Here is a 57671-nt window from a genome sequence, read left to right as displayed (position 1 = left end):
GGCCAGCCGCCCGTCGGCCTTGGCCGCCGAGGAGTTGGACACGACGAGCAACCCGTGCACCTCGCCCAGCGGAGCCTTCAGCGGGTTGGCCTCGTTGATTCCGTAGTACGAGGGCACGCCCGCGCCCTTGTAGACGAGCCACACCCGTTCGCCCGGGTGGTCGCGCTGGAGGCGGTCGGCGAGGCGGCCGAGGTCCTGGCCCCAGTCGACGTTCGAGTCGTGCAGACGCAGATGGGTCTTCGACGGCCCGCCGAACGCCTCGTTGGAGTACGGCAGATAGTACGGAAACGTCCGCAGTGAACTGACGGCCACGAAGCACACCAGCGCTGCCGTCGCGCCGTACACCCACCGGCGGCGCAGGAGCGTGACACCGGCGGCCGCGACCGCCGCGAACATCGGTACGAAGATCGCGTACCGGACGCCGAGGTCGCGTGCGCCGTTCATGGACACGGCCAGCAGCAGGCCCGCGGGGACGAGCACGTACGGTGCCGCGGGCCGCAGCCGACGCAGCGCGAGGACCGCGACGGCGCCGGCGGTCCACAGGACGAGCATGCCGAGCGGTGTCTTCACCAGCAGCGCGGCCGGCAGGTAGTACCAGAGCGAGCCCTCGTACAGCCTGCCGAACAGGAAGCCCTGCCAGATGTCGTACTCGAAGCCGAACTGGATGCGCATGCCGTCCCGGTACGCCTCCGGGAACGGCAGCCACGCGGCGACCCGGCCGCGCATCCCGCGGATGTCCGGCACGTTCTCGGGCTGCGTCCAGCGCAGCCGTGGGTCGACGACCAGGTAGGTGGCCCACACGACGGCGACCGCCACGAGCGCCATGCCGACGGCGACCGCCGCACCGTACGCGAGGATCCGCATCCGTTCGCGTGCCCCGAGCCCGGGTGTCCCGCGGGCGTACCAGAACGACAGGACGGCCAGCAGCATCAGGACCGGTACCACCGCCAGCATGCTCATCTTCGTTGCCACGGCCGCGCCCAGCGCCACCCCGGCGAGCGGGAGGCAGAGGTACGGCCGTTGCCGCGCGCGCCACAGCAGCCAGACAGAGGTGAGCAGGAAGCCGGCCGCGGGGACGTCGAGCGTGGCCAGCGATCCGTTCGCGATGACGTCCGGCGAGAACGCGTACAGGGCGAGGGCCGGCAACCCGCCCGCCGGGCCGGTGAGATCGCGGGCGAACGCGAGGACGACGAGCCCGAACAGCAGCGTCAGCACGATCACCGGGAGCCGTGCCCACAGCAGGAGCCGCTCCGGGTCGTTGCCCGACTCGTACAGGACACTGCGCCCCAGGGCCGACTGGCTGCCGACGAAGCCGGAGTCGAGGTGCGCGTCGGTGAACACCAGCCCGGAGGCGATGATCAGCTTGCCCAGGGGCGGGTGTTCGGGGTTGTAACGGAGGCTGTGCTCCTTGAGGTAGACCTCGGCCGTGGCCACGTACACGGGCTCGTCGATGGTCGGGGTCTGTTCGACGGCCGTGGTGACCATCGCGACCGCCATCTGGGCGAGGAGCGCGAGCACGGCCAGCACGTACAGCGAACGCCGGTGCCGCAGAAAGCGCTTGAGTCCCTCGGATCGGCCTGGCCACCGGCCCGTTGCCTTCGGTGCGGGCAGGTCGGGCGCGGTGTGCTCGTCACCGTCGAGCCCGGTGATCCGCGGCGCGCTCATGGGGCCCACCTTCCCATCAACCCCACCCTCCGTGGCGCTCTTTGCCGACGCGGGGCCCAAGTGTTGGGCGGTCCTTAACCAATGTGACGCCTGCGACCTCTTGGCACGCGAGTGAAAAGCCGGGACTCTGAACTGCACATGTCACAAAGGGCGTTGGCCTGCACAGGGCCGATCAGGAGGACACTTTGAACGGCAGACCCGCATCGAAGCTTTCCGGATCCCGGCGTCTGCGCCGGAGGTCACTCGGCGTCCTCGCGGGCGCCGCCGCTCTGGTCCTCGCTTTCCCGTCCACCGCCCTGGCGGCCCCGCCCGGCGCACTGCCCGCCAACGCCGACGGACTGGACCAGACGTTCCAGCCCGCCTACGACTACGACACCGACGGCTGCTACTCGACGCCCGCGATCGGCCCCAACGGCACCGTCAACGGCGGCCTCAACCCGAGCGGCGCCCTCAACGGCCAGTGCCGCGACGCCTCGGACCTCGACAACACCAACGGTTACTCGCGCTCCAAGTGCAACAACGGCTGGTGCGCGATCGTGTACGCCCTCTACTTCGAGAAGGACCAGGCCCTGGCCGGCAGCAGCATCGGCGGACACCGACACGACTGGGAGCACGTCGTGGTCTGGGTGCAGAACAACGAGGCCCAGTACGTCTCGACCTCCAACCACGGCTCGTTCACGGTCCACAACCGTTCCGCGATCCGCTGGGACGGGACGCACCCGAAGATCGTCTACCACAAGGACGGGATCAGCACGCACTGCTTCCGTGCCGCGACCTCGGGCGACGAGCCGCCGGAGAACCACAAGGGGACCTGGCAGTACCCGCCGCTGGTCGGCTGGAACGGCTATCCCGCCGGTGTGCGCGACACGCTGACGGCGTACAACTTCGGCAGCGCCACGCTCGGTATCAAGGACAGCACGTTCAACTCGCACCTGTCCTCGGCCAAGCCGTCCGGGATCGCGTTCGACCCCAACGCCTGACCCATCGCCTGACCTGACGTCACGCGGAAGGCCCGCCCCCGTCGCCCGGGGACGGCGGCCTCTCGGCCCTGCCGGGACCGTCGCCGTCGGGGCGGGCCGGCAGGACCCGGGCGGCGAAACCGACGACGTCCTGGACGACCCGTTCGGGCTCCTCCCAGTACAGAAGGTGCCCGGCGCCCTCGTACACGACGAGGGTCGAGCCGTGGACCGCGTCGAGGATCCGCTGCTGGTCCGCGCGCGGCAGCACGCTGTCCGCGTCGCCCCAGAGCACGAGCGTGGGTACGAGGATTCCCCTCAGCGTCGCGGCGAGGTCGGCCTCCAGCAGGCCGCGCATGGTCTCCTGCCACACCCGTGCGGGCACCTTGAGGTTCTCCTCGGCCATCGTCGCCATGAGTCCGCGGCCCAGCGGCCGGGACGTGAGGTCGCCGAGCAGGTCCTCCACGAAGGCGCGCGGCACGGGGTCCTCGAGGGCCTGGACCCTCTCCCACAGAGCCGTGACGGCGGGCTTGTCGGCGAGCGTCGCGGGGACTCCCGCCAGGACGAGGCCCGCGACCCGGTCGGGATGGCTGCCGGCGACCGTCCGTGCGGCCACCCCGCCGCTCGAGACCCCGACCAGCACGGCCCGGCCGATGCCGGCCGCGTCGAGGAATTCCACCAGGTCGTTCGCGAAGTCCTCCGGCCGGTAGCCGTCGGCGGGCCGTTCGGCGTCGCCGTGGCCCCGCTGCGTGGGTGCGTATCCGTGCACCGCGGCGGGGAGCTGCCGGAGCAGCGGCTCGAACGTCCACCAGGAGTCCGCGAGGCCGTGCACGAAGACGACGGGAAGGCCCTCCGGATAGCCCGCCTCGGCATACGGGAGGACGAGCCCGCCCCGCAACCGGGCCGACTTCACCGCGATCGTGCTCACGGCGGCCCTCCTGACGTCGGTCGGCCCCCTCGCACGCGGCCCGCTGGGGCGGCGCCACGATCTCCTTCATCGTAGTGACGGGCACGGCGGACCGCCCGTCCACGGGAGAACGGTCCGCCCCTCTCCCGACGGCTTCCCGGTTGCTGCCCGGCGGCTCCCCAGGCGGGTCCTCCCGGGGCAGCGCCTTCAACTCCTTGCGGGCTTCGAGCGATTTCTTGCTGCCTTTGCTTCAGATCTTGACGAGCTTGGTTCAGACCTTTAGGTTCACCGATCGCCAAGGTTCCACGCATGCGCTCAGCGTTCACATTGATGAACAGCGATTCCCCAACCCCCCACACTCGCACAGGAGAATCCGTGCTCAGATCGCCGAGATCACCCGGCCGTCGGATACCCGCGCTCCTCGCCACCCACGCCAACCACCCGTGACCGTGAACAGGCCCGTGATCGTGAACAGGAAGGAACGTTCCATGCTCGGAATCAGATCCTCCGGTCCGGTGCGCGTCGCACTGCGGGTCCTCGTACTGCTGGCCACGCTGCTGGGCCTCGCCGCGCCTCCCGCCCAGGCGGCTTCCACGGCCGCGGCCCCGTTCAAGGTGCTCGCCCTCTACAGCGGTACGTGGGACGCCGCGCACATCAGCTTCGTGCGCGAGGCCAACCAGTGGTTCCCCGCCCGGGCCGCCGAGAACGGCTTCACCTACACGTCGAGCACCGACTGGAACCTCCTGGCCAACGGGGGCGTGAACGCGTACAAGGTCGTGCTGTTCCTCGACGAACTGCCGCAGACCACCAATCAGCGGGCGGGCTTCGAGCGGTACATGCGCGGGGGCGGCGGCTGGCTGGGCTTCCACGTCTCGGCGTTCACGACCGAGGCGCAGAAGTGGCCCTGGTACCACCAGCAGTTCCTCGGCAGCGGGAACTTCAGGTCCAACACCTGGGGTCCCACGACCGCCGTCCTGCGGACCGAGGACCGCACGCACGCCTCGACCAGGAACCTGCCCGCCACCTTCACCTCGTCGGTCAGCGAGTGGTACAGCTGGTCCAACGACCTGCGACGGAATCCGGACATCAAGATCCTTGCCTCGGTCGACGCAAGCAGCTTCCCGCTGGGCACGGACCCCAACCAGACCTGGTACAGCGGGTACTACCCGATCCTGTGGACGAACGCGAAGTACCGCATGCTCTATGCGAACTTCGGCCACAACGCGATGGACTACGCGTCCAACACCCCGCTGTCGTCCACGTTCGCGAGTGCGACCCAGAACCGCTTCCTGCTCGACGGGCTGAAGTGGCTCGGCACCACCTGAACCACTCTTCCCTGAAAGGACATCAAGCCAGGCGTTCGACGGTTCGTGCTACGCCCATCGCCGCCGTGGGCTAGATTTCGAACGCCTCGATTCCGGACTCCATCGGAGGGGCGCTCTGCGCGGGATTACTGGAGCGGCACATGCACCCCTTGGAAGTTGTCAGACCGGCTCCGCCATTGATGCAGGGAGGGCTCGCGGACAGTCTCTTCGAGACGGCGGAACGCGATCCCACCCTGTCTCAGCTGGCCCGCCGTTCGGACGCCGCTCCGGGGGCCTGGGAACCGGTGGCCGCGGTCGAGCTGCGGGACGAAGTCGTGGACGTGGCCCGGGGCTTCATCGCGGCCGGGATCTTCCCGGGCCACCGCGTGGCCGTCATGGCGCGCACCCGCTACGAGTGGACCGTGCTCAGCTACGCGCTCTGGTCGGTGGGCGCCGAGATCGTGCCGATCTATCCGACGTCGTCCCACGAGCAGGTGGGCTGGATCCTCAAGGACGCCGGCTGCGTCGCGGTCGTGGTGGAGGACGAGCAGGGCATCATGACGGTCGGCTCCGTGTGCGCCTCGCTGCCGACCCTGCAGCACGTCTGGCAGCTGGACTCCGGAGCCCTCACCGACCTCATGGAGCAAGGCCGGTCGGTGCCTGTCACCACCGTCGAGTCGATGCGCCGGATCGTGCTGCCCGACTCGACCGCGGTCATCGCCTACACCTCGGGTACGACGGGACCCCCCAAGGGATGCGCCCTGAGCCATCGCAGCCTGGCGAGTTCCTGCGACACCCTGCTGGCAGGCTGGGGCCACACGGTGGCGCCCCCCGGGCAGCAGCCGGCCATCCTCGCCTTCCTTCCGTTCTCGCACGTGTACGGCCTCATGATCCAGGGGCTGTGCATGCGCGGCGGGATGCTGATGGGACATGTGCCCGATCTGCGCGCGGAGACGCTGTCCGCGGCCCTGCTGTCCTTCCGCCCCACGTTCCTCTACGCCGTGCCGTCCGTCTTCGAGAAGATCTACAAGAACTTCCTGCGCAAGGCTCAGGAGGCGGGCCGCGGTGCCCTGTTCGAGCGCGCGGTCCGCACGGCGCGGGACTTCGCCGCGGCCTCGGAGCGGCACCGGCTTGGAACGGGTCCGGGCCCCGGTTTCGATCTGCGACTTCAACACGCCCTCTACGAGAAGACGGTGTACCGAAAACTGCGTTCGGCGCTGGGCGGCAGAGTCTGCGGCGCGGTGTCGGGCGGCTCGCCCCTCAACCGTGAACTCGCCCTCTTCTACTCGGGAATCGGGATTTTCGTCCACGACGGATACGGACTGACGGAAACCAGCGGAGGAATTACGGCCCAGCCGGTGGGCCGGGAGAAATTCGGAACCGTCGGACGCCCCCTGCCCGACATGGAGGTCCACGTCGCCGAAGACGGGGAGATCCTGGTGCGGGGACCCTCTGTCTTCCAGGGCTACATCAACGACGAGGCGAGCACCCGGGCCGCGCTGTTCAACGGCTGGCTGGCCACCGGCGACATCGGCCGGATCGACAGCGAGGGCTATCTGAGCATCACCGGGCGCAAGAAGGACATCGTCATCACGAGCAGCGGCAAGAGCGTGGCTCCCGCGGCTCTCGAGGAGCGTCTGCGAGTCCATCCGCTCATCCATCAGGCGGTCGTCGTGGGCGACAACCAGCCCTGTGTGGGAGCGCTGATCACCCTCGATCCGGACTTCCTGGCGCACTGGCGCTCGGTCCTCGCCATACCGGGCGAGGTGCACGACCGTGAGATGCGTGAGGAGAACGCCCTGCGCGATGAGGTCAAGCGCGCCGTCGCGGCGGCCAACAGCACCGTGTCGCGCTCGGAGTCGATCCGCGTGTACCGCGTGCTCTCCGAACCGTTCGACCTCGCAAACGGCATGCTCACCCCCTCGATGAAGCTGCGCAGGGACGCCATCGCGCAGCGCTACGCCGCCGAGATCGAGGCCATGTACCAGTCGTCCTCGCGAGTCCCCCGTAATCTCTCGACCGTTGATCCCTACACCTGGGACGACGCGGACAATGTCTTCAGGTGAGCCGTCGTGTTCACCTGGGCCATTCGTACGACGCCTGACGTGGTCAGGTCCGGGAGACAGACATGCGACGAGTACACGGAGTCCGGCTGCCGGCGTTTGCCGGGGTGACGGCACTGCTGGGGGCCATCGTGGCCTGTGGGAGCACGGAAGCGGGGGCCGGGGACGCCTCGCCCGGCCCTGACAGCGCCCAGGCCTCCCCCACCTCCCGCCCCTCGCCGACGCACGCTCGCTTCGTCGAGGAGATCGAGTGGGCCGACGGGCGCCGCGTGGGCATGTACTACGCCTCCAAGCGCGGGCTCATGGAGCAGCACCAGGACACCGCGGGCGGGGCGTGGAGCAAGCCCCGGCTGGTCCACGCGACCAAGTCCGATCCGTGCCAGAGCATCACGCTCAAGGCGTTCGACGGTACGGTCGCGGCCATCGCGAACTGGGGTCCCTACTGCTCCGACGGTGAACCGCCGATGGAGTCGATCGCCGCGGTCGGCACCGAGAACCTGTCGACGTGGGACACGAAACTCACCAAGGAGTTCGACGGCTGGGAGAAGGTCGAGGCGTCGGGCGACAACGAGCACCTGACCTTCGGCCGCAACTCGACCGAATGGCTGACCCGGCTGCGCTGGAGCCGGACGGACGGCTTCGGCGAGGTGGAGGACATCCGCCGGTAGGCCCACGGGGCCACGGGGCCACGGGGCCACGGGGCCACGGGGCCACGGGGCCACGGGCGAACGTCTCGCCGCCCCGGCCGGCTCTCCTCAGGAATTTGCGTCGTGCACGCTTCTTGACGCCTCTTGATCGAGAGACTTACTTTCGCAGCGATTAAAACGATTCAACCGGCAGGCCCCTCAGGGGGTCTCTTCGTGCTGCCCTCCGGGAGTGACAGGAACCATGGACGACCTCACCGCAGTTCACCGGACGGGCATTGCGCGCCGTACGCTGCTCGCCGCCGCAGCTACGACGGCCGCGGCGGGTGCGCTCACCTGGGCGGGGCCCGGGAGTGCCGCGGCCGCCTCTGTCGCTGGGGGCTCTGCGGGTTTCGCCGAGCCGGGCCTCTCGGTGCGGCCCAAGTTCCGCTGGTGGTGGCCCGACGGCCTGGTCCGCCCCGACGAGATCAGACGAGAGATCGACCAGATCGCCGACGCGGGCTTCGGCGGCGCCGAGATAGCCGCCGTCCACCACAGCGTCGCCGACCCGTCGGTGCTGGACACCGAGCGCCACGGCTGGGGCAGCCCCTCCTGGGTCGCCGGTGTCGAGGCAGCGCTGAGCCAGGCGGCCCGGCGCGGTCTCACCATCGATCTCACCGTCGGCCCCGCGTGGCCGGCGGCGGTGCCCGGCATCACCCCCGACAGCGAGGCCGCCGTAAAGGAACTCGCCCACGGGGTCGTCACGTTGGCCCCGGGTACGACCCACTCCGGCCCGGTCCCCGAGCCCGTCCACGAGGCGGCTTCCGGCGTCACCGGGCAACGGCTGCTCCTGGTGCAGGCAGCGCGGGTGAACACCGCGAACTCCACCCGCAAGGAGACCGGCCTCGACCAGGAATCGGTCCGCGACCTCACCTCCACCGTCTCCGACGGCACGATCGGCTGGACCGCGCCCGACGACGGCACCTGGGTCCTGATCGCCTACTGGGTGCGCGGCTCCGGGCAGACACCGGAGGCGGGCCCGCACACCGATCCGCCCTCCTACGTCGTCGACCACTTCAGCACGGCAGGCACCCGCGCGGTGACCGACTTCTGGGAGGCCCACCTCCTTACGCCGGCGATCCGCCGCCTGCTGAAGGTCTCCGGCGGCGCGCTCTTCGAGGACTCCATCGAGCTGGAGACCGACGGACTCCAGTGGACGCCGGGGCTGCCCGACGCGTTCCGCGAGCACACCGGCCGTTCCCTGCTGCCGCTGCTGCCCGCCGTGGTCCTCGACAACAGCAACCAGGTCTTCGCCTTCGAAGCCGCCGCCACCCGCCAGATCCGGCACGACTTCTGGGAGACGGTCTCCACTCTCTTCAACAAGCACCACGTCGGGGCGCTGCGCACCTGGGCGCACTCGCTCGGGCTCCAACTGCGCTCCCAGCCCTACGGGTTGCAGACCGACGCCATCGCCTCGGCCGCGATCCTGGACATCGCAGAGGGCGAGTCCCTGGGCTTCAAGAACCTCGACGACTACCGCTGTCTGGCCGGCGGCCGTGACATGGCGGGGCACACCGTGCTCTCGTGCGAGGCCGGCGCCTACTCCGGCAGCGCCTACAGCACCACCTGGCAGCGGTTCCTGCGCACCATGGGCGGCGCCTACGCGGCCGGCGTCAACCAGACCGTCGTGCACGGCTTCTCCTACGCCGAGCTGCCGGGCGTCAACTGGCCGGGATACGCGGCCTTCACCCCGTACAAGGGCACGGCCGGCTACGGCGAGTCCTGGGGACCCCGCCATCCCACCTGGAAGCACGTGCCGGACGTCTCCGGCTACCTGGGGCGGGTGCACCAGGTGCTGCAGACCGGTCGGCCCAGAGCCGATGTGGCGGTGTTCCGGCAGACCGGCTACACCGCCACCGGCATCGGCGCCTCCTGGTTCACCGCCACGGGCATCACCCTGGGCTGGACCCATCAGTTCCTCAGCGGCCCGCTGCTCGACCTGCCCGCCGCCACCGTGCGCCGGGGACGCCTCGCGCCCGACGGTCCGGCCTACAAGGCCCTGTTCGTCGAGGGCGACTTCTTCTACGGCTCCACGGTGACCCTCGCCCTGCGGGACGCCCGCGCCCTGCTGCGGCTCACCCGCGCCGGACTGCCGATCGTGCTGCTCGGAGCGTGGGACACCGTCGTGCCGTCCGGCCTCCCCGACAGCGGCGAGACCGACGAACTGCGCTCGGCCGTCGTGGAGTTGCTCGCCCAGCCGCGGGTTCGTCGCGTCACCGACAAGACCGCGGTACCGACCGCGCTCACGGAACTCGGGGTGCGGCCCGACGCCGGATACGCGACCGCCTCCACCCTCCTCAACGCCCACCGCGTGGCCGACGGCGTCGACTACTACTACCTCTGCAACGGCAAGCACGCCGAGACCGTGAAGCCGCCGGTGGCCGCCGTCGACCACGAGGTCACCCTGCGTCGCACCACGGCCAAGGGGGTGCCGTATCTGCTGGACCCGTGGACCGGCGGAGCCGAGCGCATCGCCCGGTACACCGAGGACGGCGACACGGTCACCGTGCGGGTCGCTCTCCAGCCCGCGGAGACCCTCGTCGTGGCGATCGGACGCCCCGGCCTCTTCGGCGACCGCAACGGCGGCCGTCCGCACGCGGTCGGCAGCGAGGCCGACGAGGTGCGCTTCACGGACGCCGGACTCACCGTCCGCGCCACGAGGGCGGGCACGTACCGGACCGAGCTGTCCCACGGACGTACGGTGCGTACGTCTTTCAAGGGCATCCCCGAGCCGACGGAACTCACCTCCTGGCGCCTGCGCGTACAGGACTGGCGGCCCGGCGCAACGGCCACCAGAACCACCGTCGTCGAGCACGACCTGACCCTGGACGCCCTGGTGCCCTGGTCGCAGATCCCGGAACTCGCCGACGTCTCGGGCATCGGCCGCTACCGCGCCACGGTCACGCTGGGCGACGCCTGGACGGGCGGCCGTGGCGCACGCCTCGAACTGGGCAGCGTCACCGACACCTGCCGGGTCACCGTCAACGGCCACCGCCTCGACCCGGTCGACCAGATCCACCCGGTGTCGGACCTCGGTGGACTTCTCCGCCGCGGGCAGAACGTCATCGAGGTCGAGGTGGCGACCCCGCTCGCCAACCGGCTGCGGATCAGCGATCCCGGAGTTTACGGCGGCCTGGCACGGCAGGCGTACGGGCTGATGGGCCCGGTCCGTGTCGTGCCGTACGGAGAGGCCCGCGTCGGTCCGCTCGCCCACTAGGCCCTCGCTGTGGGGTCCCGGGAGGCCGGAGTTCCCCCGACCCGGCCTCCCGGGACCCCACTCGCCCGGCACTGTCCCCCGTCCGGCGTCGGCGGGCCGGCATCGTGGAACGCTCCCCCGTGCTCCCCCGTACGTCCACGTGGTTCGCACCGGCCCGCCATGACCTCAGCCTTCACGGTCAGGGCATTGTCCGGCAGTCCCCTGTCGCCACTTCAGACAATTTCGCGGCGCGAGTGATGCGTTCTCGCCATGCCCCTTTCCCCACCGCCGCCAAGATTCGTAGCGTGCAGCGTGCGGGGCGAAGGGTGCACACGGCGACGGGGGATGCGATGGGACGTCGTGAGCGGCCGCTGGACCCCGCCGACGGGCCTGTCGCGCAATTCGCCTACGAGCTGCGGAAGTTGCGCCGGGAGGCGGGCGGGATCACCTACCGCGCGATGGCCAGGCAGGCGCACTACTCGGCGGCCACACTCGCGCACGCGGCGGCCGGGGAGCGGCTGGCCTCGCTGCCGGTGACGCTCGCCTATGTCGAGGCCTGCGGCGGCGACCGCGACGACTGGGAACGACGGTGGCACCGGGCCGCCCAGGACACGGCAGAGGAGAGCCGCGCAGCCGACGACGACGCGGAGGCTCCCTACCCCGGTCTGGCCCGCTTCGAAGCGAGCGACAGCGAACGCTTCTTCGGCCGGGACCACCTCGTCGGCCAGCTCGTCGGCCTGGTCCGGGACAAGGACTTCGTCGTCCTGACGGGCGCGTCAGGCAGCGGCAAGTCCTCGCTGCTGCGCGCGGGTCTCATCCCCCGCCTCCAGCGGACCGACCCGCCGCGTGTCCGGCCCGCCACGATCCGGATCCTCACCCCGGGACCGCACCCGGCGCGCACCCACGCCGACGTCCTGGATCCGCGCACCACCCGCTCCGGGACCGTCATCGTGGTGGACCAGTTCGAGGAACTCTTCACCCTCTGCGCCGATCCCGCCGAGCGAAAGGGCTTCCTCGACCTGCTGTTCACCGCCGTCGGCCCCGATCACGGCATCCGCGTCGTCGTCGCGGTCCGCGCCGACTTCTACGGCCACTGCGCCCGGTACCGCCGGCTCGCGCAGGCCGCACAGGAGGCGACGCTCCTGGTGGCTCCCATGAGCACGGAAGAGCTGCGCGAGACGATCGTGAAACCGGCCGCGCTCGGGGGTCTGATCGTCGAACGGACGCTGACCTCACGGATCGTCGCCGAGATCCAGGACGAGCCCGGTGGCCTGCCCCTCATGTCCCACGCCCTGCTGGAAACCTGGCGCAGACGCCGCGGCAGAGCACTCGGCGAGGCCGCGTACGACGCCGCGGGAGGCATCCACGGAGCGATCGCCCGCACCGCCGAGGACCTCTACGAGAGCCTCACCGGACGACAGGCCGACACCGCCCGTCGCATCCTGCTCCGCCTGGTGAGCCCGGGTCAGGGGACCGGGGACACGCGCCGTCCGACTCGGCGCACGGAACTCACCGCGCTGGGCGTCCACGCGGACGCCGACACGGATGTCGTACTCGAACGACTCGCCCGCGCCCGCCTCATCACGCTCGACGAGGACACCGTCGATCTGGCCCACGAGGCCGTCCTCACCGCATGGCCCCGGCTGCGTACCTGGATCGACGAGGACCGTGAGCGGCTCAGGTCCCAGCACCGGCTCACCGAGGCAGCGACCACCTGGCAGGACCTCGGCCGGGACGCCGGCTCCCTCTACCGGGGCGTACAACTGTCCACCGCCGAGGAGCAGTTCGGCGCCACGGACGATCTCACCCCGCTGGAACGGGAGTTCCTCGACGCGGGCCTCGACGCCCGCCGGGGTGAGCAGCGGGGCCGCAGGACCCGTACGGTCGTCCTGTCCGTCCTGGTGGTGCTCAGCCTCGTCGCGGCACTCGTCGCGTGGCAGCAGAACCAGTCCGGCGAGCGGCGGCGGATCGAGGCGGAGGCCCGTCGGCTCGTCGGGGTCGCGGAGAGTCTGCGCCTGTCCGACCCGGTCACGGCGATGCGGCTCAGCCTCGCCGCGTGGCGCGTCGCCGACCTTCCCGAGACACGCTCCGCGCTGCTCGGCGCCGCCGCGCAGCGGAACCAGGACGTGTTCACCGATCCCGACGGCACCGACGAGACCATGCGGCATCTCAGCGCCGACGGCAGCACGCTCCTCAGCGTCGGCACCGATCAGGTGACCCGGTGGGACGTGGGGACACGTCGTCGTACGGCCACCTGGCCGGGGCTCGGCGAGGCGGCGAAGGACGTGGGGTTCATCCGGGCGGACGCGTCGTGGATCCCCGAGTTCGACGGAGGAAGGGCGGCGTTGCGGAACCTCGCCACGGGGAGCCGGGACGGAACACCGCTGGCGGTCGCCGACGGCGGCGTCGAGATGGGGCCGAGCGGTCGCAGCCTCCTCGTCCACCACGCCGAGGGATCCGAGCGCCGGGTGCAGCTCTGGGACGCCCGGTCCCGGCGGAAGCTCCTGGAGATCACGCGGGACACGAACGCGAAGGTGGACGGGGCGACCGGCTCCCAGGTGGAGTGGGCGAGGCTCACGGCACACATGCACCGCCAGCGGAAGGACGGCCGGGGTACGGCCCTGACGGACGACCCCGCCTTCACGGACGCCGCGGTCAGCGCGGACGACCGTCTGCTGGCCCTGTGTGTCCCGGGCGAGCGCTTCGAGTTGTGGGACGTCACCGAGAAGCGCCGTCTGCCCGCGCCCTGGCTGCCCAGAGCGACCATCGAGCAGTGCGTCAAGGAGCGGATCGAGTTCACGCCCGACGGCCGGTATCTGGGGCTGATCGACACCACCGGATTCCGAGCGTGGGAGGTCTCGTCGGGCAAGGAGCTTCCCGCGATCGTGTACCCCGGCCTGAAGATCGCTCGACTCAGCGCGGACGGCGCGTTCCTGGTGGCGTCGGACGGCGAAGAGATCCTGGTCTGGCGGATGGACTCACCCGACTTCCCGGTCGTACGCCACCAGTTGGCCGGCGAGACCGTCCAGGAGATCCGGGTGGACACCGAGGCCGGCATCGTCCGGTACCTCGGCGGTCCGGAGGGCTCATGGGGACCGTCCGTCCACACGCTGAACGTGGGGAGTGCGGTGAACGCCCGCTGGGAGCCGTCCGCCGCCCTGGCCGTCGAGTTCGGCCCGGACGGCCGGACTCTTGCCGTCGCCCGCGTCGACGAGGACGGGAAACATCTTCGGTTCCGCGTGCTCGACGGACGTACGGGACGGCTGCTGGCCCAGCCGCCGCCCCTGCCGTGCCCAGCCCCGTCGGAGGATGCGGCGTTCGGAGGCTGCGATGCCCTGCTCGCCATCGATTCCACCGGCAAAGAACTCGCCTACGGCGTGGTGAACCTCGCGTCGGCTCCCTCCACGACCAAGGTGTCTCTCTACGACATTCCGCGACAGCGCGTCACCACCAGCCTCGACGCCGATCAAGTCGGCACCGAGGTGCTGTCGGACATCGCCTTCGGCGCCGACGACCGGTCGCTGCTCCTCTCCCCGGTGCCCGGGTCCGTACCCGAGACCACCCGTGTCTGGGACCTGCGCCGCCGGACCACGGTCGGCACGCTCCCCGGTTCCGTGGGCGCGGTGACCTCGCGTCCCGACGGCGACCTGCTCGTCACCGAGCGCGGGCAGGCCTACCGCATGCCCGCGGGCACCCGGCTGCCGTCCGTCAGAAGCCCCGGCAAGTCCACCGCTCTGGCGTTCAGCCCGGACGGTGATCATCTGGCCGTCGGTGACGGCTCCGGCCGGGTCGTCCTCTGGGACGGGCGACTGGGCCGACGGCTCGGTGTCCTCGCCGACCCGGACACGACCACGTACCAGTACGTGTCGGCCCTGGCCTTCTCCCGCGACGGCCGCACGCTCGCCGTCGCGGGTGACGAGGGCACCCTCCAGCTCTGGGACGTCTCCTCCCGCCGACGGATCGGATCCCCGCTCGTCACACCGGGCGACACCGTCCGCGCGCTGGCCTTCGGCCCCGACGGCGGCACGCTCTACGCCGCCGGGGACCACGCCCCCTTGCAGACGTACGAGATCTCGCCCGACCGTGCGGCGCGGACTGTCTGCCGTCGCGTGGGCACCGGGCTGTCGCGGGACGACTGGGACCGCTACGTCCAGGACGTTGCCTACAGACAGAGTTGCCCGAGGGCCTAGACGGACCGCCGGGTTTACCTGGGCGCGGACCGCCGGGCTCCCCTCTCTTCTCGGGAAACCCTGGTGAGGAACGCCACCGGCCCGCGACCGCCTGAGCGGTTGCGGGCCGGTGCGGCGTTCTCCACGGAGACCGGATCTATCCGGAGGCCGCCGCGACGACCTCGTCCTCGAACGACCCCACGGGCGTGGAGAACGCCATCGCCGGTACGGGCATCTCGCGGGGCGTCCGCCGGGCTTCCCGCAGACTGGGCGCGGGACCGGCCGGGACCAGCGGCGCGCGCTCGATGGCGCGGGCCCGGCGCGAGAACCAGACGATCTTTCCGCCGGTGCCCGTGCCGCAACAGCCCCATCCGTCGCTCAGCGCGGCTATGCGGGCCAGGCAGCCGGGTGTGGCGGACTCCGGGTGGAATCCGCCGTCGTTGTCGGCGACGGCGGTGATGAGGTGCTGGCCGTTCCACCACATCTCGATGGTGGTGTTCTTGTCGGCCGCGTGCTCCCCGATCGAGCGGAGCAGCACATCGGCGCAGTGGCAGACGGGCTCGACGAGGTTCTCAAGGTTCCAGTACCGGAGATGGGCGGCCAGAATGCGCCTGACCTGGTCGACCCGCTCCGAACTGACTTCCACGTCGAGGTGGTAGTAGCAGGGCACTACGGTCTTCATCGTCGTTGGCTCCTCACCGGCGAAGCTCTTGCTCCTCCTCGCCCCTGCGGGCCGAGCCCCGAACACGAAGCGTGAGCAGTGATCGCTCCTGAGTCAGCTCCCAGAGTGGGAGCCGTACTCCATTCGTGCAACACGAGAGCGCGCCCGATGTAGTTGAAGCGACAACAGGACGTTGGGTGTCACCGCGTGCACCATGGGTGAGGGCGTCGGCCGCTGTAGTCGGTCGATGCCTCTCCGCGCACGGGCTTCACGCACGATCCGGGCGAACTGTGCGCATTCGAGGGAGTGGAAGGTGACCAGTGAAATGCTGCTGCCTGCCAAAGCCGAGGTCGCCAGGCATCTGGAGTTGTACCGAGCCTGGGAACGCATGATGCTCGCGGCCCCCGCCGACCGTGCGGCACGGGGCAATTTCGAGGACACGGGCTACACGCTGTGCGTGCTGATGGGGAAACGCTGCGCGCGGGAGGCCGTACACGCCGCCGAGCGTTATCTGGCGGTCGGGCCGGGCGCCCGGCGCCGGGACCGGGCCAAAAGCGGCCCGGCCGACGGCAGGCGCTCCGGCAGGTCCGGTCGGTCCGACGGTCTCGCGGCAAGCCCTGTGGCGTAACGGGACCTCCGACAACGCAGCCCGGCACGGACCGGGCGCGAGAACGACGAGAACCACGAGAACCACGAAGACGCAGCACAGCGAAGAAAGCGCAGAAGACGACGGAGGTGAGATCCATGACCGACAACCCGGCCGACGGCCGTGTCCCCCCTGTTGGCCGCGTGCCCATCGCCCCGATCGGCCGCGTCCCTGTGGTGGATGTGCGACCGGCCGTCGACCGCGGCACCCGCCCGGCGAAGGCGATCCCGGGCGAGACCTTCCAGGTCACCGCCACCGTCTTCGGCGAGGGTCACGACGCGGTCGCCGCGAACGTCGTTCTGCGCGATCCGCAGGGCCGTACGGGCCCCTGGACCCCGATGCGCGAACTGGCCCCCGGCACCGACCGCTGGGGCGCCGACGTCACCCCCACGACGGTGGGCGACTGGGTGTACTGGGTGGAGGCCTGGTCCGACCCCGTGGCCACCTGGCGCCGGGCCGCCGGCATCAAGATCCCGGCGGGAATCGATGTCGGGCTGGTCCTGGAGGAGGGCGCCGAACTGTACGAGCGGGCCGCCTCCGGGGTCCCGCACGAGGCCGGGCGAGCGGCGGTACTGACCGCTGTCGACGCTCTGCGCGACGAGTCCCGGCCGCCGATCGCCCGCCTCGCCGCCGCACTTACCCCGGACGTGGACGCGGCACTGGCCGACCACCCCCTGCGGGAGCGGGTCTCCCGATCGGTTCCGATGCCCTTGCTGGTGGAGCGGGAGCGGGCGTTGTACGGCTCCTGGTACGAGTTCTTCCCGCGCTCGGAGGGCGCGGTGGTGGAGCCCGGCAGGCCGCCGGTCACCGGCACCTTCCGGACCGCCGCGCGGCGGCTGCCGGCGATCGCGGAGATGGGCTTCGACGTGGTGTACCTGCCACCGATCCACCCCATCGGGACGACCTTCCGCAAGGGCCCCAACAACAACCTGTCGGCAGGCCGTCAGGATGTCGGGGTCCCCTGGGCGATCGGGTCACCGGAGGGCGGGCACGACGCCGTCCACCCCGACCTCGGCACGATCGACGACTTCGACGCTTTCGTGCGTACCGCGGCGGAGCTGGATCTCGAAGTCGCCCTGGACTTCGCACTCCAGTGTTCACCGGACCACCCGTGGGTGGAGAAGCACCCGGAGTGGTTCCACCATCGCTCGGACGGCACGATCGCGTACGCGGAGAACCCGCCGAAGAAGTACCAGGACATCTATCCGATCGCCTTCGACAAGGACATGCCGGGCCTGGTCGCCGAGACGGGGCGGATTCTGCGGTTCTGGATGAGCCATGGTGTACGGATCTTCCGCGTGGACAATCCGCACACAAAGCCCGTGCTGTTCTGGGAGCAGGTGATCGAGGACATCAACCGTACCGACCCCGATGTCATCTTCCTGGCCGAGGCGTTCACCCGCCCGGAGATCATGCATTCCCTGGCACGCGTCGGCTTCCAGCAGTCGTACACGTACTTCACCTGGCGCAACACCAAGGCCGAACTGACCGAATACCTCACCCAACTCTCCAGTGACGACGTCGCCGCGTACATGCGTCCCAACTTCTTCGTGAACACGCCCGACATCCTGCCCGGGTATCTCCAGCACGGCGGCCGACCGGCTTTCGAAGTACGGGCCGTTCTGGCGGCGACCCTTTCGCCGGCCTGGGGAATGTACGCCGGGTACGAGTTGTGCGAGAACACTCCGTTCAGGGCGGGTGGTGAGGACTATCTCGACTCGGAGAAATACCAGCTGCGGCCCCGGGACTGGGAGTCGGCCGAGCGTGACGGACGCTCCATCGCGCCTCTCATCGGTTCCCTGAACCGGATCAGACGGCAGCACGGCGCACTGCGCCGGCTCAGGAATCTCCACTTCCACGACACCGACAACGATGCGGTGATCGCGTACTCGAAACGCAGCGGATCGAACACGGTTCTGGTGGTCGTGAACCTCGACCCTCACCACACCCAGGAGGCCACGGTCTCGTTGGACATGCCACGACTCGGCCTCGACTGGCACGAGTCGATGCCGGTGCGCGACGAGCTCACCGGCGAGACCTACCACTGGGGCAGGACCAACTACGTACGCCTTGAGCCCGGGCACCGGCCCGCGCACGTACTGACCGTCCTGCGACCGTCCTCACCGCCAACCGGAGGGTCACCCACACCATGATCGTCAACGAGCCCGTCCCGGACACCTTCGAGGACACCCCGCAAAAAGACCGGGACCCCGAATGGTTCAAACGCGCCGTCTTCTACGAAGTCCTCGTCCGCTCCTTCCAGGACAGCAACGGCGACGGCATCGGCGACCTCAAAGGCCTCACCGCCAAACTCGACTACCTGCAATGGCTCGGCGTCGACTGCCTCTGGCTCCCCCCCTTCTTCAAATCACCCCTCAAAGACGGCGGCTACGACGTCTCCGACTACACCGCGGTACTGCCGGAATTCGGTGACCTCGCCGACTTCGTCGAATTCGTCGACGCCGCCCACCAACGCGGCATGCGCGTCATCATCGACTTCGTCATGAACCACACCAGCGACCAGCACCCCTGGTTCCAGCAGTCCCGCAACGACCCGGACGGGCCCTACGGCGACTACTACATGTGGGCCGACGACGACAAACAATACCCCGACGCCCGCATCATCTTCGTCGACACCGAAGCCTCCAACTGGACCTTCGACCCCGTCCGCAAGCAGTACTACTGGCACCGCTTCTTCTCCCACCAGCCGGACCTGAACTTCGAGAACCCGGCCGTCGAGGAGGAGATCGTCTCCGCCCTGCGGTTCTGGCTCGACCTGGGCATCGACGGCTTCCGCCTCGACGCCGTCCCCTACCTCTTCGCCGAAGAGGGCACCGACTGCGAGAACCTGCCCGCCACCCACAAAGTCCTGAAGCGGGTGCGGGCGGAGATCGACGCCCACTACCCCGACACCGTCCTGCTCGCCGAGGCCAACCAATGGCCCGAGGACGTCGTCGACTACTTCGGCGACTACAGCGCCGGCGGCGACGAATGCCACATGGCGTTCCACTTCCCCGTCATGCCCCGCATCTTCATGGCCGTGCGGCGGGAGTCCCGCTACCCGGTCTCGGAAATCCTCGCGAAGACGCCGGCGATCCCCTCCGGCTGCCAGTGGGGCATCTTCCTGCGCAACCACGACGAGCTCACCCTCGAAATGGTCACCGACGAAGAACGCGACTACATGTACGCGGAATACGCCAAGGACCCGCGGATGCGCGCCAACATCGGGATCAGGCGGCGGCTGGCCACCCTGCTGGACAACGACCGCAACCAGATCGAACTGTTCACCGCGCTGCTGCTGTCGCTGCCCGGCTCGCCGATCCTCTATTACGGCGACGAGATCGGCATGGGCGACAACATCTGGCTCGGCGACCGCGACGCGGTCCGCACCCCCATGCAGTGGACCCCGGACCGCAACGCCGGCTTCTCCTCCTGCGACCCGGGGCGCCTCTACCTGCCCACGATCATGGACCCGGTCTACGGCTACCAGGTCACCAACGTCGAAGCCTCCATGAGCTCGCCCTCGTCGCTGCTGCACTGGACCCGGCGCATGATCGAGATCCGCAAACAGAACCCCGCCTTCGGCCTGGGCTCCTACACCGAACTGCCCTCCACCAACCCCGCCGTCATCGCCTTCCTGCGCGAACACGGCGACGACCTCGTCCTGTGCGTCCACAACTTCTCCCGCTTCGCCCAGCCCACCGAACTCGACCTCCAGGCCTTCAACGGACGCCACCCCGTCGAACTCATCGGCGGCGTCCGCTTCCCCGCCATCGGCGAACTCCCCTACCTCCTCACCCTCGCCGGACACGGCTTCTACTGGTTCCGACTCCGCGCGGTAGCTCCCCACACCAAACAGCGATTGATGGTGTGCGCCTGAAAGGACGGGTCGCCATGCGCAAGGTCGTATCACCCCGCCCCGGAAGCCACAGTCCGGCTCTTCTGATGACGTCCCTCGCGGGACTGCTACGGACGTGGTTGCCGGAGCAGCGATGGTTCGCGGGCAAGGGCCGGCGGGTCACGGAGCTGGCGCTGCTGTCGGCGACCGAGCTTCATCCGGGATGCCTGCATCTCCTGGTCAGTACGCGGCACGACACCGCCGCTCATCTGCCCGGGGACTGCTACCAGTTGCTGCTCGGTGTCCGGGAGGTCCTGCCGCCACGGCTGGCCCACACCTGTATCGGCCGGGCGAGCGAGGGGCCGCTGGCCGGGATGATGGTGTACGACGCCCTTCAGGAGCCCCGGTCGGCGGACCTGCTCCTGGAGCGGCTGCGCACTCCGGGCACGGTGGGCCCTCTGCGGTTCGAGCGCGAGGCGCAGGTGGCGATCCCGGCCGGTCTCACCCCGCGTCTGCTCGACGCGGAGCAGTCCAACTCCTCGCTGGTGTACGGGGATTCGTACATCCTGAAGATCTTCCGGCGTGTCCAGCCCGGCATCAACCCGGATCTCGAAGTGCCCTGGGCGCTGGCCCGGCAGGGCTGCACCCGGGTACCCGCACCGGTGGCGTGGTTCCGGACCTCGCAGCCGCAGGAGGCGACGCTCGGTGTGCTGCAGCCCTTCCTGCGCGATGCCGCCGACGGGTGGACCCTGGCACTCGAATCGCTCGCCGCGGGACGGGACTTCACCGACGAGGCATTCGAACTGGGAAAGGCGACGGCCGAGGTGCACCTCGCACTGGCCGGTGCGTTCGCCCTCGGCGTCCCGGTCGGACGCCGGAGCAGACGGCTCGCCGCCTCGATGAACGAGCGGCTGGACGCCACGAGCCGGTCGGTGCCGGACCTCCTGCCGTACGTGGAGGGACTGCGGAGCGCCTTCAACGCGCTCGCAGCCCTCGAATCGGGCCGTCCGGTGCAGCGGATCCATGGCGATCTCCACCTCGGTCAGGTGCTGCGGGCCGGGAAGCGGTGGTTCGTCATCGACTTCGAGGGCGAGCCGGCCCGCCCGATCGCCGAGCGCCGGCACCCGCAGCCACCCGTACGCGATGTCGCGGGCATGCTCCGCTCCTTCGACTACGCGGCCCGCAGCCGCCGACCGTGGCGTCCGGAGTGGGCGCGGCGCTGCCGGGACGCGTACTGCGCGGGGTATGCCGCGCAGGCACGCTGGGACCCGCGCGCCGAGCCGGAGTTGCTGCGCGCGTACGAGACGGACCGGGCCGTGTACGAGGTGCTGTACGAGGCCCGGCACCGCCCCGACTGGCTGCCCGTTCCGATGGCGGCGATCGCCCGCCTCGCCGAGCGCGCCCCCGCACCCTCCGGCTCCGGTCCGCAGAAGCCGGTCCCGTCCTTCCACAGTGCTCAAGGAGGCTGAACCCGTGGCCCGCAACATCACCGCAGCCGTGACTCTTCCGGTGCCCGAGGACGTCCGGCCCGCAGTGCGGCCGCCGGCGTCACCCATGGACGCGACGGATCGGGAGCGTCTGTTGTCGGGCGCCCACCACGATCCGCACGCACTGCTGGGGGCCCATCTTGTCCCGGAGGGGGTCGTCTTCCGCGCGTTGCGGCCGTTCGCCACGGCCGTGGCCGTGTTGTCGGCGGACGGGCGACGCATGGAGCTGGGCAGCGAGGGCGACGGTCTCTTCTCGGGTGTCCTGCCGCTCGATTCGGTTCCCGAGTACACCTTGCTGGTGAGGTACGAGGGCGGCGGCGAGCTGGCGGTGCAGGATCCTTACCGGTTCCTGCCCTCGCTCGGTGAGTTCGATCTGCATCTGTTCGGCGAGGGGCGGCACGAACAGCTGTGGACGGCGCTCGGCGCCGAGCCGATGGCCCACCAGGGCGTGGCCGGCACCCGCTTCACCGTCTGGGCACCCAACGCGCGGGGCGTCCGGGTGGCCGGGGACTTCAGCCACTGGGACGGGACCGCTTTCCCGATGCGGTCCCTGGGCTCGTCCGGGGTGTGGGAACTGTTCCTGCCGGGCATCGGCGAGGGCGCGCGGTACAAGTTCGAGATCACCTCACGGCACGGCCACCGGTTCCTCAAGGCCGACCCGATGGCACGCCGGACCGAGGTGCCGCCCGCGACGGCGTCGATCGTGACGGCGTCCCACCACGAGTGGGGCGACCAGGAGTGGCTGGCGCACCGCGGGGACGTCGCCGTGCACGAGGCACCGTTCTCCGTGTACGAGGTCCATCTGCCGTCCTGGCGCCCGGGCCTGACATACCGTCAACTGGCTCAAGAGCTCCCGGAGTACGTCAGGGACCTCGGCTTCACCCACGTTCAGCTGATGCCGGTGGCGGAGCACCCCTTCGGCGGTTCGTGGGGCTATCAGGTCACCGGCTTCTACGCACCGACCGCCAGGCTGGGGACACCGGACGACTTCAAGTACCTCGTCGACGCGCTGCACCGGGCCGGGATCGGCGTGATCATGGACTGGGTGCCCGCCCACTTCCCGAAGGACGACTGGGCGCTGGCCCGCTTCGACGGGGAGCCGCTGTACGAGCCGGGCGACTCGCGCCGCGCCGAGCATCCCGACTGGGGGACCTACGAGTTCGACTACGGTCGCACCGAGGTGCGCAACTTCCTCGTCGCCAACGCGGTCTACTGGTGCGAGGAGTTCCACATCGACGGCCTGCGGGTCGACGCGGTGGCATCCATGCTTTACCTCGACTACTCGCGCGAGCCCGGGCAGTGGGCGCCCAACATCCATGGCGGACGCGAGGATCTCGCCGCGGTCGCGTTCCTCCAGGAGATGAACGCGACGGTGTACCGGCGGGTGCCGGGTGTGATGACCATCGCCGAGGAGTCGACCGCCTGGGAGGGAGTGACCCGCTCCACCGACAGTGGCGGTCTGGGGTTCGGCCTGAAGTGGAACATGGGCTGGATGCACGACTCTCTCGAGTACGTCGCGCACGAGCCGGTCCACCGCAAGTACCACCACAACGAGATGACGTTCTCGATGGTGTACGCGTACAGCGAGAACTACGTCCTACCGATCTCCCACGACGAAGTCGTCCACGGAAAACAGTCGTTGGTGTCCAAGATGCCCGGCGACTGGTGGCAGCAGCGCGCCACGCACCGGGCCTACCTCGGTTTCATGTGGGCGCATCCCGGCAAGCAGCTCCTCTTCATGGGGCAGGAGTTCGCGCAGGGCGCGGAGTGGTCCGAGGCGCACGGGCCCGACTGGTGGCTCCTCGACCCGTCGTACGGAGCCGAGGCAGACCACCGCGGTGTGCGGGACCTCGTCCGTGAGCTCAATCGTCAGTACGGGGAAACCCGTGCGCTCTGGGAGCGGGACTGTGATCCCTCCGGGTTCGCCTGGGTCGCTGGTGGTGCGGCGGAGGACAACGTCTTCGCGTTCCTGCGGTTCGGTGCGGACGGCTCGCCGTTGTTGGCCGTGTCCAACTTCTCGCCCGTGGTGCGGCACGAGTACCGGCTCGGGGTTCCTGATGACGTGCCCGCCTGGGGGGAGGTCCTGAACACCGATGCCGTGTCCTTCGGGGGCGGTGGTGTGATGAACCCCGGCCCCGTCAAGGCTGAGGCTCAAGGGGAGCAGGGGTGGGCGGCGAGTGTGCGGCTCACACTGCCACCGCTGGCTACGGTGTGGCTGCGGCCGGCGTAGCTGTTTTCGCCCCCGCCGCCCCTACCCGTCCCGTCCCTGGGGGCTGCGCCCCCAGACCCCCCGTATCGGCCTGAACGGCCTCGTCCTCAAACGCCGGACGGGCTGAAAATCAGCCTCTCCGGCGTTTGAGGAGCGGGGGTTCGGGGGCTGGCCCCCGAAAGGGACGGGAATGGGTAGGGGCGGCGGGGGCGAAAAAGCCCTACACACTCCCCCTGTACCGCCGCAACGCCGGCATCGTCGCCGCCAGTGTCAGCATCGTGACGACGACGAGCAGACCGCCGCCGGCGACGGCCGCGCGGGCGCCCAGGGCGGAGCCGGCCGTGCCATGGAGGACGTCGGCAAGGCGAGGCCCGCCCGCGACGACCACCGTGAAGACGCCCTGCATCCGGCCGCGCAGCTCGTCGGTCACGGCCGACAGAAGGATGGCTCCGCGGAAGACCATGGAGACCATGTCGGCGACCCCGGCGGCGGCAAGGAACGCCACGCCCACCCACAGGTTGCTGCTCAGGCCGAAGCCGGTGATGGCCACACCCCAGGCGACCACCGCGGCGATGACCATGAGCCCGTGCCGACGGGCACGCGAGAACGTCCCGGACATGAGCCCGCCGAGCACCGCGCCGATGGGGATCGCCGCGAAGAGCAGTCCGAGGGCGAGACCCTCGCCGTACGGGGCGTACGTCTGGGCGGCGAGCTGCGGGAACAACGCCCGCGGCATGCCGAAGACCATGGCGATGATGTCGGCGAGGAAGGACAGCAGGAGCACCTGGTTGAGGGAGATGTAGCGGAAGCCCTCCGCGATCCCCCGCAGGCCCGCCCGCCCGGCGGCCGCCGCGGTGGTGCCCAGGGGCGGCAGCGCGGGAAGCCGGTAGACCGCCCATACCGTGGCGCACAGGGCCAGGGCGTCGATCAGATAGAGCTCGGCGAGGCCCACGACGGGGATGAGGGCTCCGGCCAGCAGCGGTCCGGCGACGAGGCCGGTCTGCATGACGGTCGAGCCGAGCGCGTTCGCCGCGGCCAGTTCGTCCTTGGGGACCAGCCGGGCGATGGAGGCCTGGCGGGCCGGGGAGTTGAGGCCGAAGAACGCCTGCTGGACGGCGAGCAGCACCATCAGGACGCCGACCGATTCGAGTCCGGTGACGGCCTGTATCCAGAAGAGCAGGGACGTGACGGCTATCCCGATGTTCGTGACGAGGAGGAGCTTGCGCCGGTCCACGCTGTCGGCGATCGCGCCGCCCCACAGCGCGAAGACGACGAGGGGCAGGAGCCCCGCGAAACTGGCGTAGCCGACCCAGGCCGAGGATCCCGTGATGTCGTAGATCTGCTTGGGTACGGCGACGGCGGTGAGCTGGCTGCCGACGGCCGTGACGATGGTCGAGGACCAGAGGCGGCGATAGGCGGGGCGGCGCAGCGGCCGGGTGTCCATGGCCCAGCGGCGCCAGCCGCCGCCTCTCTTCGGTTCCGCCGGGTTGGCCGGCCCCGGTGCCCCGGTCTCCGATTCCGCGCTGTATTCCGAGCTGTTGTCCGCGTCGCTCTTGCTCGTGTCCACGCCCGTCCTGGTTTCTCGACCTGGTTTCTCGACCTTGCCCGACCTGATTGCTCGATACATCTTTCGATTCGAGGATCACTATCGCCGATACGGGGCCGTCTTCGCCGGGCGGACCGATCCGTGGACGGGGCGGCACGGTAGCCGGACGGGCAGGCGCGTCAGCCCGTCGTGCGCGAGCCCTCGGCCGTCGCCAGGAGCGATGCCGCCTGTTCGCGGGCGTGGTCGACGGCGCCGGGGAAGATGCGCAGGCCGTGGGCGACGAGTGCGCCCTCGTGGAGCAGCATCAGGGTGCGGCCCAGGAAGTCGGCCGAGGCGGGCGCGATAGGGCGTACGAGGTCGGTGAACAGGGTGAGCATCCACTGCTTCTGGCCCGTGATGATCGCGTACGCGGGGTGGGACATGTCGTCGATCTCCGCATGGGCGTTGACCATGCTGCAGCCCCGCGGACTGGACGCGTCCATCCAGTCGCGTGAGGCCTCGAAGACGGCGAGAACGCCGTCGTGCGGGGTGTGGGCCGCGTCGAGGCGGGCTGCGAGGAAGGCCCGCCAGCGCTCGTCGCGGTCGGCGAGGTACTCGACGACGATCTGGTCCTTCGAGCCGAACCGGTCGTAGAGCGTCTTTTTCGTGACACCGGCCTCGGCTGCGATGAGGTCGACGCCGACGGCGTGGATACCGCGGTCGTAGAACAGTCGCCCGGCCGCCTCCAGTGCCCGGCGCGCACCGGGGGTCAGAGGCACTCGGCGCGGCCCGTCCGTGGCGGTCGACGTGCCCGGCGTTCTCGACGCGCTCGATGCGCCCTGCGTCTTCGAGGTGCTCATTTCTCCATAGTAGACCGATCTGTATACTCGATGTCAGGTATACAGATCGGTCTACTTCTGTCGGACGTCCGGCCTTGGAGGTGCAGTGTCGTGAACATCCTGTTGTCGATCGCGTTCGTAGGGGCCTGGAGCTCCGGCTTCATCGGGGCCAAGCTCGGGTCGGGCAGCGCCCCTACCGTCACGCTTCTCATGTGGCGCTTCCTGCCGCTGGCCCTCGTCCTGGGCGTCGTCGCGCTGACCGCGACGCGGGCGTCGTGGCGTGGGCTCACGCCCCGCGATCTGGTCCGGCAGGCCGCCGTGGGGGCGCTGTCGCAGAGCGGCTATCTCCTGACCGTCTACTACGCGATCGAGCTGGGCGTCTCCAGCGGTACGACGGCCCTGATCGACGGCACGCAGCCCCTGGTGGCCGGAGCGCTGGCCGGGCCGCTGCTGGGCCTGCCGGTGTCACGTACCCAGTGGCTCGGGCTGGGGCTGGGTGTGACCGGAGTCGCCGTCGTCACCGCGGCCGACGCCGGTGCCGGGACGGGAGCGGCATGGTGGGCGTATCTCGTGCCGTTCCTCGGCATGCTGTCACTGGTGGCGGCGACCTTCCTGGACCGCAGGTCCCGTACGGACGTCCGCCCGATGGTGTCGATGACGGTCCACGCCGTCACAAGTGCCGTCATCTTCACGGCACTTGCCGCGACCACCGGAGCGGTGACACCGCCCGCGAGCGGCTCCTTCTGGACGGCCGTGGTGTGGCTCGTGGTGCTCTCCACCTTCGGCGGGTACGGGCTGTACTGGCTGATCCTGCGGCGGTCGGGGGTGACCAAGGTCAATACCCTCATGTTCCTGATGGCCCCCGTCACGGCCGTGTGGGGTGCGCTGATGTTCGGCGAACCCTTCGGGACCCAGACGGTGGCGGGACTGGCACTCGGCCTCCTGGCCGTCGCCGTTGTCCATCGAGGAGAGCGACACGACCACCGCAATCGTCACGACCGCGACCACCACCGTGACAAGCAGGACGGCGAACAGCCTGCGGACCAGGGGTCGTTCACGCCCCGGCGATCAGCGTGGCACCGAGCGCGATCATCATCGCGGCGACCAGAGCGTCCAGTACGCGCCACGCCGACGGCCGGGCCAGGAAGCGGCTGAGCAGCCGGGCGCCGAAGCCCAGCGCGGCGAACCAGACCAGGCTGGCGAGGACGGCTCCGAGGCCGAAGGTCCAGCGCAGCGGGCCGCGGTCGGCCGCGATGGAGCCGAGCAGGAACACGGTGTCGAGGTAGACGTGCGGGTTGAGCCAGGTCATCGCCAGGCAGGTGAGTACGGCCCGCCGTCGTGAGCCCGCAGTCCCCGTTTCCACGAGCAGCCCCGACGGCCGGAACACCCGGCGCACGGCGAGACAGCCGTAGCCGATGAGGAAGGCACCACCGATCAGTGCGACCGCGGTCAGCGCGTCCGGCCAGGCAACCACCACCGCGCCGACACCGCCGACACCGAGGGCGATGAGTGCCGCGTCGGACAGGGCGCAGATGCCCACCACCGCGAGCACGGCGTCCTTGCGGATGCCCTGCCGCAGGACGAAGGCGTTCTGTGCGCCGATGGCGACGATGAGGGAGAGGCCGGTGCCGAACCCGGCGGCCGCGGCGGTCAGAGCGCTGGTCACGGCATCCACGCTAGGAAGGCCGCCGTCAAGAGTACAGCTAAAGATTCTTACGTATCATTAGCTCTCGTGATGACAGAGCTTCCCCTCGACCAGGTGCGTACCCTGCTGGCCGTCGTCGACGAGGGCACGTTCGACGCGGCGGCCGCGGTGCTGCATGTGACTCCGTCGGCGGTGAGCCAGCGGGTCAAGGCGCTCGAACAGCGCACGGGACGCGTCCTGTTGATGCGTACGAAACCGGTCCGGCCGACCGAGTCCGGCGAGGTCGTCGTGCGGTTCGCGCGCCAACTGGCCCGGCTGGAGGACGAGGCCAGGACCGAGCTCGGCATGTCGGGCTCCGACGAGCCGACGCGTCTGTCGATCGCGGTGAACTCCGACTCGCTGGCGACCTGGTTCCTGCCCGCGCTCGCCCGCGTACCGGAAGAGCTGCGGCTCTGCTACGAGTTGCGCCGCGAGGACCAGGACCACACGGCCGCGCTGCTGCGCGAGGGGCTGGTGATGGCGGCGGTGACCTCGTCGCCGGACGCGGTGACGGGTTGTTCCGTCCGGAGCCTCGGGCGTATGCGGTACGTCCCGGTGGCCGGCCCCGAGTTCGCCTCGCGGTGGCTCGGCGGGTGGCCGGACACGCCGTTGCGGGAGGTGATCGCCGGCGCGCCCGTGGTGTCCTTCGACCGACGCGACGATCTCCAGGACGCGTTCGTCCGGGGGCTCAAGCGCGGTCGCGGGGCGGCGAGTTCGCTGCGGCATCTCGTGCCGACCTCGGAGGGGTTCGTCGACGCCGTCGCGGCCGGAATGGGGTGGGGCATGGCTCCCGAGGTACAGGCGGCCCCGCTGCTCGACGCGGGACGGCTCGTCAATCTCGCGCCGGATTCCAAGATCTACGTTCCTCTGTACTGGCAGCACTGGAAGCTCGACTTCCCGGCGCTCGCCGCCGTGTCCGAGGCCGTCGCGGCGGCGGCCGCCGAGGCCCTGGACTCGGGGCGAGGCCGCTGAGCCTCGACCGCGACAGCTCTCCCTCTGCGGCCGTCAGGAAGCCGGGCCCGGCCCCGCTTCCCTCTCCAGGAAGCTGATCACCTGGGCGGCGAGACCGTCCGCGGCGGATTCGGGGCGGGCACCGACGCCGACCGCCGGCTCGTGCAGGCCGATGCCGCCGGACCAGAGGTAGCGTTCGGTCCACTCGTCGTCGACCTTCAACTGGACCTGGATGTCCACGTGGGACAGGCCGCTTTCGGGAGCCGCGGCGAACAGGACCGCGGTGGCCCGGCGCAGGGGATAGACGTCGAAGCCCTCGATGAACTGCGAGTTGCGCCAGTCCAGAAACGCGCTCTCGCCATCGGTTCCGATACGGATGTCGAGCTGGCCGTCTTCGAGGTGAATGCCGAAATGCTCGGTCGTACGGTTTTCGACCGTCACCCGGAATCGGAAGTAGATCAGGCCCTCGGCCGCGTCGTCACGACCGCGCGGCGGCTCCGCCTTCTCCAAGCCATGGACGCGAATGCGCAGGCCGGCATGCTCGTCGTCGTACTCCTGCCAGTCCCCGACCACATTCGGCTCGTACACGGTTCACCTCTCGACCTCAGAGGGCTGCTGTCTATCCCTGAGCGCGACGAGGTGTCAAATGAGCAGAATGGGCGTTGGCCAGGGATTTTACCCGCCTTGATCGCTGATCAAGCCGTGCCCAGCCAGAACCCCCCTCACAAGCGTCACGCCCGCCGCCCCGGCGTGCTGCACATCACGTCCCCCGGACCCGGCCGCCGACGCGGCACCCGGCGCCGCCGGTGCCGACTCCGGCGCCCGATGCTGTGCGGTGCATTTGAGCCAGCCCGGCGGACCCCGCAGGCCGGATAAGGCCGCTCGCATTTCCCTCACATTTTCGCTGTTGATTATTGAATCGATTGAATGCCAGAATCCGTTCAGCCTTGCCGACATACCCCATCGGCCGGGCTGCTCCGGGTTGACCCGGTGAGGATTTCAGCGGCAATTCGGGCCGATTCCCGAACCGCTCGATCCAGAAACTTGAGCCGCGTTCAGCAATGCCTCTTGAGCTGCACTCTTATTTGATAAGGCACGGTATGCCACAACACCCCAGCCCGTACTACGGTTCCCCTCCGGACAGCACGCAGTCCGGACCCGTGGCCCGGAACATGATCGGTTCGCATCCCGACTTCCGCTCCATACGCGGCGCTCACCGCAGATTCGGGGCGGTGGCGCTGTCGATCTCGGTGGGCGGGTTCCTGCTGTTCGTGCTGCTGTCGAGTTTTCTGCCCGACGTGCTCAATCGGCCGCTGTTCGGTCATGTGACGCTGGGACTCGCGGGCGGGGTGGGGCAGTTCGTCGTGATGGCCCTGACCGCGTGGCGGTACACGGTGCACATGGAGCGGCGGATCGACCCGGCCGCCGACCGTCTGCGCGCCGAGATGCATCGCGACGCTGCCGCGCGGGCCCGGGTCCCCCAGCAGCAGAGGCGGTTCGGCGAATGGTGACTCTCCCCCCGGACCAGTTGGTCACTCTCTCCGCCGGTGTCGTCGGCGGCTTCAGTCTGAAGCTGACCTTCATCCTGTTCGTGTCGGTGGTCGTGGTCAGCATGTTCACCGCGCTCATCATCGCGCCGCAGGGTGACGAGATCAGCGAGTTCTATCTCGGCAACCGCACGATGACACCACTGCGCAACGGCCTGGCGATGTGCGGGGACTATCTCTCCGCCGCCACCCTGCTCGGCAGCACCGGTCTGGTCGCGCTGACCGGGTACGACGGCCTGCTGTACCTCGTCGGCACCAGCGTGGCCTGGGTGATGGTGCTGCTCCTGATCGCCGAACCCCTGCGCAACTCCGGCAAGTTCACGCTCGGCGACACCCTTGCACTGCGTCTCCCGCGCAGCCAGCGCTCCGTCCGCCTCGCCCTCGCCTTCTGCACGCTGACCATCACCGTGCTCTACCTCGTCGCCCAACTCGTCGGCAGCGTCGCCCTGCTGACACAGTTCCTCGGCGAACCGTCCAGCACCACCCGCACCCTGTGCATCGTGGCCATCGGCACCCTGGTCGTGCTGTACGTGGCGCTCGGCGGTATGCCCGGCGCGACCTTCATCCAGATCATCAAGGCCGTCATGCTGGTCGTCGGTGTCGCCGTGACCGCCGTCATGGTGCTGCACCGCTACAAGTGGAACGTGGACGACCTGCTCGGCGGAGCCGCCTCGGGCAGCGGGATCGGCCAGCGGTTCCTGGAGCCCGGGCTGCGCTACGGCGGCAGCACGACCAGCAAGCTCGACTTCCTCAGCCTCCAGATCGCCATCGTGCTGGGACTGGCCGCACTCCCCCACGTGATGATGCGGCTGCTGGCCCCGAGCGCCACCCGAGTGCTGCGGCGCTCCATCCTGTGGGCCATGGGCCTCGTCGGTTTCGTGTGCCTCGCAGCAGGCGTACTCGGCCTCGGAGCGACGGCGATCGTCGGCCGGGACGTCATCGCGGGCATCGACGCGAAGGGCGACGCCGCGGTGCTGCTGCTCGCCCAGGACCTCGGCGGCGCCGTGCTCACCGCGCTCATCTCCTGTCTCGCGTTCGTGACGCTGCTGGCCGTGGCGGCGGGCCTCACCCTTGCAGCGGCCTCCTCGCTCGCGCACGACCTGTACGCAGAGGTGATCCGCAAAGGCCGGGCGAGCCAGCGGGAGGAGCTGACCGTGGCCCGGCTGTCCGCCGTCGTGATCGGCGTCCTGGGGATGCTGCTCGCGCTCGTCTCCTGGGGGACGAACACCGCCACCCTGGCGTTCCTGGCCTTCGCCATCGCCGCGTCCGCGATCCTGCCGACGATGGTCTACAGCCTGTTCTGGCGCCGCTTCAACGCACGCGGGGCCCTGCTCAGCCTGTACGGCGGCCTCATCACGTCGGTACTGCTGGTCGTCTGCTCGCCCGTCGTCTCCTCCAGGCCCGCCTCGTTCTACCCGGACGCGGACTTCGCCTTCTTCCCGCTGCAGAACCCGGGCATCGTCTCCGTACCGGCCGGGTTCCTGCTGGGCTGGCTGGGCACCGTCCTGGCCTCTCGCCCCGAGGACACCGAGCCGTCCGAGACGTACGAGAAGTTCGAGGTCCGCGCGGCGCTGGGGGTGGATCAGCCGGTCTGAGCCGAGGAGCGGGCACATCTCCCACCTGGTGACGAAACGGACGTCCATGTTGACGAAGGGGACGTCCAGGTGCGGAGATGCTCCTGCGACATGACGGCCGACCGTGAGGCAGGGCAAGCGAGCGATGGCATTGCAGATCAGCGCCACCAACCCGGAGCATCCCGCGCTCCTGCTCGACCTGCCGTGGCAGCGGCCCCTGGAGGAGTGGCCGGAGCACTACCTGGTACCGCTGCCGCGGGGCATCTCGCGGCACGTGGTGCGTTACGCGCGCGCCGGCGCGGAGGTCGTGGCGGTCAAGGAGCTCGCCGAGCGGCCCGCTCTGCGGGAGTACGAGCTGCTGCGCAGTCTCGACCGGCTGAACATCCCGTCGGTGGACCCGCTCGCCGTGGTCACCGGCCGCACCGACGAGGGCGGCGAGCCGCTGGAATCCGTACTGATCACCCGCCACCTGGGCGGCTCGATGCCCTACCGGTCGATGTTCGAGACGACCATGCGGCCGGCCACCATGCACCGGCTCATGGACGCGCTCGCCGTGCTGCTCGTCCGGCTCCATCTGGCCGGGTTCGCCTGGGGGGACTGCTCGCTGTCCAACACGCTGTTCCGGCGCGACGCGGGCGCGTATGCCGCGTATCTCGTCGACGCCGAGACCGGGGAGCTGCATCCGCAGCTGAGCCCCGGGCAGCGCGAGTACGACCTCGACCTGGCGCGCGTGAACATCAGCGGGGAACTGCTGGACCTGGAGGCGTCCGGCGCCCTCCACCCGTCGGTGGACCCGATCGAGTTCGGCATGGAGATCTGCGCGCGCTACAACCGGCTGTGGGACGAACTCACCCGCACGTCCGTGTACCCGGCGGGCAAGCACCACTACATCGACCGCCGCATCCGCCGCCTGAACGACCTCGGTTTCGACGTCGCCGAGATGCAGATCGCCCACTCCTCGAACGGCGACACCGTCACGTTCGTGCCGAAGGTCGTCGACGCGGGCCACCACCAGCGCCAGCTCCTGCGGCTGACGGGGCTGGACGCCGAGGAGAACCAGGCGCGGCGGCTGCTGAACGACCTGGAAGCCTGGATGGCCACCCAGGACGACTACGCGCCCGGCGATCCGCTCGCCGCCCGCCCGGAGGTGCTGGCCCACCGCTGGGTGCGTGACGTCTTCCGGCCGACCGTTCGTGCCGTGCCGCGCGAGCTGCGCGGCTCGATGGATTCGGCCGAGCTCTACCACGGGCTCCTCGAACACCGCTGGTACCTGTCCGAGCGGGCCCAGCACGACATCGGCCTGGACACGGCGGTCGAGGACTACGTCAACAACATCCTGCCCCCGATGCGGGACGCTCTGCCGCCGCCGACGGAAGATCCCGCACCCTCGGTCTGAGGCCGACGGTCAGGCCGGCGGGACGACCGCCACCGGGCAGGGCGCGTGGTGCATGGCCGCATGGGCCACCGAACCCACCCGCGTGCCGACGGCTGAGCGGTGCGCGCGCCGGCCCACCACCAGCAGCTGGGCCGACGCGGCCGCCGTGAGCAGCACCTCGCCCGCGCTGCCCATCTCGACGTGCTGTGTCACCCGCACGTCGGGGAACCGCTCCGTCCAGGGCCGCAGGGCCTCCGCGAGCGCCTTCTTCTCGTACTGCTCCAGCCCGCCTGCCTCGTCGGCAAGCCTCAGCGAGCCGGGGCTGAAGGTGAAGACGGTGGGCAGGCTCCAGGCCCGTACGACGCGTACGGCGGCGCCGCGTGCCGCCGCCGTCCCGAACGCGAACTCCAGTGCCGCCGCGCTGTCGTCCGGGCCGCCCTGCTGGCCGACGACGATCTCGCGGCCGGCCGCCTCGGAATCGGCGCGGTCCCCGGCGCGCACGAGGACGACGGGCCGCGCGGACTCGGCGACCACCTGCTGGCCGACGGAACCGAGCAGGAAGCCGACGATCGCTCCGTGCCCGCGGGTGCCGAGCACCAGCGTCCCGGCGTCCGCCGCCGCGGTGACCAGCGTGTCGACCGGGTCGCCTTCGAGGAGGTCGGTGGTCACCGGTAGGTCCGGGTGCAGGCCGGTGACGTCGCGGGCGGTCTCCGCCAGCGCGTCCCGCGCGTCCCCGGTCCGGTCCTCGCCGTCGGACTTCTCCCAGGCGTGCACCACACGCAGCGCCAGTGAACGGCGTACCGCCTCCCTGGCCGCCCAGTGCACTGCGGCCAGGGATTCGGCGGAACCGTCTACTCCCACGGTGATCGGGCGGGTCATGTGACAGCCTCCGTCGCGTTGGTTGATGTGCCCACGCTACAGAGCCATTACGCCGGCCCGCACGGCGGTGCTGTCAGCTCGTCAGACGGGCGAGTTCGGGCGACGCGTCAGCGTGATGCCTCGGTGTTTCGCCTCAGCGCGCTGCTCGTGCGGAGCAGTCGAGGCTCTTGAGGTCGATGGCGTCGGCCATCGCCTGCATGCCTTTGTCGTTGGGGTGCAGACGGTCGCCGCCGTCGAAGGCGGGGAGGATGCGCTCGTGGTCGTAAGGGCTGCGGAGGATGCGGTCGAAGTCGGTGACGGCGTCGAACTCTCCGCTGTCCCGGATGAACTGGTTGACGTCCTGGCGTACGGACTCGGCGGCGGCGTCCCACTCGTACCAGCCCTTGAAGGGGGCGACGGTGGCTCCGACGACGCACTTCCCGGCTTCGTGGGCGCGGGCGATGATCTCGCGATAGCCCTTGATCATGTCCTGGGCCGTGACGCCGGAGTGGGCCTTGATGTCGTTGACGCCCTCGAAGAGGAACACCGTGCGGACGCCCGGCAGGGACAGGACGTCACGGTCCAGCCGGTTGAGCGCGCTCTGCCCGGCGCCGTCCGCGAGGACCTTGTTCCCGGAGATGCCCTCGTTGGCAACTCCCTTGACGGGCCCGGTCGTTGCCCGCAGGCGACGGGCGAGGTAGTCGGGCCAGCGGCGGTTCAGATCGCTCGTGGACTGCCAGCCGTCCGTGATGGAGTCGCCGAGCGCGACCACGGCCCCGGTGGCCGAACTCGTCCGTACGGACACGGCGTCGAGGTAGAACCAGGAGCCGATCGGCTGGGTCCAGGAGGCGGCGCCCTCCTCGCCCGTGTGGTCGCCCTCCGCCGCGTACGAGGTCTGCATGGCCATGGAGTGGCCGGTGGCCGTGCCGCTCGCCTCGCTGGTGTGGATGCTGACGGCCAGGTCGGTCGCGGCGGGCAGCCTGCCGGGGAGCGGGTCACTGTAGGCGGTGGCACCGGCGGGGACCGTGACGGAGTGGGAGCCGTCGAAGGTCAGCCGCCGGTTGGTGCCGCGGGCCACGGCGGCGCCCTCCTTCCTGATGCCGGCGTAGACGCTGTCGAAGGTCAGCGGCCGGTCGCCGAAGGCGTTGGAGAGCCGGATGCGCAGGTCGTCCCCGGCGACGCTGGTGCGCACGATCAGGCGGTAGCTGCGGTCGTTGACGGCGTCGCCGATGCGGTCCGCGCTCGCGCCCCAGGTGACGACGTCGTGCCGCTGCTCGGCGGCGGCCTCGGCCGTGGACGCGTGCGTGTCGGCCGGCTGCGCCGCCGCGGGCGCCACCTGGACGGCCGCGGCGATCAGCAGCAGGGCGGCCAGGCGGCCCGCTCGGGCGAACCGGGCCGTCATCGGGCGAAGTCCCGCAGCGTGACGGATCCGCCGGGCTTCAGCGTCACTGTCCGGGAGGTGTTGCCGTACGCCACGGTCGTCGTCCGGCCGCCGACGCTGTGGATCCGGGCTTCGGTGGGCTTCCCGTCGCGCCAGCGCAGGTCGACGGTGAAACCGCCGCGGACGCCGACTCCCGTGACGTGGCCGGACTTCGCCCAGGCGTCGGGGAGTGCCGGGAGCAGTTCCAGGTGGCCCGGGCGGGAGTACAGGAGCATCTCGATCATCGCCGCGGGTGTGCCGAAGTTGGCCTCGATCTGGAAGATGCCGCGGCCCTTCTCCACTTCGTAGATGTCGAAGAGGTTGGGGGCGGTGCCGTTGCCGCCGTCGATCGACGGGCGGAGGTTGTTGACGATCAGCTGGTAGGCCTTGTCCGCGTTCTTGAGCCGGGCCCAGCACAGACTGCGCCAGGCGTTCGCCCAGCCGAAGCTCTCCATGCCGCGTGCGGTGAGCAGGGCCGTGGCGCCCTCTACGATCTCCGGCGGGGTGGAGTCGTCGGGACGGATGCGGTCTCCGGGGAAGAGCCCGATCAGCGGGGACAGGTGCCGGTGCGTGGTCTCGCCGAGGTTGTCCGGCGACATCCACTCCTCCAGCCAGCCCGTCCTGGGGCTCACCTTCGGCAGATACAGCCGCTTCTGGAGGCCGCTGATCTTCTTCGCGTAGGCGGAGTCCTTCTTCAGCTCCTTCGACGCCGTGAGGAAGTGGTCGAACAGCACCCACACCAGTTCCTGCGCGTAGGTGATGCCCTTGGCGTCCTGCGGGCCGTGCTCGGGCGACCAGTCCCTGTCGTCGATAAGCACTTCCTGCGAGGTGCCGGGGAGTGTCGTGGTGATCAGCCGCGCCTCCCAGAACTCGCAGGCACCCTTCAGGAGCGGGTAGATCCTCGCCAGATGGGAGCGCGACCGGGTGAACTCGTAGTGCTCCCACAGGGTCGTGCACAGCCAGGCGTTGCCCGCCGGATGCCACCACCAGCCGTTTCCGCCATGGATGTTGGTGGAGAAGGCGACGGCCCAGCCGGCGACCTTCCCGGTGGAGTTGCGGTAGCGGTTGCGCGGGTCGTTGTAGAGGTCGCCGGTGAGCTTCGTCCAGGACGGGAACTGGGCGAGGCAGTAGTCGGTGAGCGCGTCGAAGCACTGGGACAGCCCGGCCCGGTCGGCCATCCAGTAGTTCATCTGGATGTTGATGTCCGTGTGGTAGTCGCCCATCCAGTCCGGGTCGTTGCCGTCGAGCCACAGCCCCTGGAGGTTGAGCGGGAGGCTGCCGCGGGACCCGGAGATCATCAGATAGCGGCCGAACTGGAGGTAGGCGGCCTCCAGTTCGGGATCGGGCTCCCCGTCCCGGGCCCGCGCCCCGAGCCGTTCCCAGGTGTCCAGGGAGCGCTGCTCGGCCGACGACGTGCCGAGCGAGATGTCCAGCTGCTCGAACAGGTCGCGGTGGTCGGCGACATGGGTGCGCAGCAGGGTGCCCGCCGAGTGGGCCGCCGCGTCGCGGACCTTCGTACGGGCCAGCCGCTCGGGGTCGAGGGACGGATCGCGGTAGCCGTTAGAGGCGTCGGGCGCGTAGTTGGTGCCGCCGCTCACCACGACGGTCAGTTCCCTGCAGCCTGAGAAGTCGATCCGCGGGCCGTTCACGCGGACACTGCCGCCGCTGCCGACCGCCTTCACGGCCGCGCCGTAGCGCAGACCGTTCGGGAAGGCGGAACCGAAGGAGGTGCCCGTCACGCTCTCTTCGTGCGTCCCGTCGAGGGCGATGCTGCCGGTGTAGCGGCCACCGCCGCTCTGGGTGAAGTGCAGGACGATCGCGTCGTCGGGGCGGCTGGCGAAGATCTGCCGCTCGTACGTCACTCCGGAGCGGACGTACGACGTGGTCACCACGCCCTGCGCGAGGTCGAGGGTGCGGCGGTAGCCGTTCACGGCGGACAGGTCGTGGTCGGGGATGTCGACGGTGAGGCGGCCGAGAAGCGTGAAGGAACCGAAGTTGTCGCGGTCGTAGGGGAATTGGCCGTCGGAGTCGAGCTTGTCGTTGAGGCCGCCGGTCCACATGGTGGCGTCGGTGATCAGGAGGAGTTCACGGCCGGGGTCGTTGCTCGCGAGGGCGCCGAGGCGGCCGTTGCCGACGGGCAGGCCCTGCTCGATCATCGAGTGCTCGTCGCCGGGCGCCTGCCACCACAGCTGGTTCCGCGAACTCCCCTTCAGCAGCGGGGCGTCGGCGGGCCGCTGAGGTGCGGCCGATGCGGTGAAGGCGGGCAGACCGCCGAGTGCGGTGGCGACGCCGCCCGCCGCGGCCAGGGAGAGGAGTCTTCGTCTGCTGGGCTCGGTCGGGTTGGTGTCCATGGTGCGGCTCCAGGGGAAGAGAACGGCGGTCAGGACGACTTCGGGACGTCGATGCGGTCGATGTCGGGGGCGTAGCCGGTGCCGCTGTCGAAGGTGATGGTGTTGGCGCCGGCCTTGAGGGTGACGGGCACGCTGACGGTCTCGGCGGTTCCCCAGTCCCCGGTGGAGGGGAACTTGTGGTGCCTGGCTCCGTTGCCGTTCGCGGAGACGTCGATGGAGCGGGGGTCACCGCTGACGTAGGCGACCTGCACCATGTACGTACCGGCCTTGGCGACGACGACGTCGTTGAAGCGGAGCTTGCCGCCGACGTAGAGGTTCCCGACCTTCTTGCCGCCGGAGCAGGCGGAGCAGTCGGCGACGGAGGCGTTGCCGCTGAGGGTGTTGGTGGTCGACTCGGCCTCGTAGCCGGTCGAGGCGAGAGCGGCGCCGCGGGGGGTGACGGTGAACAGGCGGGAGCCGTGGGCGGGCAGGGCCTGCGTCACCTTGTTCTTGTGCGTACCGAGGTTCTCGCGGTTCCACAGGTCCCGTACGGAGGCCTTGCCGGTGAAGCCGAGGGTCGACCAGTCGGCGGTGACGGCGGCGGGCGCGTCGGCGAGGTTGAACAGGGCGACGGTGTAGCTGCCGTCGGCGTTCTTGGCCGCCCACACCTGCTGGGGGTCGGACGGGGTGACCGGACGGGCGGGCGGTGTGCTGCCCTGGTTGAGGGCGATGACCTCGCGGTTGGTCAGCAGCGACACGCCGTAGGAGTCGAGCTTGGTCAGGTCGTCACCGGTGTAGAGCGGGGACTTGGCGATGGCCCACAGGGTCGCGTAGCTCTGCCGCTCGGCCTTGGTGAGGCCGTCCATCTGGCCGTTGCCGACGTCCAGGGAGTCGAGGTCGTTCCAGCCGCCGGCGCCTGCGTGGCGGGTCCAGCCGGGGGCGTCGTCCCAGCGGTCGTCGACCGAGTTCTCCCAGCTGACAAGGGTGTTGCAGTAGCACTCGACGTCGGTGTCGATGCGCCAGCCGTTGGAGTACTTCTTCCAGTCGGCGACCCGGCCGATGTCGAGCGACCAGGAGATCTCCAGGTGGATCGGACGGCCGGTGGCGGCGATGGCCTTCTGCCAGGCGGCGACGTCGGCAACGTTGTCGTACTGGTCGCCGTTCTTGCCGGAACCCGGTCCGACCCCGTCGAGCTTGAGGAAGTCGTAGCCCCAGTCGGCGAAGAGCCGGGCCTGCGAGTCGACGTACTTCTGGGCGCAGGGGTTGGAGAAGTCGAGCTTGTAGGCGCTGTCCCAGCCGTTGGTGGTGCGCAGGTCGCTGTACACGATGTCGGCCGTCGTGCAGCCCTCGGCGTTCCAGATGGGGGTCCTGCCCTCCCCGTACGCCTCCTTCTCCAAGCCGACCGGCAGGTAGATGCCCGCCTTGAGACCCTTGCCGTGGATGTGGTCGGCGACGGGCTTCATGCCCCGCGGGAAGCGGCCCGGGTCCGCCTTCTGACGGGCGTACTCGTCGAATCCCGGCTTCCAGTCCTTGGCACGCCACCATCCGGCGTCGAGGTTGACGTACTCGTATCCGTACGGCTTGAGCTTGGCCGCGAGGGCGTCCGTCTGCTTGAGGACGTTCTTCTCGGTGAGGTAGCTGTAGTCGCCGTCGGGGTTGAGTCCGGGGTACTTCGAGGACTGCATGCTCCAACTCGACCAGCCCATGTACGGCTTGGCCGCGACCGCCTCCGCGCCGGCGGTGGACGTGGTGGCGGGAGTGGCGGCAGTGGGAGTGGCGGCCCGGGCTGCCGGGAGGGTCGTCGCCATGGCCGCGGTGAGGGCCAGGACGAGCACGGCTCTTGTGGAGCGGCGGGCGGGGGTTCCGGGAGCGTACGAGGATGACCTCATGGGTCGGACCTCCAGTGATGGGTTCGGCTCTGCGCGGGTGCGGTGGCGTGTTGATGCAGTAGGGCGTTGGTCCAGTGGGGCGTTGGTGCGGGAACTTCCTTCGAGGCCAGGGAGCTTGACTGCCCGTCAGGGGATGGGGCGGCTCATCCCTGGCCGCGGGTCGGACCGCTGATGAAGGACTGGATGGCGGTGGCCGCGGCGCCGCGCGCCCACTCGTCGAAGGGCAACGGACGCGTCAGCAGGTCGCATTGGGCGGCCGTACCGAAGGCCGACGCGGTGAAGGCGTCGCGGATCTGCCCGGCGAACAGGTCGTATGCGGCGAGTCCCTCGCCGGAGATGATCACGCGCTCGGGTCCGATGAGGTTGGCGACGGTCGCGATGGCCCGGCCGATCGCCTCCCCGGCCCGCGCGTACACCTCACGGGCGCCGGGGTCGCCCCGGCGGGCCAGGTCGACGGCCTGCGCGGCGTCGGCCACCGGCATACGGGTCGCCTCGCGCACCGCGGTGACGATCGCGGGGTCCGCGGCGATGGCCTCGGCGCACCCGCGGTTTCCGCAGTGGCACGGCGGTCCCGTCGGGTCGATGACCACGTGCCCGATCTCGCCGGCCACGCCGTGCGCGCCCGAGACGACCCTGCCGTGCACGACCAGGCCGCAGCCGATGCCCGCGCCGACCGTCACCACCGCGAAGTCGGAGAGGCCGACGCCCGCGCCGAACCACTGCTCGGCGACGGTCAGGGCCCGGACGTCGTTGTCGACGGTGACCGGCAGTCCGGTCGTCATCTCCACGAGTTCGGCGAGGGGAAGGTCGCGCCACTCCAGGAAGGGCGAGAAGCGCACCTCTCCTGCGGCGCGGTCCACATCGCCGGAGACGGCGACACCGAGCCCCTGGACCCGGACGCCGAACCCGTCCGCCTCCGCGAGGAGTTCCTGCACGAGGGCGGCGACCGAGGCGAGCACGGCCTTCGGTTCGCGGTCGTCCAGGGGTACGTGCCGGGCGACGCGGATCCGGCAGCACAGGTCCGTCAGTACAGCGATGATCTCGTCGCCGGTGATCTTGACGCCGATGAACAGGGCCCGCCCGCCGTCCACCCGTACGGGGTTGGCGGGCCGCCCCAGGGACGGGCGCGCCTCGTCTCCCGCGTCCTCCACCAGGTACCCGGCCTCGATCAGCGGCCGGACCGCCTTCGTGACCGCGGCCGCCGAAAGGCCGGCGCGGCCGGCCATGTCCGACCGGGTGAGCGGGCCGTGGGACAGCACGGTGGTGAAGATCTGGGCAGCGGCCGGCGTGTGTGCCGGGAACGCCTCCGTACCAGGAGTCGAGCGCATGCCCGGAACCTAGGTCCCTTCTTTTCCGCCGTCAATAAAAGAAGCAAGGTTCCTTTGAAGAGGGGTGATTTGACACTTTGGCCCTACGGATGTGTCCCATCACCGGATATCGCACCGGCACTTGCCCGGCACTGTCCCCGCTCACGCTTGAACTCCGTGGTCTTTTGGCATGCTGCCTCCATGCCGATACCGACAGGGCCGCGCCCGCCCGTTGCCACCCCTCTCGCTCCGGTCGACGGTCTGCGGATCCGGGCGCGTCGGCTCACCCAGGAGGTGCGCGGAGCGGGTCGCGTGCTGGACGACGTGTCCCTCGATGCCGCGCCCGGGCGGATCGTCGTGATCGCCGGCAGCAGCGGCGCGGGCAAGACGGTACTGCTGGAAACGCTCGCGGGACTGCGGTCGGCCGGCGAAGGTTCCGTACTGCACGACGGGGACCGACCGGGCCCGCCCGGACCGGAGTTGGGGTTCGTGCCGCAGGAGGACATCCTGCACCGCGACCTCCCGCTGCACCGGACGCTGGTGTACGCGGCGGGTCTGCGCATGCCGCCGGGGACGTCGGACGAGTCGGTCACCGCGGCCGTCGACCGGGTCCTGGACACGCTCGGGCTGGCCCACCGGGCCGGTACGCCGGTCCGTGCGCTGAGTGGCGGCGAACGCAAACGGGCGAGCATCGCCGCCGAGTTGCTCACCAGACCGCGGGCGCTCTTCCTCGACGAACCCACCTCCGGGCTCGATCCGGTCACCGGGGCGGCCCTGTTGCGGACGCTGCGCGCCCTCTCCGAGCGCGGCACCACCATCGTCCTGACGACCCATGTCCTCGCGGACCTCCTCCGCGGCGACCATGTCGTGTTCCTGGCCCCGGGCGGACAGGTCGCGTACACGGGTGAACCGGGCGCCCTGTGCCGGGAGTTCGGGGTCGGCACGGTCGAGGAGGTGTACGAGGCGGTGGCCGACGGCGCGCGTGCCGAACCCGCGGTGTCCCCGGGAGAGCCCGCGGAGTCCGAGGGCGGCGCGGTCGGTCCTGAGCGGCCGGGGCCACGGCCGCGCGTCGGCGCCGTACGCCAGTGGTCGCTGCTCACCCGGCGCGGAACGGCCCTGCTGTTGCACAACCGGCTCTCGGTCGCCGTGCTGGCGGGTTCGCCCGTGATGATCGTGGCGATGTTCGCGGTGCTGTTCCGCGCGGGCGCGTTCGATCCGGCGGACCCGGATCCGGGGTCGACCGCGATGATCATGTTCTGGATCGCGTTCGGAGCGTTCTTCTTCGGGCTGACGTACGGCCTGTTGCAGATCTGCACGGAACTGCCCGTGCTCCGCCGCGAATGGCTGGCCGGGCTGCGGATCGGCCCGTACGTGGCGTCCAAGCTCACCACCATGCTCCCGGTGCTGGCGGCCGCGGACGCCCTGCTCCTCGCCGTGCTGCGCGCCCTGGACCGGCTGCCCGCGGCGGGCTGGGACACGTACGTCTCACTGTTCGTGTCGAGCGCGCTGGCCTCCGCGGCCGCGCTCGCCCTGGGGCTGCTCGCCTCGGCCGCCGTGACGGACCCGGGACAGGCGACGCTTATGCTGCCGCTGCTCTGCTTCCCACAGGTGCTGTTCTCGGGGGCGTTCGTTCCGGTGCCCCGGATGACGGCGGCCGGAGAAGCGATCAGCTGGGCGATGACCAACCGCTGGGCGTTCGAGGCGCTGGGCAGCGGTATCGGCCTGGAGTCGCTGTGGCGCGACGGTGCCTCCCGGCTGGGACCAGCGCTGCTGGACTCGTACGGCGACTCGTTCGCCCATGCCGCGAGTCGGGGCTGGCTGATCCTGGCCGGGTTCGCCCTGCTGTTCCTGGCTGCGACGTGGGCGGTGCTGGTGCGCAAGTGCCAGAACGGGGTGGTGCGCGGACGGGCGGGAAGGTGAGCCGGCGCCTGCCGATCGCTCAGCAGCCCGCCCTCGCCTCCAGTCCGGCCGCCCCGGGCACCCGGTCCCGGTAGGTCTCCCGTACGAACGTCAGGAACGTCTCGATGTCCCTGGGCTGTGACGACAGGCCGAGCGAGATCCGGACGGCGCCCGCCGACGGCAGGCGCAGCAGTTCCAAGTACTCCTCCAGGGAGGCGACTCGGCGGCGTGCGGCCGAGCGCAGTCGGCGCGGTGGCAGGGCGAAGGCCGCCTCGCCCGCGCCCGGGTTGCAGAAGCAGCCGGTGCGCAGCGAGATGCCGCGCCGGGCGCTGTCACGGGTGACGACCCGTTCGTCGATGACACGGCCGTCGGCACCCAGCAGGTTCAGTGCGACCGTTCCGCCGCGGGACACGAGGTCGACAGGGCCGTACATCCTGACCATCGGTGAGCCGTCGCTGTGCCTCAACGCCCTCAGTCCGGCGAGGAGTTGCCCGGTCAGCGCGGTGACGTGGGCGTGCACGCGGTCCATGCCTATGCCGTCGATCCACTCCAGCCCGGCCGTCACATCGGGTACGGACAGGAAGTTGACCGTGCCGTCCTCGAAGGCCGCCTCGTCCTCCGCGAGCACATGCCACTGCGCCTGCGCGCTGACCGCGTAGATGGTGCCGCCGGAGAACCAGGGGCGTCGCAGCCTCGCGAGCGCGCCCCGGCGGGCGATCAGGCTGCCGACGCCGGTGGGGTGGCCGAAGACCTTGTACCAGCTGACGACCGTGAAGTCGGGGTGGTACCGGCTCAGGTCGAGGGTGTTGGCGGGTACGTACGCGGCAGCGTCGAGCAGGACGTCGTAGCCGCGTGCCTGAGCCGCCGCGATCCAGGTGAGCGGGTGCTGGACGCCGGTGAAGTTGCTCTGCGCCGGGTAGGCGAGCAGGCCGTGCGGACGAGCGCCCGCGCCGCCTCGCCGCGGACCGGAGCCGCGTCTGAGTCCGGGGCCGCGTTCCCGCGCGGGCAGGGCGGCTCTCAGTCGCTGCTCGTCCATCCGCAGCCCGGGGCCGCTCACCGGTACGTACACCGTGGTCGCGCCCCGCGAACGCGCGTACTCGCGCAGGCCGTTCACCGAGTTGTGGTTGTCCAGCGACATCACCAGCCTGCCGCGGCGGGTGAAGGGGTACGCCTCGCCGACCAGACGCAGGGCGCCGGTCGCGTTGGCGGTGAAGATGACGGCGTACTCGGCCGGATCCGCGTTGAAGTGGCGGAGCACCGCGCGACGGGCCTGGGACAGCAGCACTCCCGAGGCGCGGGAGGCCGGGCTCTCGGAGTGCGGGTTCCCGAAGAGTCCGCCGGTGATGCGGGCGGCGCTCCCCCGCACGAGCGAGGTCGGCGGAAGGCCCGCTCCCGTGTGGTCGAGGTAGGTGTGCCCGCCGGCGTCGAGGTAGTCGAAGTCCTCGTTGCGTAAGTCCGCCAAGTCCCCTGCGTGCGCGTCGTCTTCGGGTATGTGGCCGGTGGTCTGCGCCTTGTCCACTGATCCTCCCGCATGAGAGGCCCGGCCCGTCCCCGAGTCCTGGGCCGGGCACGGTCTCCCAACATCATGCTGCCATTCGTCCCTGCGGGAAGAGGTTGCCGGGAAACGGCGTGATCGTGTCGCTCGGGCCGGGGCGACTCGGTCAGAGGGCGCCGACGGACTCGGCCAGGACGGTGGTGACTCCGCGTGCGCGCAGTTCGGCGAGGATGCCGGGGTCGGCCGTGTCGTCCGTGACCAGGGTCCAGCCCTCGGGGAGGGTGGCCCAGGCGTGGAAGGGGCGGCGGCCGAGTTTGGCCGCGTGGGCGAGTACGTAGACGTGGTCGGCGCGGCGGGCCATGAGTTCCTTGAGGCGGGTCTGGCGCAGATCGGCCTCGCAGATCCCGTGCTCCGGCGAGACGCCGTCGGTGCCGAGGAAGACCCGGTCGAAGGTGAGCCGTTCGAGGGCGGCCTCGGTCAACGGGCCGACGAAGCCCTGGCTGAGCGGTCTGAGGGTGCCGCCGAGGCACTCGACGTGCACCGTCTCGACGTCGGCGAGTTCCTGAAGCGCCGTCAGTCCGGTGGTCGCGATGGTCACGTCCTTGGCCGTACGCAGTTCGTGTGCGAGCGCGCCGACCGTGGACCCCGCGTCGAGGAGCAGGGTCTCGCCGGGCTGGACCTGGGCCGCCGCCCAGCGGGCGATGGCACGCTTGGCGTCGTAGGCCTCGCCGGTGCGCTGGCGAAGCGAGGCCTCCGGGTGAGCGGACAGGGCCATCGCGCCGCCGTACGTACGGGCGAGCCGTCCGTCGGTGGTGAGCTTCGCGAGGTCGCGGCGGATGGTGGAGGCCGTGACGCCGAACAGCTGGGAGAGTTCCTCCACGCTGGTCAGGCCGGTGGTGGTGGCGAGTTGGACGATCCGGTCGCGCCGGGCCTTGGAGCCGATCGCAGACATCAGTCTCTGTCCTCTGGTGTCCTGTGGTGCCGACGAGCCGGGGTCAGCGGGCGGCGGCCGGAGCGGATGACATCTCGGCGGCCTGGCGCAGCGCCTCGACCATGCTACCGGCCTCGGCCCGGCCGGTTCCGGCGATGTCGAAGGCGGTGCCGTGGTCGACGGAGGTACGGATGACCGGCAGACCCACGGTGAGGTTGACGCCCGCCTCGATGCCGAGGACCTTGACCGGGCCGTGGCCCTGGTCGTGGTACATGGCGACGATGAGGTCGTAGTCACCGCGCCCGGCGAGGTAGAAGGCGGTGTCGGCGGGGAGCGGGCCGCGGGCGTCGATGCCGTCGGCGCGCAGGATTTCCAGAGCGGGGACGATCTTCGTCTCCTCCTCGCCGTTGCCGAACAGGCCGTTCTCGCCGGCGTGGGGGTTGATTCCGCACACCCCGATCACGGGTGCCTCGACGCCTGCACGGACCATCGCGTCGTGGCCGCGGCGAACGGTCCGCTCGACGAGTCCGGGCTCGATGCGGTTAACGGCGTCGATCAGACCGATGTGCGTGGTGACGTGGATGACCTTCACCTTGGGCGTGGACAGCATCATCGACACCTCCTCGACGCCGGTGAGATGGGCGAGGAGTTCGGTGTGGCCGGGGTAGAGGTGTCCGGCGGCGTGCAGGGCCTCCTTGTTGAGGGGGGCGGTGCAGATGCCGTGGACGTCGCCGTTCAGGGCGAGTTCGGCGGCGACACGGATGTACTGGTACGCGGCGTCGCCGGCCTTCGCCGAGAGGACGCCCCAGGGGAGGTCGGCCGGGAGCAGGCCGAGGTCGACGACGTTGATGCGGCCGGGCGTGAACTCGGCCTGGGCGGGGCCGTCGACGGGCACGATGTCGCAGGTGACACCGAGGATACGGGCCGCCTCGCGGAGGCGTTCGGCGTCTCCGATGACGACGGGCCGGCAGCCGCGCAGGGTGTCGGCGTTCAGCAGGGCCGGGACGATGACCTCCGGTCCGATGCCGGCGCCGTCGCCCATGGTCACCGCGATGATCGGGAGCGGACGCCCGGCGGTGCCGGACTGCTCGGCGGGCGCGGCGGTGGGGGCTGCGTTCACGTGGGTTCTCCTAGCGGGGCGGGCGGGGCGGGCGGGGCGGGCGGGGCGGGTGGGGCGACCGGCTGGTCGGGGGGCGGCGCGAGGCCGGGGCGCAGTGCGCGGGCGATGCGCAGCAGGGAGTCGGTGTCGCCGTAGCTTCCGGGGCGGGTGACGACGCGGCGGCCGTCGGCGGTGCGGGAGCGGACGGCGCCGTGGTGGATCTGGTCGAGCGGCAGGAGTTCGCGGACGCCGAGTGCGTCGAGGACACGGCGGGCGGTCTCGCCGCCGGTCAGGACGAGGTCACTGTCGTGCGCGGCCTCGGCGACCGCGCGGGCCAGTCCCGCGGCGAGGCCGCGGGCCGCGCCGGGGTCGACGGCGTGGGTGCCGTCGATGCTGACGACGGTGATGCCGTCCGGCGTGCGACCGCCTTCTGTACGGGTGTTGAGGGGCGGCCGGGCGGAGTGGTCGGTGAGGGTGCGCGCGGGCAGCGGCAGGTGGCGCGCACCGACCGCGACGAGTTGCGCGATCTGCGCAACAGCGGCGGGTTCGGCGGTGCCGACGACCACCAGCAGGGGTCTGGAGGGGGTGCCGTCGAGGGCCGGTGACACGTCGTCGGCTCGTGCGGGACCGGCGGTGTCCGTCCCGGTGGGACGGCCCCGGTCGGCTTCCGTGGAACGGTCACCGCCCCTTCCCAGGAGCCCGCCCCCGGCCGCCCGATCCGCCTCGGCGAGCCTGCGTCCGAGTGCCGCCGCGAGCCCGCCGGTGCCCATCAGGCGTATGCCCGGGCCGAGTCGGAGCGCCGCCTCGGCGATCGCGTCGAGGTCCGCGTCCGTCTCCGCGTCGCACACCGGGTGGTATCCCTCGGCGACGAGCACCCGAAGCCGGTCGTACAGCGTCGGCTCGGGCGCGCGCACCGTCGCCAGTGGCACCACCCGTGTCGGTACGCCGCCCAGGGCGGCTCCCACCGAAACGGGCGCCGCGCCGGGCTCCGCACGCCAGGCGTCGGTCGTGTGCAGGGCGGTGCCGTGCAGGTTGACGACACCCTCGCGGACGGTACGCCCGGCGACCGGCAGGGCGGGCGCGATCACGACACCCGTGGCACCGGTCGCGTAGGCGGCCGCCTCGGCGGCGAGGTTGCCCCGCAGCAGCGAGTCGATCTTCTTCAGGACCACGCCTCCGTCGGCGTACGCCAGCGCGGCCCGTACCGCGCCGGCCGCGTCCTCCGGGGCCAGCTGCCGGGTGTCGAGGTCCAGGACGACCGACTCTCCGTCGCACGGCGGTGCCGTGGCGGGGCCCAGCACGATCCGACCGCGCAGACCCAGCGCGGCGGCGACCTCGGCTGCGCCGGACAGGTCGTCCGCGAGAGCGAACACGCGAGGCGGGAGCCCCGTGCGGGTGGTGCGGGACACGCGAACCTCCTTCGGCGGGTGCCTCTTCGGGCGGTCCGGAGGGGCGGACGGCCTCGGCGCCGATGATGACACAACTTGCGCGAAGTGCGCGAGACCTCTTGCGCACTTCGCGCAGTCGTGCCACCTTTTCCGGCGCGACACCTGTTCGTCGCCCGGTGTCGGGCGGCGTCAGCGAGAGCCGGTCGCCCTCCAGAATCCGAGAAGGTCGACGATGACCCCAACTCCTCACCTTGTTCCCCCGCCCGGACCGCCCAGCCGCCGGACCGTGCTGCGCTGGGGCGCCGTCGGCGGCACGGGCCTCGCGCTCGGTCCGCTGTCCGCCTGTGCCGGCCCGACCGGAGCGCCCGGCCCCGGCACGCTCACCCTCGGACTGAACCGTTCCCTGGTGAGTCTCGACAACAAGCTGAACCAGTTCGACGCCGCGGTGACCGTGCAGCGCGCCGTACGCCAGGCGCTCACGTGGATCGGCCCGGACCTGCAGCCCCGGCTCGTTCTCGCCGACCGGTTCGAGATGACCGCTCCCACGGCGTGGAGCGTGCGACTGCGCGAAGGCGTCCGCTACTCCGACGGCAGCCCCGTCACCGTCGAGGACGTGGACACGGCCCTGCGCATGTACGCGAAGGTCAACGGCTCGTTCCTGCTCGGCCTCTTCCCGGAGATGCCGACCGTCGAGGCCACCGGCGAGCGGACGTTCCTCCTGCGCACTCAGCGCCCCGTGCCGGTGCTCGACCGGCTGATGGCCAACATCCACATCACCCCGGCCAAGGCCAACCGGCCCGAGGAGCTCCAGTCGGGGCTCGGCTCGGGCCCGTACCGCGTCGTCAGCGCGAACGGCGGTGCGGGCGAGTACACGCTGGCCCGCAACACCGAGTACTGGGGCAAGCAGCCGCCCGTCGACAAGGTCCGGGTCCGGTTCGTGCCCGAGGAGTCCAGCCGGGTCATCGCCCTGCGCAGCGGCGAACTGGACGTCGTGGACACCCTCACCCCCGACTCGGCCGAGCAGCTCGCCGGCCTGCCCGGCGTCGCCGTCCAGGAGACCCCCGGCGTCCGGATCTGCCAGCTCTTCTACAACTTCCGCAAACCCAAAGGGCATCCGCTCGCCGACGCGCGCGTGCGCCACGCGCTCACCTACGCGATCGACGGCGAGTCCCTGATACGCGATGTCCTCATCGACTCCGCCGAGGCGGCCGAGGGAGTGGTGCCGCTCGCGCTCCAAGGGGCGGTGCGCACGGGCACGTACGCCTACGACCCGCGCAGGGCCAAGGCGCTCCTCAAGTCGCTGGACGCCGAGGACCTGCGGATCACCATCATGTGGGAGTCGGGCGAGTTCGCGGGTGACACGTCCGTGATGGAGGCCGTCGTCGACATGCTCAAGGATGTCGGCGTACGCGCGTCACTACGGCAGTTCGAGCCCGGCGGCGACATCCTCAAGTGGCGGCAGGGACGCGGCGGCGACTGGGACGTCATCGGCAACGGCTTCCCCGGAACGACCGGCCAGGCCCTCACTTCCCTCCAGGGCATGTACGGGGGAACGGCCGAGAAGGAGCGCACTCGGGACACCTACATGGGTTATGTCGTCCCGCGCATCGAGCAGCAGCTCTCCGACGCCGCGACCGAGACGGACACCGACGAACGCGACAAGAAACTCGCCGCCCTTCAGCACGCGGTCTGGGACACCTGGCCCAGTCTGTGGGCGTTCGCGCCCAAGACGCTGCTCGCGCGCCGCGACCGCGTCCAGGGCCTGGCGCTCCAGCCGGTCAACTCCTATGACCTGACCGCCGTACGGCTGGAGGGCTGAGCCGTGCCGACGTATCTCGCCCGCCGCGTCGGGCAGAGCCTGCTGACCGTGTTCCTCACGCTCACCAGCGTCTTCCTGCTGGTGCGGCTCGCGCCCGGCGATCCCGCCTCCGCCTACGCCGCGCCCAGCGCGACCACCGCCGATCTCGCCCGCATCCGCGAGCAGTTCGGCCTCGACAAGCCACTGTTCGTCCAGTACGGGTACTTCGTCCGTGATCTGTTCACCGGGGACCTCGGTACGAGTTACTCCTTCCACTCCCCCGCGCTCGACGTGGTCCTGGACCGGATGCCGTACACGATCACGCTCGCCGTCTCCGCCATCGCCGTCACGACGCTGGTCGCCGTGCCGCTCGGTGTGTGGATGGCCCGCCGCGCCGACACCCGCAGGGAGTTGGGCGCGAACGTGCTGACCATCGCCGGTCAGTCGATGCCGGACTTCTGGACCGGAGTGATGCTGCTGACCGTCTTCGCGGTGCTGGTGCCGGTGCTGCCCGCGTCCGGGTTCACCTCGTGGAGCGGTCTGGTACTGCCGACGGTGACCGTGGCCGTTCTCCAACTCGCCCTGATCTCACGGCTGGTGCGCCGCGAGATGTCCACCGCCCTGGCGTCCTCGTACATCACCGTCGCCCGCTCCCGGGGCGTCTCCGAGACCGCGCTGACCTGGCGCTACGCGCTCGCGAACTCCTCGGTGCCCCTGGTCACCGCGCTCGGTACGCGCTTCGCGGCGCTGCTGAACGGCGTGGTGGTGGTCGAGGTCGTCTTCGGCTGGCCGGGGGTCGGCTCCCTCGTCGTACGCGCCCTGGAGACCCGCGACTATCCGCTCATCCAGGCCACCGTGCTGGTCACCGCGACCCTCGCGATCCTCGTCCAACTCCTTGTCGACCTGGTCTATCCGCTGCTCGATCCGCGGGTACGCCTCGGAAAGGCGGCCTGAGCCATGAGTACCGCCGTGGACACGAGGCGGCCAAGTGCCGTCACCGCCCGCGACCTCGCCCGGGCCACCGCGACCCGGCAGCGGCGCGGCGCCCGTTTCAAGCTGTGGGCCGGAGGCGTGTGCACCGCGCTCGTCGTCCTGCCCGTCGCCCTCGCCGGACTGCTGCCACTGCCCGGGGCGAACGCCCAGGACCTGTCGCGGCGGAGGCTGCCGCCGCTGAGCGAGGGCCATCTGTTCGGGACCGACCAGCTGGGCCGCGATCTGCTGTCAAGAGTCCTGCACGGCGGCCAGGTCTCCCTGACCGTCGGAGTGCTCGCCGTGCTGGTCTCCGGTCTGATCGGCATCGTGGCCGGCTCGGCGGCCGGGTTCTTCGGCGGCTGGGTCGACGCGCTGGTCTCCCGCTTCCTGGAGGCCCAACTCGCCCTGCCGCTGCTGATGATGCTGCTTCTCGTGGTCGCCCTGTTCGGGCCGTCCGTCACCGTCATCACCTGTGTGATCGCGGTCGCGCAGTGGCCGGAGGTGGCCCGGCTGAACCGCTCACTCGTCCTCGTCGAGCGCGAGAAACCGTACGTCGCCGCCGCGCGCGTCCTCGGACTGCGCTCGTGGTCGGTCCTCGTACGGCATGTGATCCCGAACGTCGTCCGCCCGGCGAGCCTCGTCGTCCTGCTGCTGCTCGCGCAGGCGGTGCTGTTGGAGAGCGCGCTGAGCTTCCTGGGCGCGGGCCCGCAGCGGCCGTTCGCGACCTGGGGCCGGATCATCTCGGACGGCCAGGACTACATCACCACCTCGTGGTGGCTGGTGACTCTGCCGGGACTTGTCATCGTGGTGCTGGTCGTCGGGGTCAACCTGCTCGGGGACGGGCTGCGCGACCGTACACGCACCGGGTCGCGTGCCCGTCTGCGGAAGGGAGCCTGAGCCATGGCCGAGGACACACCGCTGCTCGACGTGGCGGACCTTCAGGTCGAACTCATCACCGGGCAGGGTGTGGTGCGCGCGGTCGACGGGGTGACGTTCACCGTCCGCCGGGGCGAGACCGTCACCCTGATCGGTGAGTCGGGGTCGGGGAAGTCGACCACGGCGATGGGCGTGCTGCGGCTGCTGCCCGAGGGCCTCGCCGTGCTGTCGGGGAGCGTCCGCATCGCCGGGCGGGACGTCGTGGCCGATCCGGACGCCGCGCGTGCGGTGCGCGGACGCACCGTGTCGCTGATCCCGCAGGATCCGATGACGGCCCTGAGTCCCGTGCACACGATCGGCCGTCAACTGGGTGACGCGCTGCGGCTGCGGCACCCGGGCCTGACCCGAACCGAAGCCCGGGACAAGGGAGTCGAGCTGCTCGGGCGGGTGCGCATCTCCGAGCCGGAGACCCGTTGGAAGGCGTATCCCCACCAGTTCTCCGGCGGCATGCTGCAACGCATCCTCATCGCGACCGCGCTCGCCGCGGAGCCGGAGCTGCTGGTGGCGGACGAGCCCACGTCCGCGCTCGACGCCACCGTGCAGGCGAGCGTCCTCGATCTGCTGATGGAGCTTCAGGAGCACACCGGTATCGGGATGTTGATGATCACGCACGATCTCGGGGTTGCGCGGCTCGTCTCCGACCGTATCCATGTGATGAAGGACGGGCGGTTCGTCGAGTCGGGCTCCGCCGAGGAGATCGTCGAGCGGCCGGCCGAGCCGTACACCCGTGAGCTGCTCGCCGCCGTGCCGCGTCTCGGCACATGGGACGAGGACGGCGACGGCGACGGGCGGATCGAACCCCTGGTGCAGGGAGCAGCGTCATGACCGACAACACCGCCGTGACCGACGGGACCGCCGCCGACAACGCCTCGGCAGCCGTGCCGCTGCTCGCCGTCGAGGACCTCGTCGTCGAGTACGCCACCGCGCGGGGGCCGTTCAAGGCTGTCGACCGGGTCGACTTCCAGGTGCCGCGCGGGGGTTCGCTCGCCGTGGTGGGCGAGTCCGGCTGCGGCAAGTCGACACTCGCCCGTGCCCTCGTCCGGTTGCTCAAGCCGGTGAGCGGCAGGATCGTCCTGGACGGCACCGACATCGCGGCCCTGCCCGAGCGGCGGCTGCGTCCGCTGCGGCGGCGGGTGCAGATGGTCTTCCAGGATCCGTACGGCTCGCTGGATCCCCATCTCACGGCTCAGCAGATCGTCGCCGAGCCGCTGCGGGTGGCCGGTGTCTCCGACCGCGCCGAACGTGCCCGTCGTGCGGCCGAGTTGATCGACCGGGTCGGCCTGCCGTCCTCGGCCCTCGACCGGCGGCCGCCCGAGTTCTCCGGCGGTCAGCGGCAGCGCATCGGCATCGCGCGGGCCCTCGCGTCCCGGCCCGACCTCCTCGTCTGCGACGAGGCGACATCCGCCCTCGATGTCTCCGTACAGGCCCAAGTACTGGATCTGCTCAGGGAGTTGCAGGAGGACACCGGCATCGCCTATCTCGTCATCGCCCACAACCTCGGTGTCGTCCGGGAGATCAGCACCGACGTGGTGGTGATGCGCGCGGGCCGGGTCGTCGAGAGCGGACCGACGGCTGCCGTGCTCGCCTCGCCCGCCAATCCCTACACCCGCGCGCTGCGCCGGGCCTCCCTGGACCCGACCACGATCCGGGGTGTGAAGCCCCGGGCCGTTCTGTCTGCCACGCCCGACTCGTCTTCCCCGGCTCCTGTGACTTCCGAGGCTTCTGTGCCCTCTGCGTCTCCGGCTTCCCCCGTACCTCCCGCTTCCCCCACACCGGAAGGAAATCGCTCGTGACCACCGGCATCACCCTGCCGAACATCCCCGTCCCGCTCTCCCGGCTCGTCCTCGGCACCATGACGTTCGGCGACACCGTGGACGCCGCCGGAGCGGCGGACATGCTCGATGCCGCGCTCGACGCAGGGATCACCGGTGTCGACACGGCCAACGGCTACGCGGGCGGCGAGAGCGAGCGCATCCTCGCCGGGCTGCTGCCGGGCCGGCGCGACCGGATCGTCCTGGCGACCAAGGCCGGGATCCCGCACCCCGACCAGGGCGGGCAGGCCCCGCTCTCCGCCGCCGGTCTGCGGGCCGCCCTGGAGGGCAGCCTCAAGCGGCTCGGCACCGACTCGGTCGACCTCTTCTACCTCCACCAGCCCGACCGCGCGACTCCGCTCGCCGAAACCCTCGCCACCGTCGCCGAGTTCGCCGCCGAGGGCAAGATCCGCGCCCTCGGCGTCTCCAACTACGCGGCCTGGCAGATCGCCGAACTCGTCCGCACCGCCGAGGAGGTGGGCGCGCCCCGTCCGGTCGTCGCCCAGCAGCTGCACAACCTGCTCGCGCGCCGCATAGAGGAGGAGTACGTCGAGTACGCCGCCGTCAGCGGCCTGCGCACGATGGTCTACAACCCGCTCGGCGGGGGCCTGCTCACCGGCAGGCACCGCTTCGAACAGGCCCCGGATTCGGGCCGGTTCGGCGATTCCAAGGTCGCGGCGATGTACCGGGAGCGCTACTGGGACGAGCGCCTCTTCTCCGCGGTCGACCGGCTCGCCGCCGTCGCGGACGGCGCGGGCATGCCGCTCACCGACCTCGCCCTGCGCTGGCTCCTGGACCACGACTCCACCGACGCGTTGCTGCTCGGCGGGTCGAGGACCTCGCATCTGCTCGCCAACATCACCGCGGCGGCGGCCGGTCCGCTACCCGCGGACGTTACGGCGGCCTGTGACGAGGTCGGGGCGGGGTTGCGTGGGCCCATGCCCGCGTACAACCGGTGACCGCCGCCCAGTGCTCGCCGACAGGCAGCACTCCGGGTGCGGGTCGTCCGTGGCTGGTCGCACAGTTCCCCGCCCCTGGCGGGGCACCTGACGGGCTGCCCCCTCCCCAACCGCAAGGCCGCCTGTTGGCCGTCCGAAACGCTTGAACTGTATGAATCCCGAAGGAGCCCTCATGTCCACCGCCTCCCCCGGTACCCCGGCCGCGTTCGCGGCCGCCTTGCGCGCCCGTGAACCGCTCGTCGGCTACTGGTCCGTCCTCGACTCGCCGGTGTCGACCGAGCGCATCGCCCGTCTCGGCTACGACTACGTGGCGCTGGACGCCCAGCACGGGCTGCTGGAGTACGCGGGTGTGCTCGCCTCGCTGACCGCGATCGACACCAAGGGGTCGACCGCCGTCGGCCTGGTCCGGGTCGAGGCCAACGACCCGATGCCGATCGGCAAGGCGCTGGACGCGGGCGCGGCCGGTGTCATCGTCCCGCTCGTCGACAACGCCAGGGACGCCGCCGACGCGGTGGCCGCCGTACGCTATCCGCCGCTCGGCAAGCGGTCGTACGGGCCCATGCGCTCGGGCCTGCGCATCGGCCCCAACCCCGCCGACGCTCACGCGCAGACCGTGGTCCTCGCGATGATCGAGACCGCCCAGGGCCTGGCCAACGTGGACGAGATCTGCGCCACCGACGGCCTCGACGGGGTCTACATCGGCCCCTCCGACCTGCGTGTCGCGCTCGGCGGGGCCACCTCGACCGACCCCGCGGTCGCGGACGAGTTCGAGGCGGCTCTGGTCAGGGTGCGGGAGGCCGCCGCGGCCACCGGGATCGCCGTCGGCATCCACAACGCGGACGGCGCGAGCGCCGCCAAGCGGCTCGCCGAGGGCTTCACGTACGTCACCGTCGCCTGTGATCTCGTCCATCTGGAGCAGGCCGCGGGTCAGCACCTCACCGCCGCGCGTACCGCGGGGCTGGTCCGATGACGTCACAGCCGACACTCGCCGACGGCGTCGTACACCCGCATCCCACCGAACCCGGCCGCGCCGAGGCGCAGTTGTCGGCACCGGCCGTGCAGAACCACGCCGCGAATCTCACCGTGCTGCCCGACGGCGGGCTGGGCTGTGTCTGGTTCGCGGGCACCCAGGAGGGCGTCGCGGACATCTCGGTGTGGTTCTCGCGCCTCGCTCCCGATGGTGACACCTGGTCGACACCGGTACAGCTGTCCCACGACGACACCCGGTCCGAGCAGAATCCGGTGCTGTCCATCGACCCGTCCGGCGACTGGTGGCTGCTCCACACGGCACAGCGGGCCGGACACCAGGACACCGCCGAGGTACGCCTGCGCGTCAGCCACGACGAGGGTGTGACGTGGGGCCCCTCCCGGACGCTCTTCGACGGCGGGGTCTTCGTCCGGCAGCCGGTGACCGTGCTGCCCTCGGGCCGTCGGCTGCTCCCCGTCTTCCGCTGCGTCGCCGCGCCGGGCGAGACATGGTCGGGCGACCGGGACACCAGCTCGGTGATGGTCAGCGACGACACCGGGGAGAACTGGCGCGAGGTTCCGGTGCCGGGCTCGACCGGACTCGTACACATGAACATCCGCCCGCTGCCGGACGGTTCGCTTCTCGCCCTGTTCCGCAGCCGCCGTGCGGACGCCGTGCACCGGAGCGTGTCGTACGACGACGGGGAGAGCTGGACCGAGCCGCGTCCGCTGGACGTGCCGAACAACAACTCCTCGATCCAGTACGTGCCGTTGGCCGACGGCCGGCTCGCCCTCGTGCACAACCACAGCAGTGCCGCGGACGCCGTCGCGCGCCGCGTCTCCCTGTACGACGAGATAGGCGAGGAGGGCCTGAGGGAGGCCGGGGCCGAGGAGACCGGGGACGGGGCGGCCGGGGACGGGGCGGCCGGGGAGCATGCCCCCTCCGCCGCTGCGACGGGAGCCGCGTTCTGGGGTGCCCCCCGTGCCCCACTCACCCTCTCCGTCTCCCCGGACGGCGGGCTGACCTGGCCCGTGCGCCGTGACCTGGAGACCGGTGACGGCCACTGCCTGACCAACAACTCCCGCGACGGTCTCAACCGCGAGCTCTCCTACCCGTCCGTCGTCCAGTCCCCGGACGGCTCGCTGCACATCGCGTTCACCAGGCACCGCCGTACGATCAAGTACGTCTGTCTGAGCCCCACTTGGGTGGGCCGGGAGCTCCCCGTATGACCACGACGCTCATCACCACGCCCACCTTCTCCCGTCACTCGCCCGAGCCCTGGCGGATCCTGGAACGGGCGGGCGCGGGCCCGGTGCGACCGTACGAGGACACCGCCCTGCCGGGCGGCGAGTTGCGTGAGCGGATCGGAGGGGTCGACGCGCTGGTGGTCGGCATGGACGCCGTCACCGCCGATGTCATCGACTCGGCCGACCGGCTCAAGGTCATCGCGAAGCACGGCGTCGGCGTCGACACCATCGACGTGGCCGCCGCGCGGGCCCGTGGCATCCCCGTGGTGTGCGCGCCCGGCAGCAACTCCCGTGCGGTCGCCGAGTTCACCTTCGGACTCATCCTGGACACCACCCGCCGCATCACCGCGTCGCACCAGCGGGTGGCGGACGGGGAGTGGCCCAAGCTGTTCGGGCCCGAACTCGCCGGAAAGACCCTGGCCGTGGTGGGCTTCGGCCGCATCGGACGCCTGCTCACCAGCTACGCCCTCGCCTTCGGCATGACCGTCCTCGCACACGATCCGTACGTCGACGACGCGGAGATCCGCGCGCTCGACGCCTCGCCGGCCCCGCTGGACGACTGTCTGGCCCGTGCCGACGTCGTCAGCCTGCATCTGCCCGCGACCTCCGGCGCGGGCCCGCTCCTGGACCGCCGTCGGCTCGCCGCCATGAAGCCGGGCGCGTTGCTGGTGAACGCCGCCCGGGGCGGGCTCGTCGACGAGGAGGCACTCGCGGCGCTCCTCGTCGAAGGCCACCTGGGCGGGGCGGCGCTCGACGCCTTCGCGCACGAGCCGCTCGGCGACAGCCCGCTGCGCACCGCCCCGAACGTCCTGCTCACCTCGCACATGGCGGCGTGCAGCCACGAGGCAAACCGCACGATGGGCGCGATGATCGCCGAAGACGTCGTACGGGTCCTCGCGGGCCGGGCTCCGCTGCGCCCCGCCCACTGAACCGCCCGCCCCCCTGAAGCCCCGCAGATCCCTTCCCCTCCCCGTCTCCGTCCCCGAGTCCGGGCAACGACGCCGGACACCTCGAAGGACCCCGCCATGCCTGAAACGACTGCCCGGACGGCATCCGCCGCCGTCCCGACAGAGTCCGACCCGTATG

The 57671-nt window shown here is 70.7% G+C and carries 42 protein-coding genes and 1 pseudogene (2 of these 43 cut by a window edge); 27 read left to right on the top strand and 16 right to left on the bottom strand.

Translation table 11 applies throughout. From position 1 onward, the window contains the following. Positions 1-1665 carry the 5' portion of a phospholipid carrier-dependent glycosyltransferase gene (locus OG718_RS48395; RefSeq protein ID WP_443055290.1) on the bottom strand. It extends 69 nt beyond the left edge of the window, so only the first 1665 of its 1734 coding nucleotides appear in the window; it begins with the start codon at positions 1663-1665; the stop codon falls past the left edge of the window. 185 nt (positions 1666-1850) lie between these two features. Here OG718_RS48395 and OG718_RS48390 point away from each other — a divergent pair, with 185 nt between their 5' ends. Then, positions 1851-2645, top strand: a complete 795-nt coding sequence (locus OG718_RS48390; RefSeq protein ID WP_143642566.1) for an NPP1 family protein — start codon at positions 1851-1853, stop codon at positions 2643-2645. A gap of 19 nt (positions 2646-2664) precedes the next feature. On the opposite strand, the gene OG718_RS48385 is transcribed toward OG718_RS48390, so the two are convergent. Continuing rightward, positions 2665-3549: an alpha/beta fold hydrolase gene (locus OG718_RS48385; RefSeq protein WP_328847189.1), complete on the bottom strand. Its 885-nt coding sequence runs from the start codon at positions 3547-3549 to the stop codon at positions 2665-2667. Between the two features lie 467 nt (positions 3550-4016). Between OG718_RS48385 and OG718_RS48380 the strand changes: the two are divergent. The 5 genes and pseudogenes from OG718_RS48380 to OG718_RS48360 all read left to right on the top strand — a co-directional run. Next, positions 4017-4844: pseudogene (locus OG718_RS48380) on the top strand (ThuA domain-containing protein); the annotation flags it as partial. A 149-nt stretch (positions 4845-4993) separates the two neighbouring features. Next, a complete protein-coding gene (locus OG718_RS48375; protein WP_143642569.1) occupies positions 4994-6898 on the top strand; it encodes an AMP-dependent synthetase/ligase in 1905 nt (634 codons plus the stop codon). Positions 6899-6960: 62 nt separating this feature from the next. Further along, positions 6961-7563, top strand: coding sequence for a hypothetical protein (locus tag OG718_RS48370; protein WP_306941906.1), 603 nt, complete (start codon positions 6961-6963; stop codon positions 7561-7563). Positions 7564-7783: 220 nt separating this feature from the next. Beyond that, positions 7784-10795 (top strand): glycosyl hydrolase, encoded by a 3012-nt coding sequence (locus OG718_RS48365; RefSeq protein WP_328847188.1) that lies wholly within the window; start codon positions 7784-7786, stop codon positions 10793-10795. Between the two features lie 329 nt (positions 10796-11124). Beyond that, on the top strand, positions 11125-14964 hold the full coding sequence (locus tag OG718_RS48360) for an nSTAND1 domain-containing NTPase (protein ID WP_328847187.1): 3840 nt from the start codon (positions 11125-11127) through the stop codon (positions 14962-14964). A 136-nt stretch (positions 14965-15100) separates the two neighbouring features. Here the strand turns inward: OG718_RS48360 and OG718_RS48355 are convergent, their stop codons facing one another. Then, positions 15101-15625, bottom strand: coding sequence for a pep a2 (locus tag OG718_RS48355; RefSeq protein WP_306941900.1), 525 nt, complete (start codon positions 15623-15625; stop codon positions 15101-15103). A gap of 304 nt (positions 15626-15929) precedes the next feature. Here OG718_RS48355 and OG718_RS48350 point away from each other — a divergent pair, with 304 nt between their 5' ends. From OG718_RS48350 to glgB, 5 genes are all read left to right on the top strand, one after another. After that, complete coding sequence (locus tag OG718_RS48350) at positions 15930-16232, top strand: DUF5133 domain-containing protein (protein WP_143642600.1); 303 nt, start codon at positions 15930-15932, stop codon at positions 16230-16232. A gap of 116 nt (positions 16233-16348) precedes the next feature. Continuing rightward, positions 16349-18403 (top strand): alpha-1,4-glucan--maltose-1-phosphate maltosyltransferase, encoded by a 2055-nt coding sequence (locus OG718_RS48345; protein ID WP_328847186.1) that lies wholly within the window; start codon positions 16349-16351, stop codon positions 18401-18403. Then, positions 18400-20130: a maltose alpha-D-glucosyltransferase gene (treS, locus tag OG718_RS48340; protein WP_306941896.1), complete on the top strand. Its 1731-nt coding sequence runs from the start codon at positions 18400-18402 to the stop codon at positions 20128-20130. The genes OG718_RS48345 and treS overlap by 4 nt, the downstream gene beginning before the upstream one ends. Positions 20131-20144: 14 nt before the next feature. Continuing rightward, positions 20145-21557, top strand: a complete 1413-nt coding sequence (locus OG718_RS48335; RefSeq protein ID WP_328847185.1) for a maltokinase N-terminal cap-like domain-containing protein — start codon at positions 20145-20147, stop codon at positions 21555-21557. Between the two features lie 85 nt (positions 21558-21642). Next, positions 21643-23805, top strand: coding sequence for a 1,4-alpha-glucan branching enzyme (gene glgB, locus OG718_RS48330; protein ID WP_328847965.1), 2163 nt, complete (start codon positions 21643-21645; stop codon positions 23803-23805). A gap of 199 nt (positions 23806-24004) precedes the next feature. Here glgB and OG718_RS48325 read toward each other — a convergent pair whose 3' ends face one another. Further along, positions 24005-25351 carry an MFS transporter gene (locus OG718_RS48325; RefSeq protein WP_260694923.1) on the bottom strand — a complete coding sequence of 449 codons (1347 nt, stop codon included), beginning with the start codon at positions 25349-25351 and terminating at the stop codon, positions 24005-24007. A gap of 158 nt (positions 25352-25509) precedes the next feature. After that, positions 25510-26169, bottom strand: a complete 660-nt coding sequence (locus OG718_RS48320; protein WP_443055289.1) for a TetR/AcrR family transcriptional regulator — start codon at positions 26167-26169, stop codon at positions 25510-25512. Positions 26170-26259: 90 nt separating this feature from the next. On the opposite strand from OG718_RS48320, the gene OG718_RS48315 reads away from it, so the two are divergent. Then, on the top strand, positions 26260-27303 hold the full coding sequence (locus OG718_RS48315) for a DMT family transporter (protein WP_143634088.1): 1044 nt from the start codon (positions 26260-26262) through the stop codon (positions 27301-27303). Here OG718_RS48315 and OG718_RS48310 read toward each other — a convergent pair. Next, positions 27203-27814 (bottom strand): LysE/ArgO family amino acid transporter, encoded by a 612-nt coding sequence (locus OG718_RS48310; RefSeq protein ID WP_143634086.1) that lies wholly within the window; start codon positions 27812-27814, stop codon positions 27203-27205. The two genes, OG718_RS48315 and OG718_RS48310, sit on opposite strands and share 101 nt — an antisense overlap. A 69-nt stretch (positions 27815-27883) precedes the next feature. Between OG718_RS48310 and OG718_RS48305 the strand changes: the two genes are divergently transcribed. Beyond that, the gene (locus OG718_RS48305) at positions 27884-28804 is read left to right on the top strand and encodes a LysR family transcriptional regulator ArgP (RefSeq protein WP_328847184.1); all 921 of its coding nucleotides are present in this window, start codon (positions 27884-27886) and stop codon (positions 28802-28804) included. 33 nt (positions 28805-28837) lie between these two features. On the opposite strand, the gene OG718_RS48300 is transcribed toward OG718_RS48305, so the two are convergent. After that, the gene (locus tag OG718_RS48300) at positions 28838-29371 is read right to left on the bottom strand and encodes a hypothetical protein (RefSeq protein WP_143634083.1); all 534 of its coding nucleotides are present in this window, start codon (positions 29369-29371) and stop codon (positions 28838-28840) included. Positions 29372-29844: 473 nt separating this feature from the next. Between OG718_RS48300 and OG718_RS48295 the strand changes: the two genes are divergently transcribed. The 3 genes from OG718_RS48295 (at position 29845) to OG718_RS48285 (ending at position 33300) form a co-directional block, all read left to right on the top strand. Next, entirely contained in the window at positions 29845-30294 is a 450-nt protein-coding gene (locus OG718_RS48295; protein WP_313904865.1) for a DUF485 domain-containing protein, read from the top strand. Further along, positions 30288-31925 carry a cation acetate symporter gene (locus tag OG718_RS48290; RefSeq protein WP_398936155.1) on the top strand — a complete coding sequence of 546 codons (1638 nt, stop codon included), beginning with the start codon at positions 30288-30290 and terminating at the stop codon, positions 31923-31925. Before OG718_RS48295 ends, OG718_RS48290 begins: the two co-directional genes overlap by 7 nt. Before the next feature lie 124 nt (positions 31926-32049). Then, positions 32050-33300 carry a DUF4032 domain-containing protein gene (locus tag OG718_RS48285; RefSeq protein WP_328847183.1) on the top strand — a complete coding sequence of 417 codons (1251 nt, stop codon included), beginning with the start codon at positions 32050-32052 and terminating at the stop codon, positions 33298-33300. A gap of 9 nt (positions 33301-33309) precedes the next feature. Here OG718_RS48285 and OG718_RS48280 read toward each other — a convergent pair whose 3' ends face one another. From OG718_RS48280 to OG718_RS48260, 5 genes are all read right to left on the bottom strand, one after another. After that, entirely contained in the window at positions 33310-34158 is an 849-nt protein-coding gene (locus tag OG718_RS48280) for a universal stress protein (protein WP_306941883.1), read from the bottom strand. Between the two features lie 133 nt (positions 34159-34291). Further along, the gene (locus tag OG718_RS48275) at positions 34292-35539 is read right to left on the bottom strand and encodes an SGNH/GDSL hydrolase family protein (RefSeq protein ID WP_328847182.1); all 1248 of its coding nucleotides are present in this window, start codon (positions 35537-35539) and stop codon (positions 34292-34294) included. Beyond that, entirely contained in the window at positions 35536-37908 is a 2373-nt protein-coding gene (locus tag OG718_RS48270) for a glycosyl hydrolase family 95 catalytic domain-containing protein (RefSeq protein ID WP_328847181.1), read from the bottom strand. Before OG718_RS48270 ends, OG718_RS48275 begins: the two co-directional genes overlap by 4 nt. A gap of 29 nt (positions 37909-37937) precedes the next feature. Further along, on the bottom strand, positions 37938-39776 hold the full coding sequence (locus OG718_RS48265; protein WP_328847180.1) for an alpha-galactosidase D: 1839 nt from the start codon (positions 39774-39776) through the stop codon (positions 37938-37940). Positions 39777-39919: 143 nt separating this feature from the next. Then, positions 39920-41104: an ROK family transcriptional regulator gene (locus OG718_RS48260; RefSeq protein ID WP_328847179.1), complete on the bottom strand. Its 1185-nt coding sequence runs from the start codon at positions 41102-41104 to the stop codon at positions 39920-39922. A 180-nt stretch (positions 41105-41284) separates the two neighbouring features. Between OG718_RS48260 and OG718_RS48255 the strand changes: the two genes are divergently transcribed. Continuing rightward, positions 41285-43003 (top strand): ATP-binding cassette domain-containing protein, encoded by a 1719-nt coding sequence (locus tag OG718_RS48255; RefSeq protein WP_328847178.1) that lies wholly within the window; start codon positions 41285-41287, stop codon positions 43001-43003. 19 nt (positions 43004-43022) lie between these two features. Here the strand turns inward: OG718_RS48255 and OG718_RS48250 are convergent, their stop codons facing one another. The 4 genes from OG718_RS48250 to OG718_RS48235 form a co-directional block, all read right to left on the bottom strand. Then, positions 43023-44501, bottom strand: coding sequence for an aminotransferase class V-fold PLP-dependent enzyme (locus OG718_RS48250; RefSeq protein WP_328847177.1), 1479 nt, complete (start codon positions 44499-44501; stop codon positions 43023-43025). Positions 44502-44643: 142 nt separating this feature from the next. Continuing rightward, the gene (locus OG718_RS48245) at positions 44644-45429 is read right to left on the bottom strand and encodes a DeoR/GlpR family DNA-binding transcription regulator (RefSeq protein ID WP_143634068.1); all 786 of its coding nucleotides are present in this window, start codon (positions 45427-45429) and stop codon (positions 44644-44646) included. 43 nt (positions 45430-45472) lie between these two features. Further along, positions 45473-46528 carry a 4-hydroxythreonine-4-phosphate dehydrogenase PdxA gene (gene pdxA / locus OG718_RS48240; protein ID WP_260694922.1) on the bottom strand — a complete coding sequence of 352 codons (1056 nt, stop codon included), beginning with the start codon at positions 46526-46528 and terminating at the stop codon, positions 45473-45475. Beyond that, positions 46525-47916 (bottom strand): four-carbon acid sugar kinase family protein, encoded by a 1392-nt coding sequence (locus tag OG718_RS48235; RefSeq protein ID WP_328847176.1) that lies wholly within the window; start codon positions 47914-47916, stop codon positions 46525-46527. The genes pdxA and OG718_RS48235 overlap by 4 nt, the downstream gene beginning before the upstream one ends. Before the next feature lie 211 nt (positions 47917-48127). Here OG718_RS48235 and OG718_RS48230 point away from each other — a divergent pair, with 211 nt between their 5' ends. The 10 genes from OG718_RS48230 to OG718_RS48185 form a co-directional block, all read left to right on the top strand. Then, positions 48128-49714 (top strand): ABC transporter substrate-binding protein, encoded by a 1587-nt coding sequence (locus OG718_RS48230; protein ID WP_328847175.1) that lies wholly within the window; start codon positions 48128-48130, stop codon positions 49712-49714. Positions 49715-49717: 3 nt separating this feature from the next. Further along, complete coding sequence (locus tag OG718_RS48225) at positions 49718-50647, top strand: ABC transporter permease (RefSeq protein WP_328847174.1); 930 nt, start codon at positions 49718-49720, stop codon at positions 50645-50647. A 3-nt stretch (positions 50648-50650) separates the two neighbouring features. Further along, positions 50651-51562, top strand: coding sequence for an ABC transporter permease (locus OG718_RS48220; protein ID WP_328847173.1), 912 nt, complete (start codon positions 50651-50653; stop codon positions 51560-51562). Positions 51563-51565: 3 nt separating this feature from the next. Then, positions 51566-52426: an ABC transporter ATP-binding protein gene (locus OG718_RS48215; RefSeq protein ID WP_328847172.1), complete on the top strand. Its 861-nt coding sequence runs from the start codon at positions 51566-51568 to the stop codon at positions 52424-52426. Beyond that, a complete protein-coding gene (locus tag OG718_RS48210; protein ID WP_328847171.1) occupies positions 52423-53394 on the top strand; it encodes an ABC transporter ATP-binding protein in 972 nt (323 codons plus the stop codon). The genes OG718_RS48215 and OG718_RS48210 overlap by 4 nt, the downstream gene beginning before the upstream one ends. After that, positions 53391-54371 (top strand): aldo/keto reductase, encoded by a 981-nt coding sequence (locus OG718_RS48205; RefSeq protein WP_328847170.1) that lies wholly within the window; start codon positions 53391-53393, stop codon positions 54369-54371. The genes OG718_RS48210 and OG718_RS48205 overlap by 4 nt, the downstream gene beginning before the upstream one ends. A gap of 172 nt (positions 54372-54543) precedes the next feature. Next, positions 54544-55341, top strand: coding sequence for an HpcH/HpaI aldolase family protein (locus OG718_RS48200; RefSeq protein WP_328847169.1), 798 nt, complete (start codon positions 54544-54546; stop codon positions 55339-55341). Further along, positions 55338-56567, top strand: a complete 1230-nt coding sequence (locus tag OG718_RS48195; RefSeq protein ID WP_328847168.1) for a sialidase family protein — start codon at positions 55338-55340, stop codon at positions 56565-56567. The genes OG718_RS48200 and OG718_RS48195 overlap by 4 nt, the downstream gene beginning before the upstream one ends. Next, positions 56564-57514, top strand: coding sequence for a phosphoglycerate dehydrogenase (locus OG718_RS48190; RefSeq protein ID WP_143634050.1), 951 nt, complete (start codon positions 56564-56566; stop codon positions 57512-57514). The genes OG718_RS48195 and OG718_RS48190 overlap by 4 nt, the downstream gene beginning before the upstream one ends. A gap of 96 nt (positions 57515-57610) precedes the next feature. Beyond that, positions 57611-57671 carry the 5' end (the start) of an Nramp family divalent metal transporter gene (locus OG718_RS48185; RefSeq protein WP_260694920.1) on the top strand. Its footprint extends 266 nt past the window's final position, so 61 of the gene's 327 nt are visible here — the first part of the coding sequence; its start codon is at positions 57611-57613; its stop codon lies beyond the right edge, outside the window.

It is taken from the genome of Streptomyces sp. NBC_00258, from assembly GCF_036182465.1.
GTDB lineage: Bacteria > Actinomycetota > Actinomycetes > Streptomycetales > Streptomycetaceae > Streptomyces.
The sequence above is the reverse complement of the archived record's forward strand: the minus strand, read 5'-3'. Positions and strand labels throughout refer to the sequence as shown.

What these genes read in the sequence shown, in the direction of transcription:
- OG718_RS48375 (WP_143642569.1), top strand. Translation starts at nt 4,994, where the DNA reads ATGCACCCCTTGGAAGTTGTCAGACCGGCTCCGCCATTGATGCAGGGA.
- OG718_RS48370 (WP_306941906.1), top strand. Translation starts at nt 6,961, where the DNA reads ATGCGACGAGTACACGGAGTCCGGCTGCCGGCGTTTGCCGGGGTGACG.
- OG718_RS48365 (WP_328847188.1), top strand. Translation starts at nt 7,784, where the DNA reads ATGGACGACCTCACCGCAGTTCACCGGACGGGCATTGCGCGCCGTACG.
- OG718_RS48360 (WP_328847187.1), top strand. Translation starts at nt 11,125, where the DNA reads ATGGGACGTCGTGAGCGGCCGCTGGACCCCGCCGACGGGCCTGTCGCG.
- OG718_RS48355 (WP_306941900.1), bottom strand. Translation starts at nt 15,625, where the DNA reads ATGAAGACCGTAGTGCCCTGCTACTACCACCTCGACGTGGAAGTCAGT.
- OG718_RS48350 (WP_143642600.1), top strand. Translation starts at nt 15,930, where the DNA reads ATGCTGCTGCCTGCCAAAGCCGAGGTCGCCAGGCATCTGGAGTTGTAC.
- OG718_RS48345 (WP_328847186.1), top strand. Translation starts at nt 16,349, where the DNA reads ATGACCGACAACCCGGCCGACGGCCGTGTCCCCCCTGTTGGCCGCGTG.
- treS (WP_306941896.1), top strand. Translation starts at nt 18,400, where the DNA reads ATGATCGTCAACGAGCCCGTCCCGGACACCTTCGAGGACACCCCGCAA.
- OG718_RS48335 (WP_328847185.1), top strand. Translation starts at nt 20,145, where the DNA reads ATGCGCAAGGTCGTATCACCCCGCCCCGGAAGCCACAGTCCGGCTCTT.
- glgB (WP_328847965.1), top strand. Translation starts at nt 21,643, where the DNA reads ATGGACGCGACGGATCGGGAGCGTCTGTTGTCGGGCGCCCACCACGAT.
- OG718_RS48320 (WP_443055289.1), bottom strand. Translation starts at nt 26,169, where the DNA reads ATGAGCACCTCGAAGACGCAGGGCGCATCGAGCGCGTCGAGAACGCCG.
- OG718_RS48305 (WP_328847184.1), top strand. Translation starts at nt 27,884, where the DNA reads ATGACAGAGCTTCCCCTCGACCAGGTGCGTACCCTGCTGGCCGTCGTC.
- OG718_RS48295 (WP_313904865.1), top strand. Translation starts at nt 29,845, where the DNA reads ATGCCTCTTGAGCTGCACTCTTATTTGATAAGGCACGGTATGCCACAA.
- OG718_RS48290 (WP_398936155.1), top strand. Translation starts at nt 30,288, where the DNA reads ATGGTGACTCTCCCCCCGGACCAGTTGGTCACTCTCTCCGCCGGTGTC.
- OG718_RS48285 (WP_328847183.1), top strand. Translation starts at nt 32,050, where the DNA reads ATGGCATTGCAGATCAGCGCCACCAACCCGGAGCATCCCGCGCTCCTG.
- OG718_RS48280 (WP_306941883.1), bottom strand. Translation starts at nt 34,158, where the DNA reads ATGACCCGCCCGATCACCGTGGGAGTAGACGGTTCCGCCGAATCCCTG.
- OG718_RS48275 (WP_328847182.1), bottom strand. Translation starts at nt 35,539, where the DNA reads ATGACGGCCCGGTTCGCCCGAGCGGGCCGCCTGGCCGCCCTGCTGCTG.
- OG718_RS48270 (WP_328847181.1), bottom strand. Translation starts at nt 37,908, where the DNA reads ATGGACACCAACCCGACCGAGCCCAGCAGACGAAGACTCCTCTCCCTG.
- OG718_RS48265 (WP_328847180.1), bottom strand. Translation starts at nt 39,776, where the DNA reads ATGAGGTCATCCTCGTACGCTCCCGGAACCCCCGCCCGCCGCTCCACA.
- OG718_RS48260 (WP_328847179.1), bottom strand. Translation starts at nt 41,104, where the DNA reads ATGCGCTCGACTCCTGGTACGGAGGCGTTCCCGGCACACACGCCGGCC.
- OG718_RS48255 (WP_328847178.1), top strand. Translation starts at nt 41,285, where the DNA reads ATGCCGATACCGACAGGGCCGCGCCCGCCCGTTGCCACCCCTCTCGCT.
- OG718_RS48245 (WP_143634068.1), bottom strand. Translation starts at nt 45,429, where the DNA reads ATGTCTGCGATCGGCTCCAAGGCCCGGCGCGACCGGATCGTCCAACTC.
- OG718_RS48230 (WP_328847175.1), top strand. Translation starts at nt 48,128, where the DNA reads ATGACCCCAACTCCTCACCTTGTTCCCCCGCCCGGACCGCCCAGCCGC.
- OG718_RS48220 (WP_328847173.1), top strand. Translation starts at nt 50,651, where the DNA reads ATGAGTACCGCCGTGGACACGAGGCGGCCAAGTGCCGTCACCGCCCGC.
- OG718_RS48215 (WP_328847172.1), top strand. Translation starts at nt 51,566, where the DNA reads ATGGCCGAGGACACACCGCTGCTCGACGTGGCGGACCTTCAGGTCGAA.
- OG718_RS48210 (WP_328847171.1), top strand. Translation starts at nt 52,423, where the DNA reads ATGACCGACAACACCGCCGTGACCGACGGGACCGCCGCCGACAACGCC.
- OG718_RS48200 (WP_328847169.1), top strand. Translation starts at nt 54,544, where the DNA reads ATGTCCACCGCCTCCCCCGGTACCCCGGCCGCGTTCGCGGCCGCCTTG.
- OG718_RS48195 (WP_328847168.1), top strand. Translation starts at nt 55,338, where the DNA reads ATGACGTCACAGCCGACACTCGCCGACGGCGTCGTACACCCGCATCCC.
- OG718_RS48190 (WP_143634050.1), top strand. Translation starts at nt 56,564, where the DNA reads ATGACCACGACGCTCATCACCACGCCCACCTTCTCCCGTCACTCGCCC.